Raw genomic sequence first — 57,671 nt, forward strand, 5'->3', positions numbered from 1 at the left:
GTAGCAGTCCTTAACAGATTTACGGAATTAGGTCGCCCACTTACCCAAGTTACGCCTTAAATTTGGCTCAATTAGGGGCGCTTTGCATTTCAAATCTTTGTGCAACAAAGCCTTTATAGTATGAAGCTTTCAAATTACAATAAATTATTAGGTTACATGTATTCTAAATCTATGAAGGATACGTTCTCCTCTCAAGAACCCAAGGCAGGTTGTGCATATAAAGAAACAATTAATTTATTGGTAAATATTTTGCAGTGGTGTGAACAGATCGAAACGGAGTTTCGGCACTTACATTGCGGTGAGCAAACGAATCAAGTAGGCCGATATAGAAGTCAGCAGCTTCTATTGGGTATAGGAAAAGCGCTAGATCAACTTTATGTAATGCCTAACTTTGATCAGCTACAAATGGGTCTAAAAAATAAAAGACTAACTGAATTCGGTCGAATCTTTGATAGTTTTGTCCATAGGACTGCTAAATCAACAAATCTAAAACAGCAGCAACATTTCCTGAGGCAGGAACAATTCAGACAATTTTATGCAGGGAGTTGGCAGAATGATTTCTTGAAAATATGGTATGAACATTACATTGATAATTTAAGAAGATATGGCATACCAGCTGAAAAATTCTCAGAAACGAAAAGTTTAATACTAAGTGATTTAGACGAGCTACTTAAGATAGGTAAAAAATTACATGTTTTAAGTACTGTAATTCGAATTGATAGCAATAATGCAGATGATGAAATTGCAAAACTTCATAGCAAGAGATATGAGCTTTTACGGCAGATCTCAGTTGAGGGGTTATTACGTAATTATTATATTTGCTTGAATGGTCACAATAATGGCTTAGACTACTTCTGTATATGGGTATTTGAAACAACATCTGATTACACGGAACATAGAACAATAAGTGAGATCAAAACACAGTGCCATGAGCTTCTAAAATCATATGACTTGAATATTGATGTCAGTATTATGAATTGGAATGATAACTTTAATTCAAGTAGTGAGGTCTTCAATAAGCAATTTAATCTATGCCTTTACGACGAAAAGAATAAAGCTATATTCATTGAGAATTGTTTAGATTTTCTTGTGAGATTGGATCAGGACTTTATGTTCAAGTCTACAAATGATGACATTATTGGGCGGGAAAATCACGAAATTAATTTTAATGAAAACGTGCATATCATTATACAAAAGTTCAAAAAGCACCCTAACCCACATCGTGTATTAGGTGATTTAACTCAATATGCTTTATTCGACTTGTGTTGGGTACAAAATCATTTAGATGCTTATAGCAAAGACTATTTGAAGAATATTATTTTGCAATATCAAGAAAATTTGTCATCTTACGCAACATTTAAGTTAACGGAAGCAGAGCTTAAGCTTCTAGAAAAAATTGAAATTTTTATGCTATCGGTCAAATATTCGCGATCCTTACAGCCTAATGAAATGCGAGCGCAGCAAATAGTTGAAAGAACGCTGTTTCAATTTGTAGATTTGCTCATGCAACATGATTCTATTATTACGCTGGGAACTCGAATTGGGGGCGTTTATCGATCAAGGCTATTGCATTATTTTTTCGGGCAGTTCAGAAAATATGACTATCAGGATTTTTTGTCATTTCCTTTTGATCATACACGAGCTAATTTTTATAAATCTAAGATTGAAGACTTTAAGTACTATGGGGGACTATTTCAATCAATATATAGTCCCATAGCTATTACGTTAGGGCAAAATAAGCACATAAATATTCCAAGGCATGAGCAACGATGCGAGAAAATCCAAAATTATTTGAGAGGGGCTTTTAAGCGCGATTGCGTTTTAATTAGATGCTCACTTAGCTGTGAGATGAAGAACGGCTTTATGAAACAAAAAGGGCTAAGTTCTGCTTTATATCAGATGTTGCATGCGGGAAAACGGAGAGCACCATTATCTAAGCTTAGGGCGTATGTAGGGGCATGGGTTGAAAATGATACAAGCCAAGTGTCAGATAAAAGACGATTCTTTGCCGATATTGTTTTTGTATTTGATCGTGAAGTACTGAATAATTATTCTAATTTAGCGGATGTTGTTAGTGAAAGATGGCAGGAAACGCTCAAGAAGGCTAGTGAGGCATTTCAACCGCCATTAGATTTAAAGGCTTCGTGCCGAGTTAAAAAAATATTTAATTCTGTAGAAGGGTTGGCATATCAAGAGTTGCTAGTAGAATCAATTGATAAACCACTAAAAAATATTATTATCAATAACTTGGCTCCTTACATAGTATATAAGGATCTGTTAGATAATACATTTTATTCAGATACTCCTAAATGGCTTATCAGAGGTACGTTACCTCGTAAAAAAAAGCGAAAGCCTAGCACTAAATCAAATAAAGCTGATGCTTGATATTCACCGCATAACTTTTTCAAAAGTAGGCTCTATCGATTATGCTTGTTGATCAATAGAGCTTCAAATATTGTGAAAAAAAAATTGAAAATATTGGTTGAATATGTTGTTTGGCTAACAAATATTCAAATTTGTAATGGCAGGTTATTAATATTATTAAATATATATCATATAGAGATTAATACTCTTACTACTCATAAGCTTATAGCATTAAGTACAATCTAACTAAAATTTATATTTATACAGTTTACCCATGTCATATGGAGCTATTTCCATATTGAGTATTAAACATGAGTAAATCAATTAATGAGTCTAAATTAACAATCCAACTAGAAGTAACTACAAACTTATGGATTAAGGCTGAGAATGAACCATTGGATTTCTATGAAGAGTTTGCAGAGTTATTGATTCATTTTGATGATATTTACCGTTCAGGCTTTCAGTACTTTGGTTATATCAATGCATGGTGTGATTGGTTAGATGAGCATGATATTGATGATTTAGATTTTGATGAAGTCGTCGATGAGTTGAAATGTGAATCATTTGATTACTATCAAAATTACTTTAAGGGGTACCAGAGTAGACAGCTGAAAGATTTCCATAGGCATCGTGAGAACGAAAAACGTAATCTGGAATCTTTATCGAAAAAATTAGATAGAGCTCTTAGTCGATATTCAAAGTTAGAAGTAGTGAGAGTGGATATTGCATATTTGCAAAGCTGTCACGATATCATCGATATCCAAATGTTCTATCAAGATTTAGAAGAGTTGCGTAAAGCGATATCTAAGCGTAAAGATCCGTTTCATGACTTAGTCGATTCTGCATGGGCGTTAGAGCAGGGTGAAACCAAAGGTTATCATTGCCATCTGTTGTTAATCTTCAATGGGCATCAACGTCAAAAAGGATGGGCTATAGCGGATAAGGTCGGGAAGTTGTGGAAGCAGATTACTAATGATGAGGGCTGTTATTTCAACTGTCATGATCCTAAGCAAATAGCTAAGTATAGAGAGCTCGGTATTCTTGGTATTGGTAGAATACATCGGGATAATCCAGTGGAGGTTCGTAACCTTCGTAATGCAGGTGCTTATCTAGTGAACCCTGAGAAAGAAGCGCAACACTTACGTGTAAAGCTCAGTCCTAAAATGCGTACCTTTCAGTGATTTGAAAATAATCTCAGATATACATCATCTAGATGAAAACAAAGTTATTTCAACTTTCAGGGCTTGCCAATCGGTAAGCCTTTGTCATTTTTGGAGATGTATATTATGAGTTTAACTTGTCCTTACTGTTTATCTGATCAGGTCATCCAAGTTGTGAATCAACAAGTGAATGGAACTGAATCATCAGGTCTTGCAGCATCAGCATCGTTTGCCACCATTGGTGCATCCATCTCAAAGAGCTTACCTTTACCTGTATCCCCATTACTTGGTGGACTAGCAGGTGCAGTTATTGGTGGTCTATTCAGTAGTGTATTCGATGAGCCGAAAAAGCCTATCACCATGACCTACTACCACTGTAATCAATGTCAGCAGAACTTTCGTTGAATCAGCATAGGAGATCGAATCAATGGCACATCAAATTGAACAAATCGCCTATGTTGGCGAAACCCCTTGGCATGGTCTCGGTAATCAGCTAAGTCCGAATCAACCACTGGAAGTCTGGGCACAGCAAGCCGGGATGGACTGGCGGATTGAATCCTCCAATGTCAGCTACATGGCACAAAATGAACGTGGTCAGAGCATTATCATGCCATTTGAAGAACAGCGAGTGTTGTATCGTTCAGATACCCATGCACCTTTATCTGTAGTCAGTCAGCGTTATCAGGAAGTTCAACCTAAAGAGATTCTGGAGTTCTACCGGGATCTGACTGAGCAATCTGGCTTTAAGTTAGAAACCGCAGGGGTTTTGAAAGGTGGGAAGAAGTTCTGGGCTTTGGCACGTACAGGTCAAAGTTCCGCTTTAAAGTCTAAGGATGTCAGTAATGGTTATATCCTGCTGGCTACTGCGTGTGACGGCACTTTGGCAACGACAGCACAGTTCACCAGTATCCGAGTGGTCTGTAACAACACTTTGGCGATTGCATTACGTGGGCAGAGCAGTAGTGCTGGTGTAGTGAAAGTTCCACATAGCACCAAGTTTGATGCAGAGAAGGTGAAACAGCAATTGGGTATTTCAGTGCGTGCATGGGATGAGCACATGTATGAAATGAAACAGCTCACGCAGCGTAAGGTGAGTCAGCAGGAAGCTAAGGCTTACTTTGATGCTGTGTTCAACAATAGCACCATGTCAATTTCTGATCCTGAAGAGAACATCATTCAGTTCTACCGTCAGGTGGCAAGTAACCCACCACAGCAAAATAAAACTGAACCAAATGGAAGAGCTATGACCAAAGCACTCGACATGTTTAATGGTCAGGGGCGAGGGGCAGATCTTTCATCTGCTAAAGGTACGGCTTATGGCTTACTGTGTTCGATCACGGAATTCGTTGATCATGAACGTCGTGCCATGAGTACAGATCATCGTCTCGATTCAGCATGGTTTGGTGCAGGCGCAGGTCTTAAACAACGTGGATTAGAACAAGCTCTGAGCTTGATAGCCTAAGCTCATGTAATTCTAACCCCGCAAGTCTCAACAATCGCTGAATAAAGCACACATATAAAGCTATCTAGTTTCAACTCACAATCAACAATCTGAATCAGCATGCATATCGCCATACCCGACCTCGTGTCGGGTATGGCTTTTTTATGCGCTTCTTTTTTACAAAACTGAAATTTATAAGGATAGAACTATGAATCAAATTGCACCGATTTCTAATCAATCTGTACAGACAGGTGTGCAAACGGCATTAAACCCATTAGCCACAACCAAGCGAGCTAATTCTGCAAAACGCTTAGTCAGCACCAAAGATATGGCGTATCAAGATTGGCTTGAAGTTCGTAAGCAAGGTATCGGTAGCAGTGACGCAGCTACGGCATGTGGATTAAACCCATACATGTCGATGCTAGAACTGTGGCTAATCAAAACAGGTCGACAAGCTCAGTCCATTGAAGATGAAAGTACAGGGGTTGCACCACTGTATTGGGGCAAGCAACTTGAACCTTTAGTGGCTGAGTATTACAGCATGCACACCAACAATAAGGTACGTCGAGTCAATGCAGTGTTACAGCACCCTGAACCTGACAAACATTTCATGTTGGCAAACTTAGATTACTCCGTTGTCGGAAGTGATGAAGTACAGATCCTTGAATGTAAAACAGCAGGGGAGCATGGAGCAAAGCTGTGGCGTGATGGCGTACCCCTTTATGTCTTGTGTCAGGTACAGCACCAATTAGCTGTGACAGGAAAACAGGCAGCCCATGTTTGTGTTTTGCTCTGTGGGCATGAAACCAAAATCTTTAAAGTCACTCGTTCTGAATCTGTGATTCAGCACATCATTAATGCAGAACGTTACTTCTGGGAATGTGTGGAAAAGGATACACCACCATCTGTGGATGCGAGTGAATCGGCAGCCAAAGCCATTCAGCAGTTGTATCCAATGCATGTACCACTAACAGTTGAAGATCTATCACAGAATGAAACAGCCAATCTCATGTTCGATAAGCTGATCAAACTGAAAGAAGAGATTCAGCATAAGCAAGAACGCTTCTATCAACTCAAGCATCAAATCCAAATGATGATGAAGGATGCAGAGCGTGCCACGTTTAGTCGTGGTTCAGTAGTGTGGAAGAAAGCCAATGATAGTGTCAGTTTGGATACCAAAGCACTGCTTAAGCATCAGCCTGATCTTATTGATCAATACCCATTGAAAAGACAGGGCAGTCGTCGCTTCAACATCTATATCGATTAAGCCCATCTCATTCACTTCATCAAAAATGCACAAAAATCGCTCCCCGCTCTCTACATCATGTATAGAGAGCAAATCGGTCGCGATCTTTGCAGCTAAAACTCAGCTTTTTAACATTTGGATAACTTATTTGGTCCGTGTTCTGACCTACATAGAAGCACCCAAATCTGTAAGGAATTAAATATAGGAGTATCACCATGATCAAAGGTCTAGCGATCACACCGCCTACACTTGGACGTATCAGTATTGGTCGAATCGTGGAAAAGAATGGCAAACGTCTACCTGAAAAAGATGATCAATTCACCATAACCTCGCAAATCCAAAATAAAGAAGGATGGGTCAAGCACCCATTAGATGAACAGCTTCGAGCGAATGCTCCGAATCAGAAACTCCGTTCAATCCCTGTCCGCATGATCTTTAATGATCCTGATCTGAACTTACGCGCAGAATACATCTTATTTGATCGCCAGACTGGACGTCCTGTCTGTGTGGGTGATGGTCAAACTTGTCAGCGTTTAACCAACCAAGGTGTTGAACAGCATCCATGCCCTTCTCCTGATTTATGTCCTTTAGCTCAAGGTGGACACTGCAAACCATATGGACGTTTACATGTGAACTTAGATGAGTCGGATGAATTTGGCACATTCATTTTTAGAACCACAGGCTTTAACAGCATTCGGACTTTGGCAGCTCGACTGAGTTACTACCATGCAGCATCAAATGGTTTGCTTTCATGCTTGCCACTACAACTGACATTACGAGGTAAGAGTACAACGCAGAGTTATCGTCAGCCTGTGTATTATGTGGATTTAACATTAAGAGAGGGTGTGGATTTGCAGTCTGCGATTCACACTGCACATGAGATTGATCAGCAAAGTAAGCAGGCTGGATTCAATCAAGAGGCACTCGATCAGATGGCACGACAGGGCTTTGCTAATGCGAAATTTGAAATGGATATAGAGGAAGGATTGGATGTAGTAGAGGAGTTTTATCAGACAGAGGAGCAACAGCAGTCAGTTGTTAAAAATGAGTCTTTTAATATTCAACAGGGTTTAAAAGGCTCAGTGACTGCGTTGAATTGAATCGGACAGTGTAAAACCTTACGGGATTGCCGTATCTCATGAGCGAGTTGCTCGACATCATGAGATCGGAGTAAACACCATGAGTACATTTGTAGGACAAACATTCCAAATGAACCAACTGATTAGTATCAAGCAGGTCGTAGAGTTAGTTGGCGTTGGACGTTCAACCATCTATGAAATGATGGATGAGAACTCACCCTACTACGATCCGACCTTTCCAAAGAAAGTCAAAATCACCCAAAACCGTATCGGTTGGTCAGCTTATGAGATCCATCAATGGATTGAAAGTAAGTTGGCAAGCCGTGAATAGAAAGGGAGCTTTCGCTCCCTTATTTTTCCTGTGAAACATTTTGATTAGAATATTCGATATATGCTTGTTTACAAATATCTTTAGCTATTATTCCTAAATATGTGCATAGGTCTAGATAAGTATATTTTTTAATATCTGTAGGCATCTTATCTATAGATAAATCATCATATTTACTTTGGTAAATATAATAGTGAAGTAAAAGTTTTTGAGATTCTTTTAGTTTTAGAAAAGATTCCAATACTTTGTTTTCGGTATCAGATACAGCGACTTCAATTCCCTTTATTGAAGCTAAATAGCCCACATACTCCCAATCATTCTTTAAATTTATGTCTTTGTTATTTTGACAGTAATTTGAATTTTTGAAACTTTCTATAGATATTTCGATAATTTGGTTCTTAATATCATTTTCATAATCTATGGCTATAATTTTAAAATCATTAGAAATTCTATTAAAATTTTCTTTTTGGGTGGCTGCTTCGAATTGTGAGAAATACCACTCATAAGCTTTATGGTGATTTCCAAATAATTCTAAAAATAAAATAAATTCTGGAGTAAGAAGATAAATATTTTTTTCTATTTCATAATAATCATTGGAAAGTGATAAGTCAGATGTATTATTTATTAAAGTAATAATATTGATAATATGATTTATATTGGTTTGTAGAAGTATTTTAAGAGTTCTATATTTTTCATCAGAATCTAAATTTATATCTTTAATAATATTTAAGTTATATGTTTCTAATTCTAAAGGGTGCTCATATTCAATAATGTCTTTATGTATGCAATCTCTCAATATATATATTGTTTCTGTATTGATATTAAATTTCACACTTATAAGAGATGGATCTAAGAAAACTCCAAAAGCACGTCTGAACGCGAGTGTTAGATCAGTAGTATCCATTAACTCAGGAGAAATGTTCATGCAATCATAAATTTTTCGGCAGCTTGCTGTATTACGAGCTAATCGAAGCTCATTTTTGATGCGTCCTAAGTCTTCAGTTATCCAATCAAAATCTGCCATATGAGAACCTGTTCTTTATTAAAGTAGAATTAAATTTTACGCAAAGCAGTCTGAGCGCATGAGTAGATTCATTAGACCAAATTTCGCGACATAATTTGGCGTATAAGCCTAAAGAAGCCAATATACACACTGCCCAACTATTTGAAAATAGTGTTAAATTGGCGACATATATAATGATAGTTTTAGGTCTAAACATGGATCATTCAGTTCACAATAAATTGGTTTCTTTCATTTGGTCTATTGCGGATGATTGTCTACGCGATGTGTATGTACGTGGTAAGTACCGTGACATCATTTTACCGATGGTCGTGTTACGTCGTTTAGATACTTTATTAGAACCAACCAAAGCTGCAATTTTAGCTGAAGTTCAGGATCAACAAGCTGAACCTGATTTTGTTGAATTAGATGATTTACCACTCCGTCATATTTCAGGCTATGTCTTTTATAACAGCTCACAATGGACGCTCAAAAGCTTATTTGAAACAGCGACTAATAATCAGCAAATTCTATTGGCAAACTTTGAAGACTACTTACGTGGCTTCAGCGATAACGTTAAAGAAATTATCGATTGCTTTAACTTATTTGCTCAAATCCGCCACATGGCAAGCAAAGATGTATTGTTGGATGTATTGGAAAAATTTGTATCTCCATACATCAACCTCAGCCCATTTGAAACGCAAGATCCAAATGGCTATAAGCTCGGGGGGTTGTCTAACCTCGGTATGGGATATGTATTTGAGGAACTCATTCGTAAATTTAACGAAGAAAATAATGAAGAGGCAGGTGAGCACTTTACCCCACGTGAAGTGATTGACCTGATGACGCATTTGGTCTTTGACCCAATCAAAGACCGTATTCCGTATGCCTTGTCTGTCTATGATCCTGCCTGTGGTAGTGGAGGTATGCTCACTGAAGCACAAAACTTTATTGAAGAGCGTTATAGCGATGAAGATCGTGACATCTTCCTTTACGGAAAAGAGATTAACGACGAAACCTATGCCATCTGTAAATCTGACATGATGATTAAGGGCAATAACCCTGAAAACATACGTGTGGGTTCGACCTTGGCAAGTGATGAGTTTGCCTCAAAACGTTTTGACTTTATGTTGTCAAATCCTCCGTATGGTAAAAGCTGGGCATCAGATCAAAAATACATTGTCGAAGATAAAAAAGTCATCGACCCACGTTTTAGAGTCGAGCTTAAAAACTATTGGGGTGAACTGAAAGAAGAAGATGCAACGCCACGTTCGAGCGATGGTCAGCTTTTATTCCTCATGGAAATGGTCAGTAAGATGAGCTCGCCTGAGCAAAATGGTATTGGTAGCCGTATTGCTTCTGTCCATAATGGTTCAAGTTTATTTACAGGTGATGCAGGTGGCGGCGAATCCAACATTCGTCGTTATATCATCGAAAATGATTTGCTGAATGCCATCATTCAATTGCCAAACAACTTGTTCTATAACACGGGTATTACCACTTATATTTGGTTGTTATCCAATAACAAGCCTGAGTCACGTAAAGGCAAAGTACAACTGATTGATGCAAGTTTGCTTTACCGTAAGTTACGTAAAAACTTAGGACAAAAGAACTGTGAGTTTGCACCTGAGCATCTTGAGGAAATTTTAAATGTGTACCTCAATGGGCAAGATGTTGAGCGTGGTTTAGATGCCAATAATGATCCAATTGGATTAGCCTCTAAGGTCTTTAATAATAGTGATTTTGGCTATTATAAAGTCAATATCGAACGTCCTGATCGTCGTAAAGCGCAGTTTAGTTTGGAGCGTTTACAGCCATTACGTTTTGATAAATCCTTGCTTGAGCCAATGGAATATATGTTTGCTGAATATGGCGATGCGCTGTACCAAGCAGGCAAGCTCAAAGAAGTGGAAAAAGACGTTTTAGATTGGTGTGAGAAGCAAGAGATCAGCTTAAATACCAAAGCAAAAGCCAAGCTGTTTGATATTAAGCATTGGACATCACTCAAGACGTTGTTTGAATCTGCTCAAGCAATTATGGCGCAAGTGGGTGAAGCGGAATCAAGTGACTTTAATGTGTTTAAAGACAACGTAGATAAAGCAATTAAATCCCTTGATTTAAAACTATCTGCATCTGAAAAGAACAGCATTTTAAATGCCGTGAGCTGGTATGACGAAACCGCTGAGAAAGTGCTGAAGAAAGTCGTGAAGTTGAATGGCGATAAGTTGGCTGAGCTACTTGAGCATTTAGGCTGTGAAGAATCTGATTTAGCTGACTTTGGTTATTTTGCAACAGGCAAAAAAGGTGAGTACATCACTTATGAAAGCAATGCAGATATCCGTGACAGCGAATCAGTGCCGTTAAATCAGCGTATTCACCAATATTTCTTAGATGAAGTAAAACCGCATGTGGATGAAGCATGGATTAATTTGGATTCGGTGAAAATTGGTTATGAGATCAGTTTTAATAAGTATTTCTACCAACATAAGCCGTTGCGTTCGCTTGAAGCTGTGGCTAAGAATATTTTAAGTCTTGAGAAACAAGCCGATGGTTTGATTGCACAGATTTTGGGTCTTTAAGGGGAAGCAGAATGTTTAATAAATATGATGCTTATAAAGATTCAGGTGTGGAAGCTTTAGGCGAGATACCTAATGATTGGGAAGTTTTAAGATTTCGAGATATTTGTGACTTTGGAAAAGGCTTAAACATTACTAAAGAAAACTTAGAAGATGTCGGAATTCCCTGTGTAAATTATGGTGAAGTCCATTCTAAATATGGTTTTGAGGTCAATCCTGAAGCTCACCAATTAAAATGTGTATCGGAAAGTTACTTGAAAAGTTCACCAAAATCTTTACTTAAATATGGTGACTTTGTATTTGCTGATACATCAGAAGATATTGATGGATCGGGAAATTTTACTTACTTGAATAGCCATCAGATGACCTTTGCTGGTTATCATACAGTCATTGTTCGACCTAAAAATAATATTAATGTTAGATTTTTGGCTTATGTGTTTGATTCATTAAGTTTTCGAAATCAAATTCGTAAAGCTGTTAAAGGTGTAAAAGTTTATAGCATTACTAAGTCGATTCTTAAAGACACGACTATTTGGTTACCTGATGTTGATTGTCAGCATGAAATATCACAATTTTTAGATACAAAGGTTGGTGAGCTGAACCAAGCTATTGCCATTAAAGAACAGCAAATTGCTTTACTGAATGAACGTAAGCAAATTGTGATTCAAAAAGCAGTGACGCAAGGTTTAAATCCAAATGTACCAACGATGGATTCGGGTGTGAAGTGGATTGGGCAGATTCCTGAGCATTGGGAAGTTGTCCGAGCTAAATTTTTATTTGATGAAGTTGATGAACGTTCATCTGAAGGGCAAGAAGAATTATTATCTGTTTCACATATGACAGGTGTAACGCCACGCTCTGAAAAAATTGTTTCTATGTTTATGGCTGAAGATTATTCAGGCTCTAAATTATGTAAAAAGAATGACTTAGTTATGAACATTATGTGGGCATGGATGGGGGCATTGGGGGTTTCTGCTTATGAAGGAATAGTGAGTCCGTCTTATGGTGTTTATAGACAGAAGAAACCTAATATCTTTAATGCTCAATATTTAGAGTATCTATTGAAAACCACTAAATATATTGAACATTACAATCGTGTATCCACTGGCTTACATTCGTCACGACTCCGATTTTATGGGCATATGTTCTTCAATATGAAAATTGGTTTTCCATCATTTGAAGAGCAGAATGAAATTATTGAAGCGATTAATGAGCAATCTATAAAAATTGATTTAGCTCTTAACAATCTAACAGCACAAATTGAAAAGCTTAAAGAATATAAAACCACACTCATTAATGATGCTGTTACAGGCAAAATTAAAGTGGCATAAATCTTCATATAGCTTTTAAAAAATTATAAACCGCCAATGCAGAGCGTAGAGGAATACTTGTGAACAAAAATTTAAACGAACTGGCTTTAGAAAAAAATATCGAACGTGCATTGGTCGGTATCTGTAAAGAAGACCTTGCTCAAGGCATCGCTCAAGCCCATACGGGTTTGGGCTATGTCATCGGGCATGTGTCCGACTTTAATGAAGACTATGCCATTGATGAAAAACTGTTTTTTCAATTTTTAGAAAGCACTCAAAAAGATAGCTTAGATGCCTACAAAGCCTATAATAAAAACGACTGGAAACAAAAAATTCTAGGACGTTTTGACAAGCTCATTAAAAAACATGGCATTGCCTATATGCTCAAAAAAGGCATGGCACTTGATGAGCAACATTTTCATTTTATGTACCCATGCCCATTGGCAAGCAGTAGCCAATCGGTTAAACAAAATTTTGCGTCTAATATTTTTAGCGTGACACGACAAGTGCAGTATTCACTCAAAAACCGTCGTGAAGAAATTGATATGGTCATCTTCCTTAATGGTTTGCCATTGGTGACGATGGAACTTAAAAATGCATGGACAAATCAAACAGCACGTTATCACGGTCAAAAACAATATCGTGAAGATCGTGACCCAACACAGTCATTGCTTACGCCTGCACGTTGCTTGGTGCATTTTGCTGTCGATACCGATGAAGTCTATATGACCACCAAATTAGAAGGTAAAAAGACCTACTTCTTACCATTTAACAAAGGTACAGCATCAGGTGGGCAAGGTAATCCTGTTAATCCAAACGGATATAAAACGGCATACTTGTGGGAAGAAATCTTTGCCAAAGAAAGCTTGGTTAATATTGTTCAACACTTTGTCCGTTTAGACGGTAAAGATTCAGATCAACTCAGCAAACGCACCTTGTTTTTCCCACGTTATCATCAACTTGATGTGGTGCGTAAAATCATTCGTGATGTGTCACAACACGGTGTGGGCAAACCGTATCTGATTCAGCACTCGGCAGGTTCGGGTAAATCGAACTCGATTACTTGGGCAGCCTTTCAATTGATTGAAGCATACCCAAACAATGCATTAGCAGCAGGCAAACGAGCATTGCATCAGCCTTTGTTTGATTCGGTAATTGTGGTGACAGACCGTAAAATCTTAGATAAACAACTGCGCGATAATATTAAAGATTTTTCGGAAATCAAAAACATTATTGCCCCTGCAATGAACAGTGCAGAGCTAAAAAGTGCTTTAGAAACGGGTAAAAAAATTATTATCACCACTATTCAAAAGTTCCGTATCATTTGGGATAGCGTGACTGATCTAAGTGATAAAAATTTTGCCATTATTATTGATGAAGCACATAGCTCACAGTCAGGTGAAGCGCATAACAGCATGAATCGAGCAATGGGCAATGAAGCCTTAAAAAATGCTGATGATGTTCAGGACATGCTTGTGGCAATGATGACCACACGTAAAAAGCGTGAAAATGTATCGTACTTTGCTTTTACTGCAACGCCTAAAAACACCACATTAGAAAAGTTTGGTCAACTAGATGTTGCGACAGGCAAATATGTACCATTTCATCTATACAGTATGAAACAAGCCATTGAAGAAGGCTTTATTTTAGATGTGTTGGCAAACTATACGACATATAAGAGCTTTTATGAGATTCAAAAGTCGATTGAAGACAATCCAATGTTTGAATCGAAAAAAGCACAACGTATTTTAAGAGCCTATGTGGAAGCGTCGCAACAATCGATTGATGCGAAAGCCAGTATTATGCTGGAGCATTTCATTGATAATGTAGTCAATAAGAAAAAACTCAAAGGCGTAGCAAAGGGCATGGTCGTGACTCAAAGCATTGAAGCTGCGATCCGCTATTACTTGTCACTTAAAAAATTGCTAGAGCAAAAAAATAAACCATTTAACATCATGATTGCATTTTCAGGTGAGAAAGAAGTTGATGGTAAAACCTATACTGAAGAATCGTTGAATGGCTTTAATGACACAAAAACAAAAGAAAAGTTTGATCTAGATGAAAACCGCATTTTGGTTGTAGCAAACAAATATCTGACTGGTTTTGATCAGCCTAAACTGACCACGATGTATATTGATAAAAAGCTCACAGGCGTACTATGTGTACAGGCTTTGTCACGTTTAAACCGTGCTGCGCCTAAATACAACAAACGCACAGAAGACTTGTTTATCTTAGATTTTTACAATGATGTTGATGATATTAAAAAAGCCTTTGATGATTTTTACACCTCGACTTCATTGTCTGAAGCAACAAATGTCAATGTACTGAATGACATTAAAACAGCATTAGATGACAAAGGCATTTACGAATTACATGAAGTGGTGAAGTTTAATGAACTGTTCTTTAGTAATGCGTCAGGCAGTGATCTAAGCCCAATCATTGATACAGTGGCAACACGTTTCGATGAAGAGAGAAAAGACTCTTGGGAACATGAGCAACGGGTTGATTTTAAAGTTAAGGCAAAACAGTTCGTTAAGATTTATGCTCAAGTCTCTTCCATCTCACGGTTTAATAACAAGGAGTGGGAGCAATTGTATTGGTTCTTAAAATTCCTTATTCCGAAACTGAATGTACAAGATGGACGCTTAAATGGTATTGATGACCTGTTGGAATCAGTCGATTTAAGTACTTATGCCTTGAAGCGTGAGCATATCAACAAGACCATTACGCTTGATGCCGAAGAAACGGTTTTAGATCCACAAAATCCAAACCCTCGTAATCCAAGCGAAGAAAATGATGATGAAACTTTAGATTCGATCGTTGCCAAGTTTAATGAAAAGTGGTTTCAGGATTGGAGTGCGACACCACAAGATCAACGGGTGATAATCATTGATTTGGTGAAACGTATTCAGCAGCATCAAAACTTTATGAAGAAGTATAAGCAGACGCAAGACCCACAGAACAGAGCATTGGTATTTAAAAAGATGCTCGATGAAATTATGGTAGTACAGCGTAAGAATATGGTGGACTTGTATAACCTTTACCGTAAAGATTCAGCATTCCAAGATACGTTTAGTCAGACCTTGGAAAACTTGATCGAGATGGAAGAGGTTTAGTTTTACTTACAGAAGCCATCATTAATGGTGACTTCTGTTTAGCCTAATTTATTTAAAAATATTTGAGGGGGATAGGTGAGAGAGTCAATAGCAAATGTTTTGGATGTAAGACCTAATTTAAAAGGCTCTGAAATAGCAGCAATTCTTGGATGGAATAAAAAAGAAATAAATTCATTCCTAGCGCAGCATTCTGATGTCTATATAAGAGATGAGTCTGATTTTACGTGGAATAATAAAAATCCGTTAAATGTTAAAGAAATAAAAATTGATTTTCCTTCCGGATGGATAGATGCGGAAGTATATGAAAATAAGGTTTTAGCGGGATGTGATTTTTTCAAGGATACGGCAAGGGTATCCTTTATCTTTAAAAAAAATACTAAATTATTATTGGAAGTTATTGCTAGATTTATCTCATTGATAAATCAGCTTAATGATTATGGCATTAAGGTTGTTGTAGATCTTGATAATTGTTCTGGAGCACATAGCTATTTGAATAGAAATGGTTTTTTTGATTTCACCAATAAAGGGATCATTGTCTTACCTAAACGACCTACTTATTCAACAGCACAACAATTTAAGGGAAATTGTCAGTCTTTAGTTGAGTTTGGTGAAATTTGTCCACAGAGTGAAAATAAACAATTAAAAAGTGACTTGAGGACAAGTTTTATTGCGCAGACATCATCAGAATATGCGAATGTAGCCACTCTATTTTTTGCTGAATTTATTGGGAATGTCAGTGATCATAGTGAGTCTAAATTGAAGGGATTTGCTGGATTACAGCTATATAGTCCACCGAATTCAAAACAGCATATACAAGCTGTAATTTCTGATAGTGGTAGAGGAGTAGTGGCAACATTAAGGACGACTCTTAAACATAACTATCCAGATCTATATAAAAAATATCCTGAGGGCCAAGAAGAATCAGATATAGGTTTGGCATTGGAAGTTTTTTCAAAAGGAAGAATTACTCGGTTTGGTAAAAGTAGTGGTAGAGGATTAGGTTTTAAAAGTACAACTGATAATGCAAGTAGGTTTGATGCAAATCTAAGTATTAGGTTGAATAATTTTAGTATTCAATTGATCTATCGAAAAGGTGAGCTGATTAGTGAAGATATACTTAGAAATCTAACATATATACATGGCACACATATCTGTTTTGATTTTATAATTGACTGAAGCTGTTTAAACAGGTTAAATTTAACAGATGACTAAAAAAAATTTTATAGAGCTTAGAAAACTTGTTAACTCATCTGTTGCTTTTGGCAATCAAGAAGGGAGAGAGGTTTATCAAGCTATATCAATGTATATTGATGAACACCCTGAGTACTCTATTTTCGAGGTATCTTTACGAGGTATTGATGCTACAGATGCCTCTTTCCCGAGAGAAAGTATCGTATCACTGGCAAAAAATTTCCGTGGGGAAAAAGCTTTTTATTTAACAAATTTTAAGAACAAAGATTTAATAGATAATTGGCAATACGGTGCAGAGGCTAAAGAGCAACCTTTGTTAATTAAGCATGAAGACAAGCAGCTTTGGATAGGTCCAAAAGTTAATTCAGCAACACAAGAATTGCTAGATTTTATTTATGAACAACCAAAAGTTACAACCTCTTTGATTGCTAATCATTTTGATGTTTCTATTCCGAACGCAAGCATGAAGCTAAAAAAACTGTTTAATCAAGGTTATATCTTAGGTGAAAAAGAAACAGCATCTTCTGGTGGGCATGAGTTTGTTTATCGACCAATAAAAGATTAAATAATCTGATTAAACTGTTTGACTTAATCAGGTTTATTGGGTTATAGTCTTCAAAAGGGCGAAAAGCCCTTTTTGAAACCTTCTGATTAAACAGATTAAATTAAACAGAAATAAGGAGTTTAGCTATGGCTACAAATCCTCCATCAGGCGATGGACATCGTAATGGAATGGTTCGTGATCGTTCTCAAACACAAACCCCAAGTGGACATTGGGTTAAACGTGACACTGATACTGGGCGTTTTATGGATGTTAAGACATCTGATAAGACACCCTTTAAAGGTGTACGTAAAGAAAAATAAACCAGTAAATAATGCTCAATGGCTTTTCGAAGCCATTGAGTATCCTATTAAATTTTTGAATTAGAGGTTGTAATAATGGCGCGTAACCGTACTGTAAACTATGCTGTTGTTGATATTAAATTACTTCGAGAAGGTACAACAGTTGAAACTTATGTTGAGCTTTTTGAAGAACTTCGGAAAAATCCTAGACCGATTCCAATGGAACGTAATAACTATCTAAAATTTCGCTTTATAAAACCATTAAATGAAGAGAACTTGCTTAATGGTTTTAGTGGAGAAGTTTTTAAAAGTAATGGACTTACAAGTGATTGGTATGACGAAGAAAAAAATGAAAGGAATCGCCATAAAAATGTAGAGGAAAACTATATTCCATCTAATTTAAAAGCAAATCCAAGATTCTTTAAATTTATATTCTTTCCTTTACATCAAAAATTGGTTTGTGAAGTGAAGGACCCTGAAAATGAGATCCAAATTGGATTGCTTGAAAAGTTTTTAAAGAAGCTAATTATAACGGATAAATTGCAGGACAAATTTGGACGAATCATAGTTAGTACAGTCCCTGAAGTAATTTCAGCAGAAAAGATTATCAATTCGAAAACTTTAAAACGAATTCAAATCTGTTTAGAAAAGCCAGAAATAGGTGAGCAGTTCGATTCATCTCACAAAGTTATTTCTCATATGGTTGATATGAATACAGAGTCTTATATTCAGACATATATCGCAGGTAAAAATGATTTTTTAAACTTAAGCGATGAAGTAAAAGAGCTCATAAAGTTTGCTGCAGAGCATGGCATTATTGAATATAAGATCGAAAATCAAGAAGGGTTAATAGAAGATAAAAGTACTGCTGAATCTAACCCTTTAATTATTAGAGTTCAGTATGATCCAGATGAAACAGATCAACATTATTTGATCCAAGCTAAAGCATTGGAAATTGTAAGTAACATTAATTAGTGGTCAAATTCGAAGTAGTGAATAGAGTGGGGTGCTATTTCATCCCACAGGTTTAACTAGCCATTTGGAGTAGTAATCATTGGATGTAATCTTAAAATATTTACCTCTTATCATTTTTATTTACCCAATTTTATCTTGGTTAGATAGCAGAAAACGCTTTACCCATAGTGCAAAATTTTATGCAGATAGGGCGGTATCTGTTAAAAAATATGAAGAAGAAATTAAGCGAGCTGATATCACTGATTATGAAAAGAGTGCCTTTGCACAGGCAATGATTGCCACTGAAAAACTAGGCTTTAAGGAAGTGAATATTCTTAAGCTAAAATCCCCTAATAACTTTTTTTCAATGGTCAATAAAATAAAAAAAATTAGACATAAGATAGAAGTTAAAAAATTTGGGCAGGAAGATGTATTCATTTCAATCGATAGATCTAAGGCATTAAAATTTAAACCAATAATTTATTTCCTTTTATACGTATCATCAGTACCAATTTTTATATCAAATACTCTCTTAACTTTGTTGTTTAAATATTTAGGATGGAACTTGTTTTTTGTCGATGAAAATACATATATTTTTTCTCAATTTGCTATCTTAATAGTTGGAGTCTTAGTAGCAATTATTTCTGCTATGAAATTCATCAATCATGAAGTTTTAATGTCACTTATTAAAGAGGATGTTGTTATGGCAAAAGAAGAATTCGAAAGAGTGGATGATGCTGAAGAGCATTCACAAGATAATTTGATCGAGCTTGGGTAAATCTGGGTTAAAGAACATGGACGTTCTTTAATAGTTACAATAGTTTCAATTGCTAGTTAAACTTCCACCACCTCTAAGATAAGTAAGCTTACTTTGTACTAACTCAAACTAGGTACAGTTTAAATCCTTTTAGTACAGTTCCAGAAAATAACTAAATAAAGCTTCAGTTCCTATAAGCTATCCCTTTATCAAAGGATAGCTTGAAAATTTGAGATATATTTTCATATAGGATTTACTTCCTAGAAGCTATTCAGTATGCTTTTCACGTTTCATTTTGATCTAACTTGCTATGTTGGCTAATAAGTTTGTTAAGCTTATCCTCGTATCAGTCCTGTTTTTGTTTGCTATAACAACTACGGGGATTTATACGTGGGCGCCTGTAATAGCAAAAAATCTAGACCATCATCATGAACTGAGTATTTCTGTAGAAACAGAAGATTCGAGTCAATGGTCATTAGCTCATCATGATGAAGTTCTGAGTACAGCAGATCAAGATAAAAAAAATCATAACTGGACAAGTTATGATGAACCCGCATTTCATCATTCAGTAAAGCCAATTCAAGCTGATGATCATTTCTCAATTGATCCAGTCTTTTTCCTTAGTTTTGCTTTACCTTTAATCCTCTTATTTTTAGGTTTATTTGAACGCCCAATTCGGTCTTTTAAACTTAGGAAAAGGATTAACTTTCTTTGTAATTCCTACGCATTTACCAAGACTCTCATTGTTCTAAGAAATTGATTTAACTATACAAAAATATTTTTCATTTTTTGTATAGGTATAGTCATGTCTAAAAAAAGTCAGGTAATTTTCGCCTGTGGCTTAGTCATCATTGCTCCGCAGTTATTTGCAGGAACAAATTATGCACAGTTACAGCAGCAAGCTATTGCAAATGATTCAGTTCTAAAAAGTTTGCAGCAATCTCAGCAGGCTTATGATGTAAATCAAAAATATGCTGGTCGGCTGAACAATCCAACTTTCAATGTCGAATTGGATAATCTAGGTAATTCCAAGCTTAAAGACTTGGATGGCCCAACGGCATTCATGGGTTTGTCCCAAGAAATTCCGTTGAATAATAAACTTGCCTTGCGTAAGCAATTAGCGGGTTTGCAAGGAAATAATAACCAATTTGAGATTACTCAACGACAAGCAGAGTTAAAAGCCGATTTTCGAATCTGCATGTCTAATTGGTATGCAGCTTCTCAGCGAGCAGAAATTTATGCTGCAGAGAGCAAGCTGAGTGCAAGACAAGCAACAGTTCTAAATGAAAAGCTAAAGTATGGACGGGTGATTCCATCTGATGTTCAGCTTAATTCGGCTTTATCTGTTGAGTCTAAACTGCGTTATCAAAATGAATTGAAAAAGGTTCAGTTTCAGAAAAATCTCTGTTCAAAATTTGCTTTTGATTTGCCAGCCAATGCTATTGATGTTCCTTTAACGATTAACTTCACCGACAAGGTGAGCTTATCTGAACAGCAGGCATTGCTCAAAAAGCAGCAGGCAAAAACTCAATTTGAATTAGCAAAAAAAGAAGCGGTTCCTGACATCACGCTTGGCGTTGGTGTGCGTAATTATCAAGAAACCGATGACAAAGTTTTTTTGATTTCCACATCAATTCCGCTTTCGATATTCAACCGTAATACCGGCAATATTGCACTCGCACAAGCACAGCAAACCAATGCGGAAACGCGTTCAGAATTAATCAATCGAAACTCAAAGATTGAATTGGATAACAAATCTATTGAGGTGTCCAGTTTGATTGATGCAATCAAGCAATATGACCAATCTGTTTTACCTGCAACAAAAGAAAGTTTACGCATTGCAGAAATGGGTTATCAGGCAGGAAAAATTTCATTATTGGAATTTAATAGCATTAAACAAGTTTGGTTAGACAAACATCTCGCTCGATTTGATCTGTGGTTGGCTTTGCAAAATCAGATTGCAGAAGTTGAACGAAATTATGTAACGAATTTAGATCAAGAATAAGGGCAGAGAACATGAATAAACCAAAGAATACGGTCATTGCTACAGGCGTTATGGCTTTACTTGTCATGTTGTGTGCTCTGGCTTGGTACAAAACAGGAAACAAATCACAGACGTCTTCAGCACATGGTGAAGCTGTCGAAGAAAAAGCTGCTGTCGCAGGCGATGAAAAAGGTCCACATGGTGGACGCTTATATCGTGATGGAGACTTTTCGGCAGAGGTAAAAATTTTTGAAGAAGGTGTAGAGCCGCATTTACGTGTCTATGGCTACTACAAAGATCAGCCTTTAAAGCCGAGTGAGATTAACGCGAATATTTTTATTAAGCGTTTAGATGCTGAGCAAACCATTCGCTTCAAACCTGAAAGTGATTACTTGATTGGCGATGAAATTGTTTATGAACCGCATTCGTTCTTGATGGTGATTAATGTTGATTATCAAGGCAAGAAACACAGCTGGAAATGGGAGACCAAAGAAGGCCGTGTAACCATGTTGGATAGCAGTATCAAAAGCAGTGGCTTAGAACTTCTTAAAGTTGAACCTATGACGTTTGAGAATGCGCTTGAGCTTAAAGGCGAGCTTAAATTCCCAGACAATTTTGAAAGTTTCATTACACCTAAAGCAAGCGGAACACTCATCAAAACCTATCGCACTATTGGTGATAAAGTCAGCCAAGGTGATCTGTTAGCAACTGTTCAAAGCCAAGATCTGATCCGCTTAAATGCTGAGCGATCCATTGCATTAGATAATTTGCAATTTTCACGCAAAAAAATGGAACAGGAACGCGCATTATTTCAAAAACGCGTATCGCCTGAAATTGACTACATCAACGCAAAACGTGAATATGATGATGCACAGACTCGTGCAAATGAGCTGAATAGCTTAATCCGCTCTTACGGTGGTTCAGGAAATGGGACGATTGAAGTTAGAGCAGCAATGTCGGGCACAGTTTTACAAGTGCTTGCTGCTGTGGGTTCAAATGTAACACCAGCTTCACCACTCTTTAAAATTGCCAATACTTCACAGTTGCTTGCAGTGGTCAATGTACCTGCGGATAAATTAAATGCGATTAATCCAAATGCAAAAGTAACAGTTAAACCTCAAGTACAGGAAAGTACGGAGGAAGCACTGGGTAAGATTAAATACATTAGTGATGTGATTGATCCTAAAACACGTACTGCTCAAGTCTTTATTGAGATTGCGAACCAATTCAAATGGCGTTCTGGTCAGCTTGTTACCGCACAAATATTCGAAAATCAAAGTACGAAAGCAATGGTTGTGCGTGAAGATGCATTACAAAACTTCCGTGATTGGGATGTGGTATTTATCCGTGTAGGCAATGACTTTGAAGCACGTCCTTTAGAACTAGGCGATAAATATAATGGTTTTGTCGAGGTGAAATCTGGTCTTAAAGCAGGTCAGGTGTATGCAGCAGGCAATTCCTACTTATTAAAAGCAGAGCTGGGTAAATCTGGCGCTACTCATGATCACTAAGGGGTAGCGACTATGTTTGATCAAATTGTTAAGCTCTCGATCAAGAATAGATGGCTTGTACTGATTGTCTTTCTGTTTATCGGTGCATTTGGCGTTTATAACTATTTTAAACTGCCGATTGATGCTGTGCCTGACATTACCAATGTACAAGTCCAAATCAATAGTGAAGCGCAAGGCTTATCTCCAATGGAGATGGAGTCACAAGTGACCTATCCAATTGAAACGGCTTTGGCTGGTATTCCTAATCTGGAATACACACGTTCTGTATCGAGATATGGCTTATCTCAGGTTACGGCGATTTTCAAGGAAGGCACGGATATCTATTTTGCTCGTCAACTTGTAAATGAAAAGTTGCAAGGGGTTACTCCAACACTTCCGACTGGCATATCGACTTCAATGGGGCCTGTTTCAACAGGGCTTGGCGAAATCTTTATGTACACTGTTGAGAACGCAAAAGATAATCCAAATCCATTATCACCCACTGAATTAAGAACTCTGCAAGATTGGGTGATTAAACCACAGCTTCGAAATGTTGAAGGTGTGAATGAAATCAATACGATTGGCGGTTATTTAAAACAATTCGTGGTGCAGCCTGATTATGCGTATTTACGCAGCATTGGCTTAGATCAGCAGGATATCTTGGATGCTATTTCTAAAAATAGCATGAACAAAGGGTCTGGTTATATTGAGAAGAATGGTGAGCAGTATTTGATTCGCTCAGATTCTCAAATTAACTCGATTGAGCAAATTCAAAATATCCCAATTACCACAAGCAGCGGTTACATTCTTCGATTGAAGGATGTGGCAAAAATATCGATTGGTCACGAGTTACGTACAGGTGCAGCAACTAAAGATGGGCAAGAAATTGTCTTAGGTACTGCATTTATGCTGATTGGTGAAAACTCGCGAAATGTTGCTCATGCGGTAGATCAAAAGTTACAAAAAGTCCAAGAGTCATTGCCAGAAGGTGTTGAGGCGAAAGCCGTTTATAACCGTACAACTTTGGTTGATGCAACAATCGACACAGTAAAGAAAAACCTTCTTGAAGGTGCAATTCTCGTTATTGTCGTTCTCTTCTTATTCCTTGGACATTTCCGTGCAGCACTCATTACTGCGATGGTGATTCCTTTATCTATGCTCATGACCATTACAGGCATGGTGAATCAACGAATCAGTGCAAACTTAATGAGTTTAGGTGCGCTCGATTTCGGGATCATTGTCGATGGTGCTGTCGTTATTGTTGAAGCTTCACTTGCAAAATTAGCGATGAAACAAAAAGAGTTAGGCCGGATTCTGACGCGTAAAGAACGTTTTATTACCGTATTTGAAGCAACTAGGGAATCTCGAAAAGCCATTCTTTATGGTCAATTGATCATTATCTTAGTGTATCTGCCTGTCATGACGCTTACTGGTGTTGAAGGCAAGATGTTTACACCGATGGCAGCTACAGTTGTTATGGCTCTCGTGGCTGCAATGGTTCTTTCGATTACTTTTGTTCCTGCAATGGTGGCTTTAGTCACGACAGGTGAAATTAAGGAAGAGGAATCTAAGATTGTTCATTTCATTAAGAAAGTCTATAGCCCAATTTTAGATTGGTCATTGAGTCATCGTTATAAGCTGATCGCATTCGTCGCTATTTTCTTTGTATTCAGTGCAAGCCTTTCAACTCGCTTAGGCTCTGAATTTATTCCCTCATTAGATGAAGGTGATGTGGCATTACATGCGCTTCGAATTCCCGGCACGTCTTTAACTCAAGCTGTTGAAATGCAATATGCGCTTGAAAAAGAAATCGTCAAAATTCCTGAAGTTAAAACGATGTTTGCTAAAGTGGGTACAGCTGAAATTGCGACTGACCCAGTTCCACCAAACGTGGCAGATAACTTTGTCATGTTAAAACCACGCAGCGAATGGCCTGACCCTGACAAAGAAAAATCAGCTGTTGTTGCCGATATTGAACGTGTGGCAAAAGGCGTTTATGGAAACAACTATGAGTTCACTCAGCCGATTCAAATGCGTTTTAACGAGCTGATTTCAGGTGTTCGTACAGATGTTGCAGTGAAGATTTATGGTGATGATTTAGATCAGTTGCTTGAATCAGCAAATGCTGCAGCGAAAATTTTAGAAGGTGTGAGTGGTACAGCTGACTTAAAAGTTGAACAGCTGAGTGGACTGCCAACGGTATCTGTTGAGCTTAAAAAGGACATGATCGCCAACTACGGTCTTGATGCTGAAGATGTGCAAAAGCAAGTATCCAGTCTGATTACGGGGCAAACAGCAGGTAAGGTTTTTGAGGGAGATCGTAAGTTCGATATTGTGGTTCGAATGGATCAGAACTCCGTTACGGACTTAGACAAGCTTTATCAAGTTCCAGTGAATTTGCCTAATGGTTCAAGTGTACTTTTATCTGAACTAATCGAATTGAAGAATGTTCAGGGGCCAAACCAAATCTCACGTGAAAACGGTAAACGCCGAATTGTAATTACTGCCAATGTTCGTGGTACGGATATCGGAAGTTATATCGCAGAAGCCCAATCTAAACTCAATGCTGACTTTAAATTACCTGAAGGCTATTGGCTGACATGGGGCGGTACATTTGAACAAATGGAATCAGCTTCAAATCGTCTAATGATTGTTGTCCCTCTGGCTTTGATCTTAATTTTTGCCATGATTTATATGGCATTAGGAAATGTCAGAAATAGCGTGCTGGTCTTTACGGGCGTGCCATTTGCATTAACGGGCGGTGTGATTGCCTTAGCTTTACGTGATATCCCATTCTCTATCTCAGCAGCCGTTGGTTTTATTGCACTGTCGGGTGTTGCTGTACTGAATGGCTTAGTTCTAGTGTCTGCAATTCAGAGATTGAGAGATCAAGGTGAAGGATTACTTGAAGCTGTTAGACACGGTGCATTGGAACGACTTCGCCCAGTATTAATTACGGCTTTAGTGGCATCTTTAGGTTTCATCCCTATGGCATTGAATGTTGGGATTGGCTCTGAAGTGCAACGACCAATTGCGACTGTTGTGATTGGCGGAATCTTATCTTCGACCTTATTGACGTTGATTATTTTGCCTACGCTATACGTTTGGTTTAACCAAGGACGTAAAAAGCAATCAGATGATTTTTCTGAGCAGCAAGAAGCCTAGGTGAAAATGCAATGATAGGCATAGTGAGAGATAGAAAGTTTAGAAATTTGATGATGTGGTTCGTCTGCATCATCAGTCTTGCACTATGCCTGCATTTTAATACGCACAATGCAGAGACTGCATACCAAGAACATACGGTTTATGAATTTGAAGGTGTACATTTTCATGATGTGCATCAAAAGCAAAACCATATTCATCATGATAATTTTCATGAGCATTTTGGTGAATATCAGTCTGGTCAATCGATAACTTTGTTATTTACTTTCACCTTTATTTTGATCCTGGATAGAGTGAAAAATTATCTCTATCTGATGATCAGCCGTATTTTCAAACCTCCCAAAACATCGCTAGAAACTTTTCTTTTTAGTTAACTTTGGAGTTTGATTTACATGCAATTTATTTTTTTACAATGGGTGAGACTCAAGGCATTTTTAAAGTTATTGATTACTTTAAGTGCAGTTTTGATGAGTTCTGCACTTTTTGCCCATGGCGTGGCGGAAGGTGACAAAGGCTATATTCAAGAAATTTATGGGGTACACATCATTCCCTTTATTTACCTTGGTGCAAAGCACATGGTTACAGGTTATGACCATTTGCTGTTCCTCGTCGGGATTATCTTTTTCTTATATCGCATGAAAGATATTGGCTTATATGTCAGCCTTTTTGCGATTGGTCACTCTGTGACAATGCTGATTGGGGTGTATTACAACATTTCCATGAATGCATACATTATTGATGCAATTATTGGTTTTTCTATTGTTTATAAAGCTTTGGATAATTTAGGTGCATATCAGCGTTGGTTTGGTTTCCAGCCCAACACTAAAGCAGCGACGTTAATTTTTGGTCTGATTCATGGCTTCGGTTTAGCGGTAAAAATTCAAGAGTATGAAGTTCCGGCAGATGGTCTATTGGCAAACCTCATTGCATTTAATGTCGGGGTAGAGCTTGGTCAATTTATGGCTTTAGCGATGATTTTGCTGTTGATGACAATGTGGCGAAAAACGCCGTATTTCTTCAAAACAGCTTATCAAAGCAACTTTTTTTTAATGTTCCTCGGCTTTTTACTTGTGGGCTTTCAGCTTACTGGCTTCGTTACTCAATAAGGATTTTCAAATATGTACAACGCTCAAATTCCACAAGATGTTGAATTCCCTTCTGCAAAGAAACTTGTTAAATCAACCATTATCGCTGCAGTGAGTGCTGCAGTTGTCTTAGTTACAGTTGTTATGCCAGCTGAATACAATATTGATCCTACTGGGGTTGGTAAAGTTCTAGGCTTAACAACGATGGGTGAAATTAAGCAATCTTTGGCTCAAGAGTCTGAAAATGGTATGGGAGAGGCAGTTTCAAACACGATATCGAGTGAAGTTGCAAGTGACCCCAATATTCAATCATCTATGCCAATTGGTGAAGCAGAAAAAATGCTAATGCCTGCAATTCAAAAGCAGCAAATGACAGTTGAGTTGAAGCCCGGACAAGCCACTGAAATTAAGTTGGCGATGCCGGAAAGTGCTAGCGTGAATTTTAAATGGACAACATCAGGCGGTGGTCTAAATTATGACACGCATGGTGATCCAGTGAACGCTCCCAAGGGCTTTTACCATGGATATGGCAAAGGACGTAATGAAACTCAGCAAACAGGTACATTAAAAGCAGCTTTTGATGGTAAGCATGGCTGGTTCTGGCGTAATAGAACTGAAAGTCCTGTTTCAGTGACATTGGAAGTTGAAGGCCAATTCAGTGATATGAAGAAAGTCTTTTAAGCTTTAAAAAATCTCCTTGGAATAAAATCCAAGGAGATTTTAATTGGCATTGATTTTAGAAATAAAAATTAGGTTCTAAAAGGAGTCCCTAAAATGCTAGAAGTTTTAAAAAATACAACGTATAGGCATTTGTTCTTAGCTCAAGTCATTGCACTTATTGGAACAGGGCTGATCACTATTGCTTTGGCTTTACAGGCGTATGATATTGCTAAAGGGGAGGCTGCTCAGGTCTTAGGCATAGCATTGGCGATAAAGATGATTGCTTATATTGGGGTAGCACCTATTGCTTCAGCATTTGCAGAAAGGCTGCCACGTAAAAAAGTTTTAGTGGGGTTAGATATCATCCGTGCTTTAACTGCTTTATGCCTGCCTTTTGTGACCCAAATTTGGCAAATCTATATTCTAATTTTTATTCTGCAATCTGCATCAGCTGCATTCACACCTACTTTTCAGGCCATGATTCCTGATGTGTTGCCTGATGAAAAAGACTATACCAATGCTTTGTCCCTTTCACGTTTGGCTTATGACTTAGAAAATATCATCAGTCCGATGTTGGCAGGATTTTTACTTGGATTTATAAGCTATCACAATCTATTTTTAGGAACGGTGATTGGCTTTATTGGTTCAGCACTTTTTGTTGTCAGTGCAAAATTGCCTGTTGCTAAAGTACCTGAATTTAAAGGAGTGTATTACAGAATAAAGCAGGGGACAAAAATTTATTTTAATACCCCGCGTTTAAAGGCACTCCTAGCGTTAAACCTTGCGATTGCTTCAGCCAGTGCTGTGGTGATTGTAAATACGGTTGTACTCGTTCAATCAACCTTTAAGCTAAATGAACATGCCACCACTTGGGCCTTTGGCTTGTTTGGCTTAGGGTCTATGCTCTCGGCATTTATATTGCCTAATATTCTGGATAAATTTAACGATCGAGCTGTGATGTTGAGCGGCACAGCTGTATTAGTCGTTGGCTTGTTCTGTGGGTTTTTTATTAACTCATACAACGGACTATTAGCTTTATGGTTTGCTTTGGGAATAGGTTACTCAGTATCTCAAACGCCTACAGGTCGGTTAATTCGTAAATCTGCATCTAGTGAAAATAGAACTTCATTATTTGCCGCGCAGTTCGCTTTTTCACACGCATGCTGGTTAATTGCTTACCCTTTAGTAGGTTGGCTGAGTACCAATTTTGGAACACTCTTTACATTCGTGCCTATGGCGATTATTGCTCTAGTGGCAATGAGTATTGCTTTTATAATTTGGCCAAAACAGGATGAGTCCGTAATAGTACATTCACATGATGACTTACCTGCGGATCATGAACATCTACTCAGTCATAACCATGATGGAAAGCATTCACATGACTATGTAATAGATGAATACCATCAAAGATGGCCGAAATAAATGATGGCCTATGTTTTATTATTTTTAAGTGCATTTGGTGCAGCAATTGGGTATTTAATTTATTGGAAAATATCCTAATTTTTTGAAATTACGTTAAACTGATTTATGCAAGTAAAACAATTGATCAATTTAAAATAGGGGTTTAGCATGAAAGTTATGTTTTTTTGTTTAGTTGGATTGTTCGCAAGTTATGCGAATGCACATTCTGGTGGTACTAATTCAGCGGGATGTCATAACAGTAGTACTGGTGGGTATCACTGCCATTAATAAAAAAAGAGTTCTTAAGAACTCTTTTTTATTAAACCAATCGGGGGAGGAAGGTTTATAGTTTGATAGATATTCGAATTATTAAGCCTAAAATAATTTGGTTTTTTAGATTTAACGTAAGTTTTAAAAAAATATAATTAATAAGATAATACCAAGTGCAACACGGTACCAAGCGAAAACTCTCAGTGAATGTTTTTCTACAAATTTGACCAAAGCTTTTACAACAACAAGTGCAGCTATAAATGCAGCTATAAAGCCTATGACTATATTTAATATATTCTCTGAGGTTAATATTGATGCATTACGCATTAAGTCATATGTTGCCGCGCCTAACATTGTTGGCATAGCGAGAAAAAAGGAAAATTCTGTAGCAGCTTTACGTGATAAACCTGAGAGCATACCGCCAATTATCGTTGCTCCTGAACGAGAAGTGCCAGGAATCATTGCAAGGCATTGAGCAAAACCGACAAGAATAGCTTGTTTTATACTAATGTCAGTGGCTTCGAGTGTTTTTGGTTCAAACTTTCTTGCTTCTACTGCGAAAATAATCAATCCGCCAATAATAAGTGCGAAAGCTACGACTAATGGGCTAAACAATACTTGTTTGATGAAATCGACGGCTAATATACCAATGAGAACAGCAGGAAGAAAAGCAATAAAAACATTGATAGCAAAACGTCTAGCATGAGTATCACCAGAGAAAAAACCTTTTACTAAGTCGATTATCTTTTGACGGTAAAGCCAGCAAACAGCAAGAATAGCACCTAGCTGAATGACGACCTCAAATACACGGCCTGAGTCGGATTGAAAATCAATTAAATGCCCAAAAAGAATTAAATGTCCTGTACTTGATATTGGTAGAAATTCTGTTAAACCCTCAATCATTCCTAAAAATAATGCTTTTAAAAGTTCTAGATTTTCCATAAGTAAAAATAATCATGAATGGTTGGAATCTTTTAAGGCATTTCAAACTTTATATAAATGTATCTATGCAAATTTTTACGCAAATTTTACGCGCTATACATATTTCTGAATAGAGATTTTACGGGCGGCTTTTAGATACTAAATCATGGAAATTTATCCATGCTTAGGATGGAAAAGATGAGTGCTAAATTTAAAGCGCATCAAAAAATGTCGTATCAAAACAACTGCGCCATACATGAGGCGATGCAACTTAGAGAGATAAAAAAAAGTGTATTTGCTTTCCATTTTAAGGGGAGTAAAAACTGATGTTAGTATTTATTCTGCTTATCATGAACGTTGTCGCCCTTGCTTATCCGCTTGGTAAATATTTAGCAGCAGTTATGCAAAATCAAACAATGCGAATTGATCCACTTTTCAATTGGATTGAAAAACCGATATATATACTGTTGGGTACGAACCCTAAATTGGGGATGAGTGTCAAAACGTATACCCTAAGTTTTGTACTGAGTTGCATGGTGTTGGGTGGCTTTACTTGGGTTTTATTTATGACTCAAGCGAACTTACCGCTGAACCCCAATCAGGCTCCAAATATGTCGTGGGATTTAGCCCTTCACACCATGATTTCGTTTTTAACCAATACAAATCAGCAGCATTATTCCGGACAGGCTCAGTTGTCGTATTTGTCACAAATGGTGGGTATTGTTGGTTTGCAAATCATTACTCCCATGATGGGGCTAGCAATGGTTGTTGCTACGGTTCGCGCATTATTTTATAAGCAATCCGTTCCGCTGAATATTGAAAAAAACACAACTTCGGGGACTCCATTACAAGGTGTGAATGTCGGTAATTATTGGGCAGATGTCATTCGTCCAACCTTCAGATTTTTAATACCGCTATGCATGGTATGGTCACTTTTACTGACTAGCCAAGGTGTTCCATCAACATTTCAAGGCGGCCCAGAAGTTCAAGTCCTAGACCAAACTGCAGAATTACATACGCAAAAAATTCCATTGGGGCCAGTAGCACCAATGGTTGCGGTTAAACAATTAGGAAGTAATGGCGGGGGCTGGTATGGGCCTAATAGCAGCGTGCCTTTAGAGAATCCAACGCCATTATCTAATTTCCTAGAAATGTTGGCTATTTTACTCATTCCAGTTTCAGTTATTTTTATGCTGGGCTTTTTTACCAAGCGTACAAAATTTGCAGTCTTCGTTTTTGCTTCAATGCTGCTGATGTCAATCATTTCTGCCAGCAGTGCAATTTGGTCTGAAAGTATTTCTACAACGGCAGCACAGCTGTATGCAATGGAAGGTAAGGAAGTACGTTTTGGTGAAGCATCTTCTGCGCTATGGTCAGCATTGACTACACAGGTGAATAATGGCTCAGTCAATATGATGCATGATTCTTCTGCACCGCTCACTGGATTAATCGCATTAGCAAATATGCTGATTAATGCTATTTGGGGCGGGATTGGCTGTGGGTTACAGCAATTTATCATTTATCTATTTTTAGCTGTGTTTATCGCAGGTTTGATGATTGGGCGTACACCTGAACTCTTTGGTCGGAAAATTGAAGCTGGGGAAATTAAGTTACTCGCTGTGGTGATTTTAATTCAACCGATTACGATTTTAACCCTCACTGCAATCACATTGTATTTCCCTACATTAACAGGCAATAGCAATCCTCAATATCATGCTGTTTCACAGGTGCTGTATGAATATGTTTCGGCATTTGCCAATAACGGCTCAGGTTTTGAAGGTCTGGCTGATAATACAATTTGGTGGAATTTAAGTACCAGTTTAGCTCTAGTCTTGGGCCGTTTTCCAACATTGATTATTCCTCTTTTCATTGCCGCACGTTTAGCTTCGAAACGTCAAGCTCCTGAAAGCAGTGGCAGCTTAAAAGTGGAAACTCCGACTTTTGCACTCACGTTGATTGCCATTGTGGTGATGTTGACGCTCTTGCAATTCATGCCTGTACTGGTTTTAGGGCCTATCGCAGACCATTTGTTGTTGGTTAAAGCTTAAGGGTGAAAAATATGAATCATTCAAAACAATCTATTAACGCTGTTCAAAATATGCCGTTACCAACAGTACCAAAGCAAAATCAATCAACATTGTTCCAAGTAGAAGCATGGAAAAATGCTTGTATTAAACTGTTGCCGCAGCATGTCATTAAGAACCCTGTGATGGCGATTGTATGGCTAGGAACACTGATTACGCTGGTGTGCACACTTTTGGGAAAAGCAGACTTAATGTTTGGCATTCTAGTCACAGTCATTTTATTTATTACTGTGCTATTTGCGAATTATGCAGAAGCTGTGGCAGAAGCCAAAGGTCGGGGACAGGCTTCCTCTTTAAGACAAGCACGCCAGAATTTAACGGCACGTCGAATTAAAAATAAAGAAGATGCGGATGGTGAACAAATCGCAGCGACGCTCTTAAAAATGCATGATTTGATTGAAGTTCGTGCGGGTGAGTTGATTCCTGCTGATGGTGAAATTATTCATGGTTTTGCAACCATTAATGAAGCTGCTGTTACAGGGGAGTCAGCACCTGTTTTACGTGAAGCGGGTACTGATAAATCAGGTGTGATTGGTGGCACTAAAGTATTGACGGATCGAATAATCGTGCAAGTCACAGCTGAAACAGGAAATAGCTTTCTTGACCGTATGATTGCTTTGGTAGAAGGTTCAAACCGTCAAAAAACACCGAATGAAATTGCTTTGGGTATTTTACTTACAGTGATGACAGTGACTTTCATTGCAGTTGTTTTCAGTTTGCCAATGATTGGACATTTCTTAAAAATCGAAATTAATCCAATTCTACTGGTTGCATTATTGGTTTGCTTAATTCCAACCACCATTGGCGGCTTGCTTCCTGCTATCGGTATAGCTGGGATGAACCGTGCTTTAAAAGCCAATGTTATTGCTAAATCAGGTAAAGCGGTAGAAGTTGCTGGTGATGTAGATGTACTGCTTTTAGATAAAACCGGCACGATTACTTATGGTGACCGCCAAGCAACTGCATTTTATCCGCTCGCTGGTGTCACTGAATCAGAGCTTTGCCAAGCTGCAGTACTTACCTCATTGGCAGATCCAACGCCTGAAGGTAAATCGGTTGTGGTTCTAGCAAAAGAATATGGACAGCATGTCGATACGCCTGAGCAAGCAGAATTTATTAACTTTGATGCTTCAACGCGTATTTCTGGGATTAACTTGAAAGATGGTCATCAAATTCGTAAGGGTGCATTGGATGCCATTCTTAAGTTTTCATCACAAAATCTTGAGAATCAACTTGAGTTGAAAACCCGCGTTGAACAAGTTGCTTCTAAGGGTGCAACACCGCTTGTGGTCGCAAAAGATCGGAATATTTTAGGTGTCATTGAGCTTTCGGATGTAATTAAAAAAGGGATCAAGGAAAAGTTTGCGCGCTTACGTGAAATGGGCATTAAAACCGTCATGGTGACAGGTGATAATCCACTTACGGCTGCTGCTATAGCTGCCGAAGCAGGCGTAGACGACTATATTGCTGAAGCAAAACCAGAAGATAAGCTCAGCTGTATTCGTGCGGAACAAAACAAAGGGCATTTGGTGGCAATGGTCGGAGACGGTACCAACGATGCTCCTGCTTTGGCTCAAGCTAATATTGGTTTAGCGATGAACTCAGGTACGCAAGCGGCTAAAGAGGCGGGTAATATGGTCGATTTAGACTCCGATCCAACGAAGCTTCTGTCTGTAGTGGAAATTGGTAAGCAGCAGCTGATTACACGCGGTGCATTAACCACATTCTCTTTGGCAAATGACGTCTCAAAATACTTTGCCATTTTACCTGCATTATTTGTCGCGGCTATTCCACAAATGGGTGTGCTGAATGTGATGCAATTGAGTAGCTCTGAAAGCGCCATCCTTTCAGCACTGATATTTAACGCGATTATTATTCCTTTACTCATCCCGATTGCTTTACGCGGTGTGAAATTTAAGCCATCAACGGCAACTCAATTATTACGCCGTAATATGCTGATTTATGGTGTAGGCGGAGTAATGTTGCCTTTTGTTGCGATTAAAGCGATTGATCTGATGATTAGTCAATTGTTATCACTTTGAACTGATGAGGAGAATAAAAATGAATATTGAAAACCATCAAGAAAATGAGCAATTGAATAGTATGTCGACGGCTGGATTCGGTTTAATACGTGCATCCATTGGCTTAACAGCTGTGACCTTGGCTATATGCGGCTTTGCATATAGCTCGGTTGCAGCAGGTTTAGGGCAGGTCATTTTTCCGCATCAAGCCAATGGCAGTTTGATTGTACAGAATGGTGAGGTCATTGGGTCAAGTTTGGTTGCACAGCCTTTTATTCAAGCAAAGTATTTTCAACCGCGGCCGTCCGCGTCAAATTATGACCCTATGGCCATGGCAGGGGGTAATTTGGCACGAACAAATCCAGCATTACATGAAATGATGGATGAGCGTTTAAATAAAATTGTGGCACAAGAGCGCGTTGAAAAATCTCAAATCCCTTCTGATTTGGTAACAGCATCGGGCAGCGGTATCGATCCTGAAATTAGTCTGCAGGCCGCCTTAATTCAGGTCAATCGAATTGCAGCCGCAAGAGGAATGTCAGTACAAGATGTGGAGACATTAGTACTGGAAAGAAGTATTCGGCCTAGCTTCGGAATATTAGGGCAGACACGTGTGAATGTGCTTGAAATAAACATTGCTTTGGATCAGGCTGAAAAAGCGATTTAATAAAATGGAAGGAAGAGGAGAACTATCCTCTTCCTACTAGAAAGGGCATAAATCTAAGATATTTATAAAAGTTATAAATTTATGGATAAAAGTAAAACAAATAAAGTTGATGTGTTTTTACAGCATACTCAACGTTTTCAATCTGGACGTTTGACCATATTTTTAGGGGCTGCTCCGGGCGTTGGAAAAACTTTCGCTATGCTTGTTCGTGCCCATGAATTGGCTTTGCAAGGCAGTGACATAGCGATTGCTTATGTAGAAACACATGGCCGAACTGAAACTGAAAACTTAGTGGCGGGTTTAACTTTGATTCCGCGTAAAATTATTCAATATCAAGAGCACCAGCTTGAGGAAATGGATTTAGATGCGGTACTAGACAAGAAGCCAAATATTGTTCTTGTTGATGAATTCGCTCATACCAATGTACTTGGCAGCCGTCATGAAAAGCGCTGGCAAGATATCAATGAACTTTTAGATGCTGGTATTGATGTTTTTACAACAATGAATATTCAGCACTTAGAAAGTTTGAATGATATTGTTTTTCAAATTACAGGTATCCGTGTTAAAGAAACAGTGCCTGATCGGGTCTTTGAACGTATTCGAGATATTCGTTTAATTGATTTGCCTGTCAATGAATTGCTAGAGCGTTTGAAGCAAGGAAAAGTGTATATACCAGAACAGGCAGAACAAGCTTTACAGCGATTTTTTAATGTCGCTAATTTAACTGCTTTACGTGAACTAGCGATGCAAACAGTTGCTGGTTATGTAGATACAGATGTTCGGGAAAATTTTGCAATTCAAGGGCAAGCGGCTATTCCGCTTAAAAACCATGTTTTGATTATGATAGATGGTCTAGGAAACTCTGAATCATTGGTGCGAGCAGGATGTCGTATTGCCGAGCAACGGATGGCCGCATGGACTGTAGTCACTTTCTCTAAAGATTCTCAGATTCTGCCGAAACAAGCTAATCGTCAAAGCCGAGAAATCGAAATTGCATTGAATATGACTCGGCAAATGGGTGGTATGACGGAAACGCTATACGGTAAACAGCATGCGAAAACTCTTTTTGATTATGTTATTGAGCATGGTATTTCTACTTTGGTTTTATCCCAGCCGAAGAAAGAAGTCTTTAACTTACCTTTGAAAGCAGATTTCGTTGATCAGTTAATCAAACTTCAGCCACGATTCGAGCTTAGTATTGTTCCTGTTTTATCGCCAAAAAATATTGCTGTTTCAGACAATATAGCCTCAGACAGTAGAAGAAATTATTTAACACTGAGCGAAATATCCTACGTACTTGTTACAACAGTGATCAGCATTGTGATCGCAAGCCTAAGTGAAACCTATTTGGGCATTGACGATATTTCAGTTATTTTTATTACTGCTGTGGTATTTGTCGCATCAAAAACAAGGATGCTTGCAGCGGTATTTTCTGCAATTTTATTTTTTTTAGCCTATAACTTCTTTTTTATCAGTCCTAAATTTACGTTGGAAATTTCAGCTCATCAAGGTGTGATCACGGTGCTGGCTTTTTTAGGTGCTGCTTTAATTGCAAGTAAGCTGGCATCTAAATTAAAAGAGCAGGTTACAGCGCTAAAAGCATCAAACAGTTATAACAGTATTATGCAAGATTTAGGACAAAAGCTTTCTACTGCAGTAGATTTACAGCAGGTTCAAGATATTGCAATGCATTGTTTAAACAAAAACCTAAATGCAGATGTTTGGATTTATTCACCAGAAACTGAACAGGAAAATCAAAACTTAGAAAAGATGAGTACAAAGGAACAAATTTCTGCAAATTGGACTTTTAAAAATCATCAGGCTTCAGGCCGTTTTACTCAAACACTGATGGAAAATGCTTGGTGGTTTTTACCGCTATTGGCTTCAAAGCAATGCGTAGGCGTCATTGGGCTAAAATTTCCATTGCAGCAACGGCTTTTAACGTCTGAACAAAAACAATTAGCAGAGGTGATGGTCGAATTTATTGCTCAAGCTATTTGGCGTACGCAATTAACCAAAGCGCTTGAAATTGCTAATGTGAGTTCAGAAACAGAAAGATTACGTTCAGCGTTATTATCTTCAGTTTCACATGACTTACGTTCACCCTTAGCATCAATCATTGGTGCTGCTGATACCTTAAGCAATTATCGGCATTCTATGGACGAAACGGATCAAAATAGTTTACTTGAGGCGATTCATTTAGAAGGTGAACGATTAGACCGCTATATACAAAATTTATTGGATATGACTCGTTTGGGACATGAGGGTCTAACACTGGCACGAGATTGGATTGGTGTCGATGAGCTCGTTGGTTCAGCGGTACGCAGGTTACAACGTTATATGCCGCAAGCTTTAGTTGAGGTGCATTTACCTGATGATCCATTAAGTTTGTATGTACATGCTGCACTCATTGAACAAGCTATTTTTAATGTATTGGAAAATGCCGCTAAGTTTTCACCTGAAAATACACCGATTTCAATTCAAGTTTCTAGGTTAAAAGAAAATGAAATGGAAATAACGATTTCTGATCAGGGGCAGGGGATTCCTGAAAATGAGCGTGATCGTATTTTTGATATGTTCTATACAATGGAACGAGGTGATCGTGGACAACACGGTACCGGATTGGGCTTGAGTATTGTTAAGGCAATTATTGGGGCACACATGGGGGCTATTTCTACTTCATCTCTAAGTCATAATCAAGGCACATGTATCCGCATGCAGCTTCCAATTAATCCATTACTGTAAGGTTTTCAATTAAGGAAAATGAATGGCTGAACTCAATCCATCTACTAGTGCCATCGCTACAGTCTTAATCATAGATGATGAGACACAAATACGAAAATTTCTTGATATAGCATTGCGTACCCAAGGTTATAAAGTTATTCAAGCTGAAAATGGCCAGCAAGGTTTAGGTGAGTTAGCCTTGCATGGTGCTGATTTAGTTATTTTAGATTTGGGCTTGCCTGATTTGGATGGTTTTGATGTTTTAATGGAATTACGGAATTGGTCTCATGTGCCAGTAATTGTTCTTTCTGTCCGTTCTGATGAAAATGAAAAAGTAAAACTTTTGGATTCAGGCGCAAATGATTATGTGACGAAGCCATTTAGTATTCAGGAGCTCTTGGCAAGAATTCGTGTTCTACTTCGGCAGACTCAGTTAAGTGTGGTTGAAAGCGTAATTTTTGATGATGGCTACTTGAAAATTGACTTTGCTCAGCGTCAAGTTTATTTAGAGGGAAATCTGATTGCTTTGACCCGTAAGGAATATCAACTATTAACGTTGCTTGCACAGCATAAAGGACAACTGATAACCCAGCCACAGATACTCAAGGAACTATGGGGTGCAACGCATCAGGAAGATACGCACTATTTAAGAATTTTGGTTGCTAAATTGCGTGCTAAATTAAATGATAATGCAGTGCATCCTAAATATATTTTGACAGAACCCGGTGTAGGATTGAGGTTTTTGAGTGTGAATAATTTTGTCCAAGCAAAGCATAATTAAGTTGGTTAGTCCTTAAGGATAATTGTATTGATGCCAGCCAGTTCATTATTTTTCAAATTTAAGTAAAAAGCCCTCAATGAATTTGAAGGCTGTTTATAATTTTAAGTATTGTCATTAGTGAGCAGAGAGATTTCTGCAGTTGTATAGCCACGCTCATAAAGGATGCTGTGAATCGCATTTTTTATGCTTTGGCAGTTGGTTTTTTTTAACTTTTTAAATAGTTCAAAGTCACAGTGATGACTTAAATTGAACTTTATTTCGAGCACTTTTGAATCTGGAGTTGAATAAAGAGAAGTTAAAAACTTACGTATTCGGGGTCGCATATAAACTATTAAGCAATAAAGATGTAATTATCATATCAAGTCTATAAAAATTGAAAAGAGATTTTTTATCGTGTCATCTTATTGATAGCGGCTGAGTAATGCTAAAAACTCTTTTAACTCTTCTTCATTAATCGCATCTTTATCTTTGATTACATGCTCTTTGAGATGTGCTTCAATCAATTGATTCATTAATCCATTTATAGCACCACGAACGGCAGCGACCTGTTGCAGTACGTCTATGCATGATTTGTGCGTGTCAGCCAAACTCTGTTCAACGGCGTTAATTTGGCCCTGAATTCGCTTAACCCGATTTAAAATTTTTTTGTCTTGATGCAGATGCGACATAGCATTTCTGTCCAAATTAAATATACTATAGGGGAGTATTATTGATGGCATAAAAAAATGCAATATCTAAGTAATGTTAAAAGCAACCATACGCATCAATTCGATGAAGGTAATCCACTAGCACAGAAGAAAATTTTAATTGCGACGATCCTGACGGGTGTCATGATGGTCTTTGAAATTTTTGGAGGATGGTTCTTTAATTCGATGGCTTTACTAGCTGATGGCTGGCACATGAGTTCACACATGCTGGCATTGGGCTTAGCATATTTTGCTTATCGAATGGCACGTAAATATTCACAAGATCAGCGATTCTGTTTTGGTACGTGGAAGATAGAAATTTTAGCTGGATACTCTAGTGCGATCTTACTCATGGTTGTGGCATTATTTATGGGAATACAATCGGTAGAGCGCCTATTTAATCCCGTTAATATTCACTATAACGAAGCAATATCAATCGCAGTGATTGGTCTTGCAGTGAACTTTATTTGTGCTTGGTTACTACACGATAGTGGGCATCACCACCATCATCACCACGAACATGATCACCATCATGATCATGGACACCATCACCATGATGAAGATGGGCATCACGAACATGATTTAAACCAGAAAGCAGCTTTCCTTCATGTCGTTGCAGATGCTGTGACTTCTGTATTGGCGATCATTGCATTATTTGCAGGTAAATTTTTTGGCTGGGATTTCTTAGATGCAGTTTTGGGTATTGTAGGTGCATTTCTAGTCGCACATTGGTCTTGGGGGCTTATCCGCGAGACAGGCAAAACTTTACTTGATGCTGAAATGGAACATCCAGTTGTTCAGGAAATTCAGGAAGTCATTGAAGACTTAGATAGCCGAATTGTGATTACTGATATTCATGTATGGAAGGTGGGTAAAGGTAAGTTTTCTTGTATCTTGTCACTAGATGTAAGCAGTTTAAATATCACGGCAGATGAAGTCAGAAAAGCCTTATCTATTCATGAGGAAATTGTGCACGTTTCAGTAGAAATTAATACGAGTTCTAGACTCCAAGCAGCAGTATAAAAAATAGATAAAAAGGAGCAGCTCATTTGAGCTGCTCTTTTTTTATATGCTTAGTTTAATGATAAGCCCTAAAATTGCAGCGGCACCGATGACTCTTAATACACTTTGATTGAACTTAAAGAGAGCAATACAAGCGAGTAAGGTTATTACTGCAGCAATGTAGTCAAATTGTCCTTCAAACCCTTTTGGCCATAGCACATGGTAAGCAAAGAAAAGGGCCAAATTAAGAATTACGCCGACAACAGCTGCGGTAATTGCTGTCAGTGGTGCAGTAAATTTAATTTGATTGTGAGTAGATTCGATTACGGGTGCTCCACCTAAAATAAACACAAACGAAAATAGGAAGGTGAACCAAGTAACAATTGTTGCTCCAAAAGCACCTGCTAAAAACTTATGTTCAGGCCCTAATAGGTCGAGGTTGTAACCGCCCATAAATCCAACAAAAGCAACGACCATAATGAGTGGGCCAGGTGTACTTTCACCCAATGCTAAACCGTCGATCATTTCGGTTGGTTTAAGCCACTCATAGAAGTTAACAGCACCTTGATATACATAAGGTAAAACAGCATAAGCTCCGCCAAAAGTCATCAATGCAGCTTTGGTGAAAAACCAAGCCATTTGTGTATAAGCGTGAGACCAGCCATAAGCTACCGTCAGTAATGCTATAGGGAGACACCACAAAATAATTGCAACAACTAGTAATTTAATTAAGCGAGACCATTTAAAAATGGCATGTTCAGGTGTGGGCGTATCATCATCAATGATTGCCTTCCCGTAGTCTTTGAGGCTTGATGCATGAGCATTGCTTGTAAATAGTTTTGGGTCAAATTTACTTAAGAGATAACCACTTAAAGCAGCCAGCAGCACAATAAGGGGGAAAGGAACATTAAAGGCAAAAATAAGAATAAATGCAGCACATGCAATAGCATACATATATTTATTCTTCAGTGATTTACTGCCAATACGATAGGTTGCATGAAAGACGATAGCGGTGACAGCAGGTTTGATGCCATAAAAAAGCCCTGCAATGACAGGTACATTTCCAAATTTTGCATAGACCCATGAAAGACCGATGAGAATGAAAAGGGAAGGTAAAATGAAAAATAGTCCGGCTATGATACCGCCTTTTGTTTTGTGCATTAGCCAGCCAATATAGGTTGCTAATTGTTGTGCCTCAGGCCCCGGAAGCAGCATGCAGTAATTGAGCGCATGCATAAATCTCTTTTCGGAGATCCATTTTTTTTGTTCTACCAATTCTTGGTGCATGACAGAGATTTGGCCTGCAGGCCCGCCAAAGCTGATAAATCCGAGTTTAAGCCAAAACAGTATGGCCTCTTTAAAGCTGATTTCTGGATTGGGCTCGAAATCGTTTTCTTGTAATTGACTCATGAATTCTCACTTTTAAAATTGGTATATAGACCATCAAAAATGTGATTGGATAATTCCACCAACTGTTGATCAGCTTGAATACTGCTTCTCAGTCCTTGTAATATTTTTTCTAACCCAAGAGCCTCAGGTGGCTCATTTCCGCCAATATCTAGGTAATGCACAATTTCAGCGATTTTCAGAAGTGATTTATCGGCTAAATTAAAGCTGTGTAAAAGTACTTCGAATGAAACAAGGTCACCAACATGGGTAAACGTTGCACCGTCAAAATCAAAACCATAAGCATCTGCTGGACAATCTTTAATATCTTCTAGCCACATAAAAATAGGGTCTTTATCAATAAATTTTTGAATGAGCCACGTACAAGCTAAACGATCTACCCAAGGTCGTTTTCGTGTAGCCCAGGTTTTAGATTGGAAGTCATGAAGATTAAGAGAAGGTAGATCACTATTTATAGAAGAGGGCTCATTTGATTCCCCTAAGTGATGAATTTTAAGTTCGAGTTTTGATATCGCGTTTAAGGCTGTGTTTTGTAATTCATTAGGAAAGAAATCAATATCGATGAGAGACGAAAGTTGCTTTCTTAATTTTCTAATGCTTTTTAAATGTTCATTTTTTTGCTCAACATTCAGTGAACTCTCTATTTCATTCAGTTGTAGCAAAAATTCAGAGTATTCATTTTTTCTATTAAAGAGTTGAATTAAGTCTAAATTATTGTTGCTAACGGAATCGAATAGATAGGCAATGCCATCGGCACTTTGATGTTCGTCAATAATGGGGTCAAAGCGTTGCTTTTGTTCATTAGGTAGCACATAGACACCATCACGCAGAGTTGCTGCGCCACAGCTTTTGATGGAACGCCAAATTCTCATTCGAGCAGAAGAGTTTTGTGTGGAAAGGCTAGAAATGAGGATGCTTATAGTCATGTTATAAACTCTACAAATTTTGTATAGGTTATAACAAATTATTTAATTGTGGTAATTTTTATACTGAATTAGTTATTCAGGAAATCTGATATATTGTTTGCTGATATACGTATAGATCATCACTATATCTAAGAAATTTTCGGGTAGTGTACAGATCTTTTTTGCGGTAATTTTTACGGTAAATGTAGAACAAGGGTTGATGATATTTATTAAAAATCAGTGTCTTGGGTTGTGTTTATTGTGCGCGCTGAGCGCACCATCTCCTTGTTTGATTACATTCGAATTAATCCTAATGTTATTAAAAATTAATAACTTATATTTTTCTGTTGTCCGATAATATCCGAAGGCGTTTTAGGATACTGTAAAAAGATGCCTAAATTAATTATCAGTCTTACAGACTCAAAAATAAACAGCATTAGTAAAAAAGATGAATATCTAAAACTTCAATACCTCTTTTTTATCATTCTCTTGAGTAGGTTTACACCGTATATTGTATCTACCTAACATATTGCTATTAAAACGTATCAAGGGAAATGAGTGGAATTAAAACAGCTAAAATACTTTATCACAATTGTAGAGTCTGGAAGCCTGGGCAAAGCTGCACAAAAACTAGATGTTGGAACATCTGCTTTAAGTCAGCAAATTGCTAAACTGGAAGATGAACTATGCACCCGCCTGTTAAGCCGTACTTCTACCGGGGTTACACCTACTCCAGCAGGGTTAGCTTTTTTTAAGCAAGCGCAATTATCATTACGTCATGTACAGTATGCAATCGAGGCCGCGCATTCTTCTCGTCTAACAGGTCATGTAAGCGTGGGCTTTTCACCAAGTATTGCATCTGTACTGGGCATACCATTTATGCAACTCATGTCCGAACGCTATCCGGATATCAAGATTCATTTAGTGGAAAGCTTATCTGGAAACCTCACCAATCTTGTCAATTCAAGACAACTTGATATTGCTATTATTTTTACACAGGATGTAGATGCCAATTGGTCTGTTCAGCCTTTATTAAAGGAACAAATGTTTTTAATGGCTAACAGAGCCTTATTACAAGAATATGATTTAGAAAATTGTATTCAAAACGGCCAAATTGATTTGGAAAGAGTAAACCGTTTACCACTCGTTTTACCTAGCCAAAGACATGGTTTACGTAAGTTCTTAGACCAGAAAGTAGAATTATTAGATGTTAATTATGAGGTCGATGGGCTGCATTTACTGATGAACTGTGTCAGTCACTTAAATATGGCCACGATTCAGCCTGTGAGTGCTCACTTCGATTATCTTAAATCTGATATTTGCTTGTTGAAAGTAGTCGAACCGGAACTTGCCAGAATCAACTATTTAATTAGTATTTCAGAAGAAGAACTTTCTCCAGCAAGTCTTGCCACCAAAGTTGCAATAAAAATTTGTGTTAAGAAATTAATAAATAAAGGTTTATGGTCGGGTGCAGAACTATTAGACTTTTAGCCTATTTAATTTTATTAAACACCTATTTAAATTCAGCCTATCACTGAAATCCCTATTTTTAGTCTTAAATTGCATCAAATTCGAAAGGGAAGACATCGAATGCATGATGTAATTGTGATTGGCGGTGGGAATGCCGCATTATGTGCAGCACTCACTGCACGAGAAGCGGGTGCTTCAGTATTGCTTTTGGAGGCAGCTCCCAAAGAATGGCGAGGTGGAAACTCACAGCACACACGTAATTTACGTTGTATGCATGATGCACCTCAGGACGTGCTGATTGATGCCTATCCTGAAGAAGAATACTGGCAGGATTTATTAAAAGTTACTGCTGGTAAAACTAATGAGCATCTGGCTCGTCTCGTTATTCGTTCAACTGCAACCTGTCGTGACTGGATGCGTAAGCATGGCGTAAATTTTCAGCCACCTTTATCGGGTGCTCTGCACGTAGCGCGAACCAATGCCTTCTTTATGGGTGGGGGAAAAGCCCTGGTCAATGCCTATTTCAGAAGTGCACAAAACCTCGGTATTAAGATTCGCTATAACACTAAAATTACCAAGCTGATCATTGAAAATGGTGAATTTATTGCAGCGATTGCAGAAGATGGCACACGCTTTGAGGGTGCTTCCTGTGTTCTTGCTGCGGGTGGATTTGAGTCGAACCGTAAGTGGTTACGTGACGCCTGGGGCCAAAATGAAAATGGCGAATGGCCAGCAGATAACTTCATTATTCGTGGCACACGCTTCAACCAAGGTAACTTGCTGAAATTCATGATAGACCAAGGTGCAGATATTATCGGTGATCCATCACAATCGCACTGTGTTGCTGTTGATGCACGTGCACCGCTTTATGATGGTGGCATTTGTACACGAATTGATTGCGTATCTTTAGGCATTGTAGTGAATAAAAATGCCGAACGCTTTTATGATGAAGGCGAGGACTTCTGGCCAAAACGTTATGCGATCTGGGGACGCCTGGTAGCCAAACAACCGAACCAAATTGCCTACTCGATTATTGATTCAAAATCAGTGGGGCGTTTCATGCCACCTGTATTTGAAGGCACTAAAGCGAATACGATTGAAGAGCTTGCTGAAAAACTCAATCTAGATGTTGTAACACTATCTAAAACCGTCGCGGACTATAACCAGGCTTGTGTCAAAGGCGAATTCAACCATACTGTTCTCGACAACTGTCATACCGAAAACCTGACACCAGCTAAAACTCACTGGGCTGTGCCTTTGGATCAGCCACCATTTTATGCTTATGCATTACGTCCGGGGATTACTTTCACATACCTAGGATTGAAAGTCGAAGACGATGCGGCAGTACGTTTTAATAATAAACCAAGTCCCAACTTGTATGTAGCAGGCGAAATGATGGCAGGGAATGTGTTGGGCCAAGGATATACCGCAGGTGTAGGCATGTCGATTGGCACAACCTTTGGACGTATTGCTGGTAAAAATGCGGCAAAAGCTGCATTAAAGCAGGGAGTTTAAAATATGAATGCAAATGTAAAGACTTTAATTCCTGTAGTGCAGCTAACCGATAATGAACAACAAGTAAAACAGGCTTTGCAGATTTGTAATGCCTGCCGTTATTGTGAAACGTTCTGTGCTGTATTCCCTGCCATGACGAAACGTCTTGAGTTCACTCAGGCAGATATTCACTACATGGCTAATCTGTGCCATAACTGTGGTGCCTGTCTGCATGCCTGTCAGTATGCACCGCCACATGAATTTGGTGTGAATATTCCACAAGCGATGGCGCAAGTCCGTCTGGAAACCTATCAGGAATTTGCAGTACCTGCTTCTTTTGGCTCAATTTATAAGAAAACCGGTATTCCATTGGTTTCTGCAATGTCTGTGCTTTTCTTCTTGCTCATGTTGGGTGGTGTTTGGCTAAATGGTACTGATTTATTCGGTCGCTACCAAGGTAATTTCTATGCGATTTTTCCGCATAACTTCTTGGCAGTGTTGTTCGGCTCAGTATTTATTGTGGCATTCATTCTACTCGGTTTAGGGATTGCGAAATTCTGGAGACAGACTTCAAAAATTATTCCAGAAGGTGTGGCACAACCAGATATTCTACAAGCCTCTAAAAATGTACTAACGCTAAAATATCTGGATGGTGGACATGGTAAAGGCTGTAATGAAGAAGATGATCGATATACGAAAATCCGTCGTGTCTTCCATCATTTCACCATGTATGGCTTTTTACTCTGCTTCGCCGCAACCAGCGTGGCAACCCTCTATCACTATTTCCTTGGTCTGGAAGCCCCCTATGCCTACACCAGCTTGCCGGTCATTTTAGGCACCTTAGGTGGTATTGGCTTAATCATTGGCCCGATCGGATTGCTTTATCTGAATATTAAACGTCATCCATTACATGGTGATGTCAATCAGAAGCCAATGGATCGTGGATTTATTTTCTTACTCTTACTGATCAGTATCACCGGTCTATTGCTACTGGCATTCCGTGACACCGCTGCAATGGCGTTGCTACTGATTATTCACCTTGCAACCGTAATGACTTTCTTCTTGACGATTCCTTTTGGCAAGTTCGCCCATGGTTTCTACCGCAGTGCTGCGTTATTGAAGTTCGCTGTTGAAGAGCGCATTGCCAAGCATCGAGCAAAAGCAAAGTAAATACCCAAGCCAACTGATGACCTCTCTGGTCTAGGTTGGCATCAGGTAAAAATGGACATACATCAACAAATAATTCAGCAATAAGGATAGTTTGCTATGAAAAAATTGAAATGGGTAGCATTGGCTTGTACAGGCGCTGTATTGGTCGGTTGTGGTACAGGAAATGCATCTAAAGATCCTGGTCAGCCAAAACGCCCTGAATGTATCGCACCAGCTAAACCGGGTGGGGGATTTGACATGACCTGTAAGCTTATTCAGTCAGGTTTTAAACAGACTGAAACCCTAAAAGACCCGATGCGTGTGACTTATATGCCGGGCGGTGTCGGAGCAGTCGCGTATAACAAGATTGTGAATAACGATCCGGCAAATAATAACGCGGTGATTGCATTTTCTACTGGTTCACTTTTGAACCTGGCACAAGGGAAATTCGGTAATTTTACTGAAAAAGACGTGAAATGGCTGTCTGGTGTGGCCGTAGATTATGGTCTGGTTTCTGTACATAAAGATTCACCATTAAAAACGCTGGACGACTTAATGAAAGCCCTGCAAAAAAATCCAAAAGCAATCAGCTTTGGGGGGGCAGGTAGTGTAGGCGGCCAGGACTGGATGCAAACTGCCATTCTGGCGAAGAAAGCTGGTGTGAACCCTGCTGATATGAGCTTTGTGGCACTTGAAGGTGGTGGTGAAGTCCTGACTTCGCTGCTTGGTCAACATATTCAGGTGGGTGTGGGGAATGTCAGTGAAGTAGGCGCTCACCTCGAAGCAGGTAATATCCGAATTCTGGCTGTTTTCTCTGACAAACGTTTAGAGGGTAAATTCTCTCAGCTGCCAACTGCAAAAGAGCAGGGCTATGATCTGGAATGGCCTGTAATCCGTGGCTTCTATATGGGGCCAAAAGTCAGTGATGAAGCCTTCAACTGGTGGAAAAATGCTTTTGATCAAATGATGGCTAACCAGAAGTTCGATGCAGTACGTGAAAATCAGGATCTGCTTCCATTCGAGTTGACCGGTGAAGAACTGACTGCGTATGTCTATAAGCAGACTGCGGAAATGCGTCAGTTATCTGAAGAATATAAATTGTCAAAATAACAAAAGGACTGAGTTGAAAACCATTTTCAGCTCAGTTTTTGTTTTGAGGGTAGATGATGAAATCTGAACGTATTCTTACGGGCATCATTGCGGTCTGCGGATTATTTTTACTGATCTATGCTTGCAGTTTTGAGGCTCCAATTTCCTACGATCCAGTAGGACCCAAAGCCTTTCCAATTTTACTCATGGGCTTAATTACAGCAAGTGCAGTCTATCTGACCGTACGTCCAGCCATCATGTTTGAACCGGTTGAACTGGGATGGACCAAGCATTTGCTGGGCAAACTGGTGCTGTGTGTACTGGCCTTGACTGTGTATGCAGTTATTTTTGAAGGGTTCGGCTTTATCGTTGCGACCTTACTCATGACCATTGCAGTGGGCAAGCTTTTCAATGGCAAAACCATTCCAGTGGCGATCACAGGTCTGGTGCTCAGTACGTGTACCTACTACCTGTTTGACCGTGTACTAGATGTGCCGTTACCACTCGGATTCTTCGGTTAAGGATGACAACGATATGGATATATTAAATTTTTTAATGATGGGATTTGAAGTTGCCTTACAACCACAAAATCTTCTCATTGCTTTTATCGGTGCATTTATTGGTACGATTGTCGGTCTATTACCGGGTTTAGGACCAATTAATGGTGTAGCCATCCTGTTACCGTTTGCTTATGCACTCGGTTTACCTGTAGACAGTGCTTTAATTCTCTTGGCAGCAGTTTATTTAGGTTGTGAATATGGTGGTCGTATTTCTGCAATTCTACTCAACGTACCGGGTGATGCTGGCGCGATTATGACCACGCTGGATGGCTATCCGCTAGCACAGCAAGGTAAAGCAGGCATTGCACTATCGCTGTCATCAGTCAGTTCGTTTATCGGGAGTACGATTGCTTTTATTGGAATCGTATTGTTTGCACCGTTATTGGCAAAGTGGGCGATTGCTTTTGGACCAGCAGAATACTTTGCATTGATGGTATTTGCCATTGTCTGCTTAACCGGTCTGGTAAGTACGCAGCCCTTTAAAACCCTGATCATGGCGCTGATGGGCTTAGCGCTATCGACTGTTGGGATGGATGCCATTACCGGTGTATATCGCTTTACTTTTGATAGTGTTGGTCTGAGTGATGGTATTGCCTTTACTACGTTGGTGATCGGCTTATTTAGTGTGAGCGAAATTTTATTACTGCTAGAACGTACTACCATTGGCAAAGTTGTGCTGAAACAAGGTAAACGCTCATTATTTAACGTCAAAGAATTCTTGAGCGCATTGGCTACTATCATCCGTGGCTCTCTGATCGGATTCTTCTCTGGAATTTTACCAGGCGCAGGTGCAACTGTAGCAAGTGCGATGGCCTATACCACTGAACGTAAAATGGCACGTGACAACAGTCAGTTTGGTAAAGGGGATTTACGTGGTCTGGCAGCGCCAGAAAGCGCTAACAATGCAGCAGCTTGTGGTTCATTTGTACCAATGCTGACTTTAGGTGTACCTGGTTCAGGAACAACTGCGGTCATGATGGGTGCGTTAATGATGTATAACATTACCCCTGGCCCACAATTATTTAGTGAACAGCCAACATTGGTGTGGGCACTGATCGTATCTCTAATGATCGGTAACATTATTCTGCTGGTCTTAAACCTTCCATTGGTTGGCTTCTTTGCCCGTATGTTAAGTGTGCCAAGCTACATTCTGATTCCGATTATTGCGACAGTGAGCTTTGTTGGTGTTTACGCCATTCACTCCAATATCTTCGACCTATTGCTATGCATGGGCTTAGGTGTAGCGGGTTATGTATTAAGAAAATTTGATTTCCCATTGGCACCGCTAATTCTTGGCTTTGTTTTAGGCGAGTTAATGGAGTCGAATCTACGTCGTGCGTTATCTATTTCTCAAGGTGAACTCAGCATCTTGTGGAGCAGTAATATCAGCATGGGACTTTGGGTGATGTCAGCATTGTTACTGATTCTTCCAGTAGTACGTAAATACCTGTTCATCAAAAAGCATCAAGCTTAACTAGACAATAATAATGATCAGTTTGTGCTGATCATTATTGCTTAGGATTATGAAAACAATAATGTTAAATGCCAAAGGATTGGCCATTGCTCTGCTTGGGGCAATACTCGCGAAATATCTGCATATTCCTTTGCCATGGCTACTCGGGCCGTTGCTGGCTGCATTATTCATGGGAAGTGTTGGAAAGCCATTGTCCTGCCATTCTCACTGGCGTAAAGGAGGGCAGATTATTATTGGTATGGCACTCGGTCTATATTTTACCCCAGCCTTGGTACAAGCCATTTCTGCGTATTGGGGCTTCATTCTGCTCGGTATTCTGTGGTCGCTGGTGCTGGGTACCATGTTGGCAGTGCTGCAATATCGGATCAATAAACTGGACTGGGCCACTGCATGGTTTTCTTCAGCAATTGGCAGTGCCAGTGAAATGGTTAATATTGCCGAGCAATACAATGCCCAGGTCGATAAAGTGGTGGCTGCACATAGTCTGCGGATTGTGATTTTGGTAGTGCTTGTCCCAATTTTTATGGGACTGTATTTTCAGGTCGAATGGTCTGATCTGATCGTGCAGGATACTGAACGTTATGGATTTGATCAGGTTCTGCTGCTTTTTTTACTGGCTTTATTTACAGGCAAAATCTTTCAATATTTTAATTTTCTTAATGCTTGGATTTTAGGTCCACTGACGATCATTGGTCTTTTGTCTTTTTTTGGCATTTTACAATTTCGCTTTCCAGAGTGGTTTATTGCCTTTGGGCAACTCTGTATTGGCTGGTCGTTAGGCAGCAAATTTCCATTTAGTTTCTTAAAAAACAGTAAAAAATTTATCGGATTGACTGTTTTATTCAATTTATTGGCATTGGCATTGTCTATTATTTTTGCCTTGTTATTAATTCATTTAAGCCATGCCGATGCCCAGATTCTGATTTTGGGATTATCTCCTGGTGGGATTGCTGAAATGTCCTTAATGGCAAAAGCCTTGGGACTCGCTGTGCCGATCGTAGTGGCTTTTCAGCTTTCACGCCTGATTTTTGTGATTTTAACCACACGCTTTTTTTATCAACGCAGTCTGCAACTGCTTTTTAAATCTACGAATAAATCTTAGGAGATGGATCACGGATGAATAGTGACGTGTATATACGGGTTTCTTATAAAAATTGGCTGTATCAGTTACAGCATGATGGCTTACTTTTAAAATATATTCCTCATCAGGATATCCAGTTGTGTACAGTGGCGGTTAAAACTAATCCTAGAGCGCTTAAGTACGTACAAGTGCAAAATGATGAAATGTGCTTACTCGCTGTTTCAAACTGTGGTGATACGCTCAAATATGTCAAAAATAAAACTCATCGAATATGTCTAAAGGCTTTAGAAAATGAAGGATTAGCGATTCGCTATTATATTGATAATCCAACAGCAGAGATGTGTTTAACTGCAGTTAGACAAAATGGTTTTGCTCTTAAATTTATTCAACAACAAAATGAATTCCTGTGTAAAACAGCTGTCTTTAACAATCCTTATGCAATTAAGTATGTGCACGATAAAACTCAGGAAATATGTCTATTAGCAGTTCGAGCTGATGGAAATACATTGCAATATATTCCTGAGCCCACTGATTTAATTTATGAAGAAGCTGTCAAATCAAAGCCAGAAGCAATTCAATATATTCATGATCAAAGCGAGTATATTTTAAGACTTGCACTTAAGAAAAAACCTTATGTTATTCAATATGTCAAAGAATGCCATGAAGCTGTCTGGCTAGATGCAATTCGAAAAAATTCATCATTTATCAAATTCTTAAAAAATAAAAATGAAAAATTAATAATTCATGCCATTCGGCAAAATCCAACTTCTATTAAATATCTTGATGAACAACCAGAACATTTATGCAGGTTGGCTATTTCCCTGGATTACGAAGCTATTGCAGCAGTGAAACATCAAACCGAAAGCCTATGTCTGTATGCACTTTCCAAGTCTAAGCATGCGATTAATTTTATTAAGCAAAAATATAAAAGTGAAATCGTGAAAAACAAGTATCTAGAACTATATGGAGGATAAAACAAAAAAACTGATTTTTAATGTATTGGATGAAATTGGATTCACTTTTAAAGGATTAATATGAAATTTTATAATTTAGCTTTTATATTTATTGGTAGTACAGTTATTTCCACAGCATATGCTGATCAAACAGCGCCTACAGAAATTGAGAAATTGAAATCAGAAGTTGCTGAGCTCAGACAAATGTTACAGGCCCAACAAATCTCAGGGACAAGCAGAGATTTTCAGCAGGAACAAAAAACACCAGCAGTAAATAAGTGGTTATCAAAATCTGGTGCAGAAATTAAGCTCTATGGCTTTGTTCGTGCTGATGCTGCTTATCAAATCGAAGGCGCAAAAGGCATGTTTAATAGCATCAATAGCGTAGCGCTAGAAGGAGATGTCAATAAGAAATCTACTGAAGATCGTTTAGATTTGACATTAACAACCACCCGCATTGGTTTGGATTTTAAGTCGCCATTTCAGGATGCTGATGTCGGCGCTAAAGTTGAAATCGATTTCCGTGGCGGTACAGATAAGGATACGGTCAGATTACGTCATGTCTACATGACTTATAACAACTGGTTAATCGGTCAAACTACGTCGACCTTCTTGTCGACCGAAACCTCACCAGAAATGCTCGATTTCAATACTCCACTCGGTGGAGGAACGACACGTACTCCAATGGTGCGGTATACAGATCAACTAAATGCCAATACCCAGTATTTTGTTGGATTAGAAAAAGGTAATGACGAAAACAGGTTACCTGCAGCTACGGCAAAATTGAGTCATAAATTTGCGGAAGGCACCGGTTTAGTCACTGCACGAGGACTTTTACAAGAAGTACGAGTACGTGATCTGGATGATGAGACAGAGCTAGGTTGGGGGATTGGTCTAGGGGTAAATTATAAGCCAGATAATCAACTTATTTTGAATGCTAATTACTCGCATATCTCTGGAGATAATAAATTTTTATTAGCAACTTCTGATAACAAACGTTATGTACAGCGTGGCAATGATATAGACCTCATTGATTTTGATGCTTTTACATTGGGTGCAACCTATAAATTTACTCCTCAAATCAGAAGTACTTTGGGCTATGGCTCTGTAATTTATGATGATAACAACGCCAACGGTAATAATCATTTACAGCAAGGCTGGTTAAATGTCATGTATAACCCGATTAAACCCGTTACGTTGGGTATGGAATATGTCTATGGTGAACGCGAGACTGTTGAAGGTAGAACAGGAAATGATAACCGTATAGAAATCATGGCGAAATATGATTTTTAAAATAGCGGGGCTAAAAGGGTAGAGAGATTTCTCTATCCCTTTTAATGGAGTTTGCTAGCTTATTTAAGCTTAGAACTATTTTATTTCACACTTAATATCTATAGGAAACTGATCCTAGACAAAATAATGGACAGCACGTCCCTCTAAAGATAACGTAACTTTAATCTTTGGAGATTCAAGAAATGGCTAAACGTTTTAGTCCAGAATTTAAACAGCAAGCGATTGATTATGCACTTTCAAACTCACACGAGTCTGTAGCTGCAATCGCCCAGAAATTAGGTGTGGGTTATTCAACATTAGATAAATGGATTCGTGAAACCAATCCGGCAGGTTCAAGCAAACGTCAACTTTCACCAGAACAACAGCGGATCGTGGAATTAGAGAAAGAAGTCAAACAGCTCAAGGAAGCCAATGACATCTTAAAAAAAGCGCATGTGTACTTTCTAACAGATCATGCCAAGAAAAGTACACGGTAATTCAAGATCTAGATATGAATGAAGTCACCGTATCTTCTGCCTGTAAATACCTAGGTGTCAGCACTTCAGGCTATTATGCCTGGCGAAAACGTCAAGCCAATACGGCACAGAAATATAATGACTTAAAAGCCGTATATTGGCAGCATCATGCACGATTGGGTGCACCTTCATTAGTACATGACATGCATGATTTAGGTTACAACATGAGCGAACGTACTATTGGAAGGATGCTAAAAAAGCTTGGTTTACGTAGCAGGATTGCGCGTAAATACAAGCATACGACTGATTCAACCCATCGTTTGCCTACAGCACCCAACTTGTTGGATCGCCAATTTACAGTTACTCAGCCTAATAAAGTCTGGACAACAGACATTACCTATATCCACACTAAAGAAGGTTGGTTGTATTTATGTGTGATGCTAGATTTATTTAGCCGTCGTATCGTGGGGTGGCAAACCAGCCATCGAATAGACCGCCAGTTGGTGTGTGATACGTTTAACTATGCAATGGCTCGTCAGGGTTATCCAACTGGTGTTATGGTTCATTCGGACCAAGGCTCACAGTACTGTAGTCGTGATTTTAGAGCGCTGTTACTGAAAAATGATTGTACTCAGAGTATGTCTAGACGTGGAAACTGTTGGGATAATGCAGTGACTGAAAGCTTCTTTCCTACATTAAAAGGTCATGTGGTACATGGCAGTGTGTTTTCGACTCGAAAAGAGGTGAATGCGGTCTTGTTTGATTATATTGAGATTTATTACAATCGGGTCAGAAGGCATTCTGCAAACGGCTGGTTAAGTCCAGAAGCCTTTGAACAGAAATATTTCAAGAATTTAGAGGGATCGATTGTCCACGATACTGTCTAGGATCAGGGATCGATTGTCCACGATACTGTCTAGGATCAAACATCCTATAGAGTTCTTTCATAAATTATTTTTTAATCATTAAAATGAAATTCCTTTCTCCTTGTAGGAGATGAGCAGCACTACTGCGCAAAGGAGAGGTTATATCTAAGAAATCCTTTATCCTCTTGCGAAGTAATACTTCTCATCCTAAAGGGAGAAGGAACTTTCAATATTCATTTAAATATGAATATAACGATCATTTTTTGATTTATGAAATAGATCTTATATAGAAGATGTTTTTTTAATAAACAGAGTAGTCATTAATGAAGTTCTGACTCAGAATAAATTAAAATTCAAAATATAAAAAAAGGAAGTCATCTATAAGACACTTCCTCATAAAAAAATAAATTTTATCGCTATATTTGATTAAAAATAGATCAGGATTCAAATGCATCTTTTTTTAATGCAAGTAAAGGATTACATGATTCTCTCTTTAAACTTAAATAGCTCATTACTTTGAGCATAGAAAGACCGACCGTCCATATTTAAGTCAACTTCAAGACCTGACTGTAAAAGAACTTTCTTGCCAACTTCGACCCATTTAAAGCCTTGGCGGGTATTTTGCTGTTTATTTAATGGGATAAGAGAAACCAGGATTTCAGTGCCATTGGCTGCTTTAGCAATTAAATTATTAAATTGATTCATTGTGTTACCTATTATTTTAATGTTTCTTCTATTTTTGAAAATAGAATAAAACTAGGGATTTCAAAAAATGAGAGGGAGCCTGATGTGCAGGCTCCCTCTAATGAATGTTGTCGATTAAAGAGCGACAATATTCACAGCATTAGGACCTTTTTGACCTTCAACAATGCTGAAAGAAACCTGTTGGCCTTCAAATAAAGTTTTGAAACCTGAACTGCTAATTTCTCGGAAATGAGCAAAAACGTCTGGACCTGATTCTTGTTGAATAAAGCCAAAACCTTTAGTTTCGTTGAACCATTTTACTGTGCCAGTAACTGTATTAGACATAAAATAACCTTTTGATTTTTAGTATTTTTCGAATTAAATAAACGAAAATATGCTGAGAATAGGAAAGAATTGAAATGATGATCTGAAAAAACGAATGCTTATAAAATAATTAAAAACGACGATACTTAAAGAAAATAGAATAACAACACTTTGTATTTGATAGTCATCATACATGATATATCAAAATATTCAATAAAAAATTAAATTATTATACAAATAATTTATAAGAGACTGTTCATGCACAGATTATTAATCGTCTTAAGTCCTACTTGAAACTATTTTAAGTCACGTCTTAGCATTTGCTGAATACAGACTTCTCCTTAAACATTAATTGATCTATACACGGTGTCACAAAGCGCTACAACTTCCACGTATGCCCCATAGTATTTTAGAAAGGCGCCTAATAAGCGATATAACTCCTTTGAATGTGAGTGAACAATCGCCGTCATTTAAATAATAGAAGATAAAAAACAAAAGCTTAAAGCCAAATTTGTTTTTTATCAAAAGGGTAATAATAAGGAAGTCACATGAAAGAGACCAAGAGTGAGCTAGCAGGTACTGATCGTCCGGATTTGAAAAATCATAATGAGAAGAATGCCCAGCTTGATGCATACCGTCGTGATGCAACTGGGCAGGCTCTGACCACCAACCAGGGGGTGAAAATTTCTGATAACCAGAATAGCCTGAAAGCTGGTACCCGTGGTGGAACTTTGCTGGAAGACTTTATCTTTCAGGAAAAAATGACGCATTTTGACCATGAGCGTATTCCTGAACGTATTGTGCATGCCCGTGGTGTGGCAGCACATGGTGTATTTAAGGCTTATCCTGGCAATGAGCGCTTTACCAAGGCTGGATTCCTGACCGATACTGAGCGCGAGACTCCTATGTTTGTGCGCTTTTCTACCGTACAGGGTCCACGAGGTTCAGCGGATACAGTACGTGATATTCGCGGTTTTGCGATGAAGTTCTATACTCAGGAAGGGGTATATGACCTGGTGGGAAATAATGCGCCAGTATTCTTTATCCAGGACGGAATCAAGTTCCCGGATTTCGTGCATGCGATGAAGCCTGAACCACATACCGAGATTCCTACTGCACAGACTGCGCATGATACATTCTGGGATTTCGTTTCTCTTGTACCTGAAACTGCCCATGCGGTGATGTGGGCAATGTCTGACCGTGCTATTCCACGTAACTTCCGTTCAATTCAAGGCTTCGGTGTCAATACTTTCCGTATGATCAATGCGGATGGTGAAGCAGTTTTTGTTAAATTCCACTGGACACCAAAACAAGGTCTGACCCAGCTGACTTGGGATGAGGCACAAAAACTGGCAGGTCGTGACCCAGATTTTCACCGTCGTGATTTGTATGATGCAATTGAGTCAGGCAATTATCCGGAATGGGAACTAGGTGTACAGATCGTGCCTGAAGCCGATGAGCACAAGTTTGATTTTGACCTGCTGGATGCGACTAAACTCATTCCTGAAGAGCTTGTACCGGTTACACCAATTGGTAGCTTTGTACTTAACCGTAATGTGGAAAACTTCTTTGCAGAAACCGAGCAGGTGGCCTTCTGTCCGGCACATATTGTACCGGGGATTGATTTCTCGAATGACCCATTACTACAGGCACGTGTGTTCTCCTATACCGATACACAGTTGATTCGTCTAGGTGGACCAAACTTCCACCAGATTCCAATCAACCAGCCAGTTTGCCCATTCCATAATAATCAGCGTGATGGTTATCATCAGCGTGCGATCCATCGTGGACAGGCCTCTTATGAACCAAATTCTATCGATAATAACTGGCCAACGGAAACCACACCGGCAGCGTCGAATGGTGGTTTCGAAAGTTATGCCGAGCGTATTGACGGACGTAAGATTCGTGAGCGTAGCCCATCATTTAGTGACCACTTTACCCAGGCACGATTGTATTACCGCAGTCTGACGCCATATGAACAACGTCATGTGGTGAATGCGTATGTTTTTGAACTGAGCAAGGTGCAACGTTTGTATATCCGTGAACGTGAAGTGCTAGAAATTCTGTGCAATATCGATCTGGATCTGGCTCAGCAGGTGGCAACCAAACTGGGGATTGTAATTCCGCCAGAAAAACTGAATGTGGAATTGCCGGAAGTAACGCC

Annotated in this window: 48 protein-coding genes (1 of these 48 running past the window's edge); 41 read left to right on the plus strand and 7 right to left on the minus strand. The window is 38.6% G+C overall.

Translation table 11 applies throughout. The features are described from left to right. Nucleotides 1–99: 99 nt before the first annotated feature. The 7 genes from ACTJIX_RS00005 (at nucleotide 100) to ACTJIX_RS00035 (ending at nucleotide 7,621) form a co-directional block, all read left to right on the plus strand. A complete protein-coding gene (locus tag ACTJIX_RS00005) occupies nucleotides 100–2,385 on the plus strand; it encodes a hypothetical protein (protein WP_440611070.1) in 2,286 nt (761 codons plus the stop codon). 290 nt (nucleotides 2,386–2,675) lie between these two features. Next, nucleotides 2,676–3,545 carry a YagK/YfjJ domain-containing protein gene (locus tag ACTJIX_RS00010; RefSeq protein WP_071320390.1) on the plus strand — a complete coding sequence of 290 codons (870 nt, stop codon included), beginning with the start codon at nucleotides 2,676–2,678 and terminating at the stop codon, nucleotides 3,543–3,545. Nucleotides 3,546–3,650: 105 nt separating this feature from the next. Then, complete coding sequence (locus ACTJIX_RS00015) at nucleotides 3,651–3,929, plus strand: hypothetical protein (protein WP_180072471.1); 279 nt, start codon at nucleotides 3,651–3,653, stop codon at nucleotides 3,927–3,929. A 22-nt stretch (nucleotides 3,930–3,951) separates the two neighbouring features. Next, nucleotides 3,952–4,986, plus strand: coding sequence for a DUF932 domain-containing protein (locus ACTJIX_RS00020; protein WP_071321309.1), 1,035 nt, complete (start codon nucleotides 3,952–3,954; stop codon nucleotides 4,984–4,986). Nucleotides 4,987–5,173: 187 nt separating this feature from the next. Continuing rightward, nucleotides 5,174–6,232, plus strand: coding sequence for a YqaJ viral recombinase family nuclease (locus ACTJIX_RS00025; protein WP_071321308.1), 1,059 nt, complete (start codon nucleotides 5,174–5,176; stop codon nucleotides 6,230–6,232). A gap of 194 nt (nucleotides 6,233–6,426) precedes the next feature. Then, complete coding sequence (locus ACTJIX_RS00030; RefSeq protein WP_071321307.1) at nucleotides 6,427–7,311, plus strand: recombination directionality factor; 885 nt, start codon at nucleotides 6,427–6,429, stop codon at nucleotides 7,309–7,311. A 79-nt stretch (nucleotides 7,312–7,390) separates the two neighbouring features. After that, nucleotides 7,391–7,621: a helix-turn-helix transcriptional regulator gene (locus ACTJIX_RS00035; protein ID WP_071321306.1), complete on the plus strand. Its 231-nt coding sequence runs from the start codon at nucleotides 7,391–7,393 to the stop codon at nucleotides 7,619–7,621. 19 nt (nucleotides 7,622–7,640) lie between these two features. Here the strand turns inward: ACTJIX_RS00035 and ACTJIX_RS00040 are convergent, their stop codons facing one another. Next, a complete protein-coding gene (locus tag ACTJIX_RS00040) occupies nucleotides 7,641–8,642 on the minus strand; it encodes a hypothetical protein (protein ID WP_071321305.1) in 1,002 nt (333 codons plus the stop codon). A gap of 194 nt (nucleotides 8,643–8,836) precedes the next feature. Between ACTJIX_RS00040 and ACTJIX_RS00045 the strand changes: the two genes are divergently transcribed. The 17 genes from ACTJIX_RS00045 to ACTJIX_RS00125 all read left to right on the plus strand — a co-directional run bounded on the left by ACTJIX_RS00045 (nucleotide 8,837) and on the right by ACTJIX_RS00125 (nucleotide 29,435). Beyond that, the gene (locus tag ACTJIX_RS00045) at nucleotides 8,837–11,197 is read left to right on the plus strand and encodes a type I restriction-modification system subunit M (RefSeq protein ID WP_071321304.1); all 2,361 of its coding nucleotides are present in this window, start codon (nucleotides 8,837–8,839) and stop codon (nucleotides 11,195–11,197) included. An 11-nt stretch (nucleotides 11,198–11,208) separates the two neighbouring features. Continuing rightward, the gene (locus ACTJIX_RS00050; protein WP_311203945.1) at nucleotides 11,209–12,525 is read left to right on the plus strand and encodes a restriction endonuclease subunit S; all 1,317 of its coding nucleotides are present in this window, start codon (nucleotides 11,209–11,211) and stop codon (nucleotides 12,523–12,525) included. A gap of 59 nt (nucleotides 12,526–12,584) precedes the next feature. After that, nucleotides 12,585–15,620, plus strand: coding sequence for a type I restriction endonuclease subunit R (locus tag ACTJIX_RS00055; RefSeq protein ID WP_440611071.1), 3,036 nt, complete (start codon nucleotides 12,585–12,587; stop codon nucleotides 15,618–15,620). A 75-nt stretch (nucleotides 15,621–15,695) separates the two neighbouring features. Then, on the plus strand, nucleotides 15,696–16,796 hold the full coding sequence (locus ACTJIX_RS00060; RefSeq protein WP_071321146.1) for a hypothetical protein: 1,101 nt from the start codon (nucleotides 15,696–15,698) through the stop codon (nucleotides 16,794–16,796). A gap of 28 nt (nucleotides 16,797–16,824) precedes the next feature. Then, nucleotides 16,825–17,376, plus strand: a complete 552-nt coding sequence (locus tag ACTJIX_RS00065) for a DNA-binding protein (protein WP_071321145.1) — start codon at nucleotides 16,825–16,827, stop codon at nucleotides 17,374–17,376. Nucleotides 17,377–17,501: 125 nt separating this feature from the next. Next, nucleotides 17,502–17,675 (plus strand): hypothetical protein, encoded by a 174-nt coding sequence (locus ACTJIX_RS00070; protein WP_171260619.1) that lies wholly within the window; start codon nucleotides 17,502–17,504, stop codon nucleotides 17,673–17,675. 75 nt (nucleotides 17,676–17,750) lie between these two features. Further along, nucleotides 17,751–18,629, plus strand: coding sequence for a DUF4747 family protein (locus ACTJIX_RS00075; RefSeq protein ID WP_071321143.1), 879 nt, complete (start codon nucleotides 17,751–17,753; stop codon nucleotides 18,627–18,629). 79 nt (nucleotides 18,630–18,708) lie between these two features. Further along, complete coding sequence (locus ACTJIX_RS00080; protein WP_034675506.1) at nucleotides 18,709–19,386, plus strand: hypothetical protein; 678 nt, start codon at nucleotides 18,709–18,711, stop codon at nucleotides 19,384–19,386. 289 nt (nucleotides 19,387–19,675) lie between these two features. Beyond that, on the plus strand, nucleotides 19,676–20,125 hold the full coding sequence (locus ACTJIX_RS00085; RefSeq protein WP_048882498.1) for a hypothetical protein: 450 nt from the start codon (nucleotides 19,676–19,678) through the stop codon (nucleotides 20,123–20,125). Between the two features lie 45 nt (nucleotides 20,126–20,170). Beyond that, on the plus strand, nucleotides 20,171–21,370 hold the full coding sequence (locus ACTJIX_RS00090) for a TolC family protein (protein WP_071321142.1): 1,200 nt from the start codon (nucleotides 20,171–20,173) through the stop codon (nucleotides 21,368–21,370). 11 nt (nucleotides 21,371–21,381) lie between these two features. Then, nucleotides 21,382–22,860: an efflux RND transporter periplasmic adaptor subunit gene (locus tag ACTJIX_RS00095; protein ID WP_071321141.1), complete on the plus strand. Its 1,479-nt coding sequence runs from the start codon at nucleotides 21,382–21,384 to the stop codon at nucleotides 22,858–22,860. A 12-nt stretch (nucleotides 22,861–22,872) separates the two neighbouring features. Then, on the plus strand, nucleotides 22,873–26,004 hold the full coding sequence (locus ACTJIX_RS00100) for an efflux RND transporter permease subunit (RefSeq protein WP_071321140.1): 3,132 nt from the start codon (nucleotides 22,873–22,875) through the stop codon (nucleotides 26,002–26,004). A gap of 11 nt (nucleotides 26,005–26,015) precedes the next feature. Next, a complete protein-coding gene (locus ACTJIX_RS00105; protein WP_071321139.1) occupies nucleotides 26,016–26,375 on the plus strand; it encodes a hypothetical protein in 360 nt (119 codons plus the stop codon). A gap of 18 nt (nucleotides 26,376–26,393) precedes the next feature. Further along, complete coding sequence (locus ACTJIX_RS00110) at nucleotides 26,394–27,107, plus strand: HupE/UreJ family protein (protein ID WP_071321138.1); 714 nt, start codon at nucleotides 26,394–26,396, stop codon at nucleotides 27,105–27,107. 12 nt (nucleotides 27,108–27,119) lie between these two features. Further along, nucleotides 27,120–27,767: a transmembrane anchor protein gene (locus ACTJIX_RS00115; RefSeq protein WP_071321137.1), complete on the plus strand. Its 648-nt coding sequence runs from the start codon at nucleotides 27,120–27,122 to the stop codon at nucleotides 27,765–27,767. A 93-nt stretch (nucleotides 27,768–27,860) separates the two neighbouring features. Continuing rightward, entirely contained in the window at nucleotides 27,861–29,168 is a 1,308-nt protein-coding gene (locus ACTJIX_RS00120; RefSeq protein WP_071321136.1) for an MFS transporter, read from the plus strand. A gap of 156 nt (nucleotides 29,169–29,324) precedes the next feature. Next, nucleotides 29,325–29,435 carry a YHYH domain-containing protein gene (locus ACTJIX_RS00125; RefSeq protein ID WP_228715866.1) on the plus strand — a complete coding sequence of 37 codons (111 nt, stop codon included), beginning with the start codon at nucleotides 29,325–29,327 and terminating at the stop codon, nucleotides 29,433–29,435. A gap of 123 nt (nucleotides 29,436–29,558) precedes the next feature. Here ACTJIX_RS00125 and ACTJIX_RS00130 read toward each other — a convergent pair whose 3' ends face one another. Beyond that, nucleotides 29,559–30,359: an undecaprenyl-diphosphate phosphatase gene (locus ACTJIX_RS00130; RefSeq protein WP_071321135.1), complete on the minus strand. Its 801-nt coding sequence runs from the start codon at nucleotides 30,357–30,359 to the stop codon at nucleotides 29,559–29,561. Between the two features lie 305 nt (nucleotides 30,360–30,664). Here ACTJIX_RS00130 and kdpA point away from each other — a divergent pair, with 305 nt between their 5' ends. The 5 genes from kdpA to ACTJIX_RS00155 all read left to right on the plus strand — a co-directional run bounded on the left by kdpA (nucleotide 30,665) and on the right by ACTJIX_RS00155 (nucleotide 38,615). Further along, nucleotides 30,665–32,386, plus strand: coding sequence for a potassium-transporting ATPase subunit KdpA (gene kdpA, locus ACTJIX_RS00135; RefSeq protein ID WP_071321134.1), 1,722 nt, complete (start codon nucleotides 30,665–30,667; stop codon nucleotides 32,384–32,386). A gap of 50 nt (nucleotides 32,387–32,436) precedes the next feature. Continuing rightward, nucleotides 32,437–34,464 carry a potassium-transporting ATPase subunit KdpB gene (gene kdpB / locus ACTJIX_RS00140; RefSeq protein ID WP_071321150.1) on the plus strand — a complete coding sequence of 676 codons (2,028 nt, stop codon included), beginning with the start codon at nucleotides 32,437–32,439 and terminating at the stop codon, nucleotides 34,462–34,464. A gap of 19 nt (nucleotides 34,465–34,483) precedes the next feature. Further along, complete coding sequence (gene kdpC / locus ACTJIX_RS00145; RefSeq protein ID WP_071321133.1) at nucleotides 34,484–35,110, plus strand: potassium-transporting ATPase subunit KdpC; 627 nt, start codon at nucleotides 34,484–34,486, stop codon at nucleotides 35,108–35,110. An 81-nt stretch (nucleotides 35,111–35,191) separates the two neighbouring features. Next, nucleotides 35,192–37,855 (plus strand): sensor histidine kinase, encoded by a 2,664-nt coding sequence (locus ACTJIX_RS00150; protein WP_071321132.1) that lies wholly within the window; start codon nucleotides 35,192–35,194, stop codon nucleotides 37,853–37,855. 22 nt (nucleotides 37,856–37,877) lie between these two features. Continuing rightward, on the plus strand, nucleotides 37,878–38,615 hold the full coding sequence (locus ACTJIX_RS00155; RefSeq protein WP_071321131.1) for a response regulator: 738 nt from the start codon (nucleotides 37,878–37,880) through the stop codon (nucleotides 38,613–38,615). 401 nt (nucleotides 38,616–39,016) lie between these two features. Here ACTJIX_RS00155 and ACTJIX_RS00160 read toward each other — a convergent pair whose 3' ends face one another. Next, the gene (locus ACTJIX_RS00160) at nucleotides 39,017–39,283 is read right to left on the minus strand and encodes a metal/formaldehyde-sensitive transcriptional repressor (protein ID WP_071321149.1); all 267 of its coding nucleotides are present in this window, start codon (nucleotides 39,281–39,283) and stop codon (nucleotides 39,017–39,019) included. Between the two features lie 57 nt (nucleotides 39,284–39,340). On the opposite strand from ACTJIX_RS00160, the gene dmeF reads away from it, so the two are divergent. After that, nucleotides 39,341–40,324, plus strand: coding sequence for a CDF family Co(II)/Ni(II) efflux transporter DmeF (dmeF, locus tag ACTJIX_RS00165; protein WP_420924296.1), 984 nt, complete (start codon nucleotides 39,341–39,343; stop codon nucleotides 40,322–40,324). Nucleotides 40,325–40,366: 42 nt separating this feature from the next. On the opposite strand, the gene chrA is transcribed toward dmeF, so the two are convergent. Beyond that, nucleotides 40,367–41,713 carry a chromate efflux transporter gene (chrA, locus tag ACTJIX_RS00170; RefSeq protein ID WP_071321130.1) on the minus strand — a complete coding sequence of 449 codons (1,347 nt, stop codon included), beginning with the start codon at nucleotides 41,711–41,713 and terminating at the stop codon, nucleotides 40,367–40,369. After that, nucleotides 41,710–42,636 carry a chromate resistance protein ChrB domain-containing protein gene (locus ACTJIX_RS00175; RefSeq protein ID WP_071321129.1) on the minus strand — a complete coding sequence of 309 codons (927 nt, stop codon included), beginning with the start codon at nucleotides 42,634–42,636 and terminating at the stop codon, nucleotides 41,710–41,712. Before ACTJIX_RS00175 ends, chrA begins: the two co-directional genes overlap by 4 nt. A gap of 537 nt (nucleotides 42,637–43,173) precedes the next feature. On the opposite strand from ACTJIX_RS00175, the gene ACTJIX_RS00180 reads away from it, so the two are divergent. From ACTJIX_RS00180 to ACTJIX_RS00225, 10 genes are all read left to right on the plus strand, one after another. After that, on the plus strand, nucleotides 43,174–44,106 hold the full coding sequence (locus ACTJIX_RS00180) for a LysR family transcriptional regulator (RefSeq protein ID WP_005222732.1): 933 nt from the start codon (nucleotides 43,174–43,176) through the stop codon (nucleotides 44,104–44,106). Nucleotides 44,107–44,205: 99 nt separating this feature from the next. After that, nucleotides 44,206–45,600 carry an FAD-dependent tricarballylate dehydrogenase TcuA gene (gene tcuA / locus ACTJIX_RS00185; protein WP_005222730.1) on the plus strand — a complete coding sequence of 465 codons (1,395 nt, stop codon included), beginning with the start codon at nucleotides 44,206–44,208 and terminating at the stop codon, nucleotides 45,598–45,600. A gap of 3 nt (nucleotides 45,601–45,603) precedes the next feature. Then, the gene (gene tcuB, locus ACTJIX_RS00190) at nucleotides 45,604–46,749 is read left to right on the plus strand and encodes a tricarballylate utilization 4Fe-4S protein TcuB (RefSeq protein WP_005222728.1); all 1,146 of its coding nucleotides are present in this window, start codon (nucleotides 45,604–45,606) and stop codon (nucleotides 46,747–46,749) included. Nucleotides 46,750–46,845: 96 nt separating this feature from the next. Beyond that, nucleotides 46,846–47,838, plus strand: a complete 993-nt coding sequence (locus ACTJIX_RS00195) for a Bug family tripartite tricarboxylate transporter substrate binding protein (RefSeq protein ID WP_005222727.1) — start codon at nucleotides 46,846–46,848, stop codon at nucleotides 47,836–47,838. 53 nt (nucleotides 47,839–47,891) lie between these two features. Further along, nucleotides 47,892–48,338, plus strand: a complete 447-nt coding sequence (locus tag ACTJIX_RS00200; protein ID WP_155757029.1) for a tripartite tricarboxylate transporter TctB family protein — start codon at nucleotides 47,892–47,894, stop codon at nucleotides 48,336–48,338. A 13-nt stretch (nucleotides 48,339–48,351) separates the two neighbouring features. Beyond that, nucleotides 48,352–49,851 (plus strand): tripartite tricarboxylate transporter permease, encoded by a 1,500-nt coding sequence (locus tag ACTJIX_RS00205; protein WP_262467157.1) that lies wholly within the window; start codon nucleotides 48,352–48,354, stop codon nucleotides 49,849–49,851. A 49-nt stretch (nucleotides 49,852–49,900) separates the two neighbouring features. After that, the gene (locus ACTJIX_RS00210; protein ID WP_155757028.1) at nucleotides 49,901–50,953 is read left to right on the plus strand and encodes an AbrB family transcriptional regulator; all 1,053 of its coding nucleotides are present in this window, start codon (nucleotides 49,901–49,903) and stop codon (nucleotides 50,951–50,953) included. A gap of 14 nt (nucleotides 50,954–50,967) precedes the next feature. Next, nucleotides 50,968–51,906, plus strand: coding sequence for a DUF4116 domain-containing protein (locus ACTJIX_RS00215; protein ID WP_005222722.1), 939 nt, complete (start codon nucleotides 50,968–50,970; stop codon nucleotides 51,904–51,906). Between the two features lie 60 nt (nucleotides 51,907–51,966). Continuing rightward, nucleotides 51,967–53,178 carry a DcaP family trimeric outer membrane transporter gene (locus ACTJIX_RS00220; protein ID WP_005222720.1) on the plus strand — a complete coding sequence of 404 codons (1,212 nt, stop codon included), beginning with the start codon at nucleotides 51,967–51,969 and terminating at the stop codon, nucleotides 53,176–53,178. A 182-nt stretch (nucleotides 53,179–53,360) separates the two neighbouring features. Further along, nucleotides 53,361–54,520, plus strand: a protein-coding gene (locus ACTJIX_RS00225; RefSeq protein WP_155757027.1) for an IS3 family transposase whose coding sequence is annotated in 2 segments (ribosomal slippage) — nucleotides 53,361–53,595 and nucleotides 53,595–54,520 — 1,161 coding nt in all. Because the reading frame shifts where the segments join, the coding sequence is not laid out codon by codon here. 456 nt (nucleotides 54,521–54,976) lie between these two features. Here ACTJIX_RS00225 and ACTJIX_RS00230 read toward each other — a convergent pair. Further along, nucleotides 54,977–55,204 carry a hypothetical protein gene (locus ACTJIX_RS00230; protein ID WP_004815297.1) on the minus strand — a complete coding sequence of 76 codons (228 nt, stop codon included), beginning with the start codon at nucleotides 55,202–55,204 and terminating at the stop codon, nucleotides 54,977–54,979. A gap of 114 nt (nucleotides 55,205–55,318) precedes the next feature. Beyond that, complete coding sequence (locus tag ACTJIX_RS00235) at nucleotides 55,319–55,528, minus strand: cold-shock protein (RefSeq protein WP_004815299.1); 210 nt, start codon at nucleotides 55,526–55,528, stop codon at nucleotides 55,319–55,321. A gap of 527 nt (nucleotides 55,529–56,055) precedes the next feature. Between ACTJIX_RS00235 and katE the strand changes: the two genes are divergently transcribed. Next, nucleotides 56,056–57,671, plus strand: the 5' portion of a protein-coding gene (gene katE, locus ACTJIX_RS00240; RefSeq protein ID WP_005222714.1) for a catalase HPII. Its footprint extends 505 nt past the window's final position; only the first 1,616 of its 2,121 coding nucleotides appear in the window; the start codon lies at nucleotides 56,056–56,058; its stop codon lies off the right edge, out of view.

This window comes from Acinetobacter sp. 22323 (assembly GCF_052044895.1).
GTDB lineage: Bacteria > Pseudomonadota > Gammaproteobacteria > Pseudomonadales > Moraxellaceae > Acinetobacter > Acinetobacter schindleri.

Excerpts from the sequence above, each read along its gene's own strand:
- dmeF (WP_420924296.1), top strand. The coding sequence starts at position 39,341 with ATGCAATATCTAAGTAATGTTAAAAGCAACCATACGCATCAATTCGAT.
- ACTJIX_RS00210 (WP_155757028.1), top strand. The coding sequence starts at position 49,901 with ATGAAAACAATAATGTTAAATGCCAAAGGATTGGCCATTGCTCTGCTT.
- tcuA (WP_005222730.1), top strand. The coding sequence starts at position 44,206 with ATGCATGATGTAATTGTGATTGGCGGTGGGAATGCCGCATTATGTGCA.
- ACTJIX_RS00010 (WP_071320390.1), top strand. The coding sequence starts at position 2,676 with ATGAGTAAATCAATTAATGAGTCTAAATTAACAATCCAACTAGAAGTA.
- ACTJIX_RS00025 (WP_071321308.1), top strand. The coding sequence starts at position 5,174 with ATGAATCAAATTGCACCGATTTCTAATCAATCTGTACAGACAGGTGTG.
- ACTJIX_RS00085 (WP_048882498.1), top strand. The coding sequence starts at position 19,676 with ATGTTGGCTAATAAGTTTGTTAAGCTTATCCTCGTATCAGTCCTGTTT.
- ACTJIX_RS00075 (WP_071321143.1), top strand. The coding sequence starts at position 17,751 with ATGGCGCGTAACCGTACTGTAAACTATGCTGTTGTTGATATTAAATTA.
- ACTJIX_RS00040 (WP_071321305.1), bottom strand. The coding sequence starts at position 8,642 with ATGGCAGATTTTGATTGGATAACTGAAGACTTAGGACGCATCAAAAAT.
- ACTJIX_RS00195 (WP_005222727.1), top strand. The coding sequence starts at position 46,846 with ATGAAAAAATTGAAATGGGTAGCATTGGCTTGTACAGGCGCTGTATTG.
- chrA (WP_071321130.1), bottom strand. The coding sequence starts at position 41,713 with ATGAGTCAATTACAAGAAAACGATTTCGAGCCCAATCCAGAAATCAGC.
- kdpC (WP_071321133.1), top strand. The coding sequence starts at position 34,484 with ATGAATATTGAAAACCATCAAGAAAATGAGCAATTGAATAGTATGTCG.
- ACTJIX_RS00155 (WP_071321131.1), top strand. The coding sequence starts at position 37,878 with ATGGCTGAACTCAATCCATCTACTAGTGCCATCGCTACAGTCTTAATC.
- ACTJIX_RS00015 (WP_180072471.1), top strand. The coding sequence starts at position 3,651 with ATGAGTTTAACTTGTCCTTACTGTTTATCTGATCAGGTCATCCAAGTT.
- ACTJIX_RS00035 (WP_071321306.1), top strand. The coding sequence starts at position 7,391 with ATGAGTACATTTGTAGGACAAACATTCCAAATGAACCAACTGATTAGT.
- ACTJIX_RS00065 (WP_071321145.1), top strand. The coding sequence starts at position 16,825 with ATGACTAAAAAAAATTTTATAGAGCTTAGAAAACTTGTTAACTCATCT.
- ACTJIX_RS00115 (WP_071321137.1), top strand. The coding sequence starts at position 27,120 with ATGTACAACGCTCAAATTCCACAAGATGTTGAATTCCCTTCTGCAAAG.
- ACTJIX_RS00230 (WP_004815297.1), bottom strand. The coding sequence starts at position 55,204 with ATGAATCAATTTAATAATTTAATTGCTAAAGCAGCCAATGGCACTGAA.
- ACTJIX_RS00235 (WP_004815299.1), bottom strand. The coding sequence starts at position 55,528 with ATGTCTAATACAGTTACTGGCACAGTAAAATGGTTCAACGAAACTAAA.
- ACTJIX_RS00110 (WP_071321138.1), top strand. The coding sequence starts at position 26,394 with ATGCAATTTATTTTTTTACAATGGGTGAGACTCAAGGCATTTTTAAAG.
- ACTJIX_RS00050 (WP_311203945.1), top strand. The coding sequence starts at position 11,209 with ATGTTTAATAAATATGATGCTTATAAAGATTCAGGTGTGGAAGCTTTA.
- ACTJIX_RS00090 (WP_071321142.1), top strand. The coding sequence starts at position 20,171 with ATGTCTAAAAAAAGTCAGGTAATTTTCGCCTGTGGCTTAGTCATCATT.
- ACTJIX_RS00160 (WP_071321149.1), bottom strand. The coding sequence starts at position 39,283 with ATGTCGCATCTGCATCAAGACAAAAAAATTTTAAATCGGGTTAAGCGA.
- ACTJIX_RS00215 (WP_005222722.1), top strand. The coding sequence starts at position 50,968 with ATGAATAGTGACGTGTATATACGGGTTTCTTATAAAAATTGGCTGTAT.
- ACTJIX_RS00070 (WP_171260619.1), top strand. The coding sequence starts at position 17,502 with ATGGCTACAAATCCTCCATCAGGCGATGGACATCGTAATGGAATGGTT.
- ACTJIX_RS00125 (WP_228715866.1), top strand. The coding sequence starts at position 29,325 with ATGTTTTTTTGTTTAGTTGGATTGTTCGCAAGTTATGCGAATGCACAT.
- kdpB (WP_071321150.1), top strand. The coding sequence starts at position 32,437 with ATGCCGTTACCAACAGTACCAAAGCAAAATCAATCAACATTGTTCCAA.
- ACTJIX_RS00175 (WP_071321129.1), bottom strand. The coding sequence starts at position 42,636 with ATGACTATAAGCATCCTCATTTCTAGCCTTTCCACACAAAACTCTTCT.
- tcuB (WP_005222728.1), top strand. The coding sequence starts at position 45,604 with ATGAATGCAAATGTAAAGACTTTAATTCCTGTAGTGCAGCTAACCGAT.
- ACTJIX_RS00020 (WP_071321309.1), top strand. The coding sequence starts at position 3,952 with ATGGCACATCAAATTGAACAAATCGCCTATGTTGGCGAAACCCCTTGG.
- ACTJIX_RS00120 (WP_071321136.1), top strand. The coding sequence starts at position 27,861 with ATGCTAGAAGTTTTAAAAAATACAACGTATAGGCATTTGTTCTTAGCT.
- ACTJIX_RS00130 (WP_071321135.1), bottom strand. The coding sequence starts at position 30,359 with ATGGAAAATCTAGAACTTTTAAAAGCATTATTTTTAGGAATGATTGAG.
- kdpA (WP_071321134.1), top strand. The coding sequence starts at position 30,665 with ATGTTAGTATTTATTCTGCTTATCATGAACGTTGTCGCCCTTGCTTAT.
- ACTJIX_RS00095 (WP_071321141.1), top strand. The coding sequence starts at position 21,382 with ATGAATAAACCAAAGAATACGGTCATTGCTACAGGCGTTATGGCTTTA.
- ACTJIX_RS00030 (WP_071321307.1), top strand. The coding sequence starts at position 6,427 with ATGATCAAAGGTCTAGCGATCACACCGCCTACACTTGGACGTATCAGT.
- ACTJIX_RS00200 (WP_155757029.1), top strand. The coding sequence starts at position 47,892 with ATGATGAAATCTGAACGTATTCTTACGGGCATCATTGCGGTCTGCGGA.
- ACTJIX_RS00150 (WP_071321132.1), top strand. The coding sequence starts at position 35,192 with ATGGATAAAAGTAAAACAAATAAAGTTGATGTGTTTTTACAGCATACT.
- ACTJIX_RS00205 (WP_262467157.1), top strand. The coding sequence starts at position 48,352 with ATGGATATATTAAATTTTTTAATGATGGGATTTGAAGTTGCCTTACAA.
- ACTJIX_RS00045 (WP_071321304.1), top strand. The coding sequence starts at position 8,837 with ATGGATCATTCAGTTCACAATAAATTGGTTTCTTTCATTTGGTCTATT.
- ACTJIX_RS00100 (WP_071321140.1), top strand. The coding sequence starts at position 22,873 with ATGTTTGATCAAATTGTTAAGCTCTCGATCAAGAATAGATGGCTTGTA.
- ACTJIX_RS00220 (WP_005222720.1), top strand. The coding sequence starts at position 51,967 with ATGAAATTTTATAATTTAGCTTTTATATTTATTGGTAGTACAGTTATT.
- ACTJIX_RS00105 (WP_071321139.1), top strand. The coding sequence starts at position 26,016 with ATGATAGGCATAGTGAGAGATAGAAAGTTTAGAAATTTGATGATGTGG.